The sequence below is a fragment of the Bacillus sp. SD075 genome (assembly GCF_017355165.1).
In the GTDB taxonomy this organism is placed as follows: domain Bacteria; phylum Bacillota; class Bacilli; order Bacillales; family DSM-1321; genus Peribacillus.
This window is the reverse complement of record NZ_JADILK010000032.1, coordinates 1-54,090: the sequence shown is the minus strand read 5'-3', so window position 1 is coordinate 54,090 and position 54,090 is coordinate 1. Positions and strand designations below refer to the sequence as shown.

Below are 54,090 nucleotides of genomic sequence, written 5' to 3'. Positions count from 1 at the left end.
AAACACCCTAAGGGTGTTTTTTAGTTTGTCTCAATAATTTTCTTTTCAATTAAAGGGCACATTCTTCAATTTCAAATCCCAGGTCTTCGATAATTCCCCAATCCGCTGTGGGTTCTTGACCAGCTGTCGTTAAATAATCGCCGACGAAGATGGAATTGGCTGCATAAAGTGCCATGGGCTGCATGGAACGGAGATTGACCTCACGCCCGCCGGCCAGACGGATTTCTTTACTCGGATTAACGAATCTCATCATCGAAATCAATTTTAGGCATTTAGTTGGGGTCAACTCGGAAGTTCCCTCAAGCGGCGTTCCGTCAATTGCATTGAGAAAGTTACAAGGTATGGAATCTGCATCAAGGCTGCGTAGGGATAGGGCGATTTCCACCGCTTCCGCCTCAGATTCCCCCATACCGAAAATGGCACCAGAACATGGGGACATTCCGGCATCTTTCACAGCTTCGACTGTATCCACCCGGTCTTCATATGTATGTGTCGATGTAATTTTGCCGTAGTTTTCCTGTGATGTATTCAAGTTGTGGTTGTAGCGATGAACGCCTGCTTCCGCTAGTTTGCCTGCATGTTCCTCATTCAGGAAACCTAAACAGCAGCAGATTTTAAGTTCCGTCGTTTCGCGGATTTCTTTAACCGCTTCAATGACATGATCAATTTCCCTGTTGGTCGGACGGCGGCCAGAAGCAACGATGCAATAAGTACCCGCTTTGCGACGAATAGATTCTTGCGCTCCCTCGACAATCTTTTCTTTAGTCAGCCAAGCATATTTATCGATCGGGGCTTCCGACACGATCGACTGTGAACAGTAGCCGCAATCTTCAGGGCATAATCCTGATTTCGTATTGATGATCATATTTAATTTAACTTTTTTCCCATAATGATGCTTGCGTATGAGATAGGCTGCATTCAAAATTCCCAAAACCTCTTCGTCTGGGGCTTGTACGATGGATAATGCCTCTTCCTCCGTCACTTTATATCCTTTGATAACGTTCTCCGCTAACATCTTCCAATCCCTTACCAATGTTTCCAAACCTAATCCCTCTCTTCTTTTAATGTTGTATAGTCCTTCCCATGATTCTTCCTTGATTAATTACCAGAGCCCCTCGGAACCGGTTGGATAATTTGTACACGCTAAATCAAATCGGTTGTTCTCGCTTGTTTATTGACCCTACAACTATGTAATAATTTGGAAGGAACAAATTCAACAATGTCGGCAATGAAAACGATATAAATAGTTTACCGACAAAATAGAACCTTTAATATGTAAACCTATTTTTATTTAAGTTAACATATTGTTTGAATAATAACATATAAACAAAATATTATTCAATGGTCTTTTTTCAATATTTTCCTAGTCTGTTCTTTAAATCCTAAGAAAGCTGGCAGTATATATGTTAACCAAACAATAAATTAGTTGACATATAAAATAGGAATCAGGCAAACTAATAGTGGGCATCATGCTGGCATTTCTAAAAAGGAGGTTAAAAACTTGAAAGCAAGGACGATTTCATATGTGGCCCTTTTTACCGCATTAACTGCCATTGGCGCCTTTATTAAGATACCTATCCCATACATACCATTCACACTGCAAATTCTGGCAGTCTATTTGGCAGGTGCATTATTGGGACCCCGCCTTGGAATGCTCAGTCAATTATGCTACGTCTTGATCGGACTTATCGGGGTGCCCGTGTTTGCTGAAGGCGGGGGATTCGGCTATATATTCAAACCCACTTTCGGCTATTTGCTCGGATATATACTGGGAGCCTATATAAATGGATGGCTGATCAACCGGTTTTCCCTCTCCACGATTCGTTCCATATTCTTTGCTAATGCAGCCTCTTTGCTGACAGTTTACCTTTTCGGCTGCATCTGGCTGTATGGTGCGATGAAGTGGATTGTGGAAACTCCGCTTTCAATCAACCAAACGATTCTTTACGGTTTCTTATTACCTGTACCCGGTGATTTAATGCTATGCATTCTCTGTGCTGTCATCATTCAACAAGTACGTCCCCGCATTTCAAAATATATAAACGTAAAGGAGCTGAATCATCCATGGGCCAAGCCTACTTTATAACCGGAACTGGAACGGATATTGGAAAGACCATCGTCACGAGTGCACTCTATCTGTCCCTTCAGACATTGGGAAAAAGCGTCACGATATTCAAGCCATTTCAAACTGGAATCAATGAGGAAAATAATACATACCCAGATATATCTTGGTTTGAACAGGAACTCGGTGTAAAGGAATCAGGGTTTTACACACTGGAACCCGAAACCTCCCCACATTTGGCGATTAAATTGACCGGGAGTCCAATCGATGAAAAGAAAGTAGTGGAAAGGGTTCATGAACTCGAGGAAATGTATGACATCGTATTAGTCGAGGGCGCTGGCGGATTGGCTGTGCCGCTTATTGAACGAACGGAAGGTTTCTATATGACGGCTGATTTCATCAGGAATTGCGGCATGCCTGTCCTGCTCGTATCTACAAGCGGTTTAGGGGCGATTCACGATGTCGTGACGACCCATTCTTATGCCCGAGTTCATGATATAAACGTGAAAACCATTTTGTATAACCATTACCGGCCAGAAGACCGGATTCATCAAGACAATATCGAAACCATTGAAAAGCTGACTGGGCTGAGTGGCCTCGCCTGCATCCCGACTCTGGCCGACGTTAAAAAAGATTTGAGGAGCTGTACCCTTGATTTGCTTGATTCCCAAGATTATACCCAACAACTGAAAGAGGTGTTCAAAGCATGAACAGTCAGGATTTAGAACAATGGGATAAGGAATATGTATGGCATCCATTCACCCAAATGAAAACGTATCGGGAAAGTAAACCGCTGATCATCGAGCGCGGCGAAGGCAGCTACCTGGTTGATGTGGATGGCAAACGCTATCTCGACGGCTATGCTTCATTATGGGTGAATGTGCACGGGCATAACGAGCCGGAATTAAACGGCGCACTTATTGAACAAGTGAAGAAAGTCGCGCACTCCACGCTGCTGGGATCTGCGAATGTACCATCGATCTTACTGGCAAAAAAACTGGCAGAGATCACACCTGGTTCTTTATCGAAAGTCTTCTACTCTGACACCGGATCTGCCGCTGTGGAAATCGCCCTTAAAGTGGCTTATCAATATTGGCAGAATATCGATCCCGTCAAGCATAAGAATAAAAACAAATTCGTCTCACTTGACGAAGCATACCACGGAGATACTGTCGGAGCTGTGAGTGTGGGCGGAATGGATCTATTCCATAGAATCTTTAAGCCCCTCTTATTTCAACGGATTTCCGCTCCTTCACCATATGCCTATCACATGACTGAGTATGGAGATCCAGAAGCTGTGAAAAACCATTGCTTGACGGAACTGGAGAAGTTACTGCAAGAACAATCAGAGGAAATTGCAGGTTTGATCATCGAACCTCTAGTGCAGGGAGCAGCAGGCATCATAACCCATCCTCGTGGTTTTTTGAAAGGGGTCGAACGATTATGCAAGAAGTACAATATCCTCTTAATTTGTGACGAGGTGGCCGTAGGGTTCGGTCGCACCGGTACAATGTTTGCCTGCGAACAGGAAGATGCCGTCCCCGATATCATGTGCATGGGCAAAGGGATCACCGGGGGATATATGCCACTTGCAGCCACCATCATGACCGAGAAAATCTTTCAATCCTTTTTGGGGGAACAAGAAGAACATAAAACCTTCTATCACGGCCACACCTATACAGGAAATCAGCTGGCCTGTGCCCTTGCCCTGAAGAATATCGAGCTAATGGAAAGCCGTAATCTCATTAAAGACATCCAGAAAAAATCAAAATATCTATCCGAAAGACTGCAAACGCTATACGAACTTCCGATAGTCGGCGATATCCGCCAGCGTGGCTTCATGATTGGAGTGGAAATCGTTAAAGACCGCCAAACAAAAGAAACGTTCACCCTCCAAGAGAACGTCGTTTCCGGGATCATCCATACAGCACGGGAAAATGGCCTGATCATCCGGGAACTTGGTCCAGTCATTACGATGATGCCGATTCTTTCCATGTCAGAAAAGGAACTCGATTTCATGGTTGAAACCGTCTACCGCGCCATTCAGGAAGTCTCCATTCATAAAGGATTGATCCCAGCTGCAAACTGATTCAAAAGGAACTGGAAGGGCAGAGCACATTACGGTTCCTTCCATACTTTCTAAGGGAACTTCGTGAAGAAGGATGTTCACTAATCCAGTAACCCCAGATTGCAGACAAGTCCAGGGAATGCAGTTTGTTTCCTCTTAAGAAAACGTTTCAGAACCAAATCATTTCTGAAATTCAAACTGAACATTTTAGGAATCCAGATAGCACCCATTCAGGATGTTTTAGTGCACGAGATATAACAAAAAAGATGACCCTGTTTTTTATTCAGAGGTCATCTTTCTGTTACTGCTTGGCTATGTGTTAGCGAATGCCTTTCATGTAACCTTGAATTTTTGGTGATAAGGCCATCAAGGCCAGTCCAAGGATTATTGAAGCAACACCGATCACTCCAAAATAAGCCATTTCGGTTTGAGGTGTGTAGAATCTGACGATTTGTGCGTTCAGTGCTTGTGCTGCTGCACTTGCCAGGAACCACAGGCTCATCGTTTGTGCCGAGAATGCGGCTGGAGCCAATTTTGTAGTGGCTGAAAGTCCAACAGGCGATAAACAAAGTTCTCCAAGTACTACAAGGAAATAACTAAGTACAAGCCATAGCGGATTGACTAATGCGTCTGATCCACCGAAATAAACAGGAAGCAGGATCACCAGGAATGATAAGCCGGCGAACAGTAGACCTATTGAGAATTTTTGAGGAATGGTCGGCTGACGCTTTCCTAGTTTAATCCATAACCAAGCGAATACCGGTGCAAGGGTAATGATGAACAAAGGGTTCAAAGATTGGAACCATGCAGGGTTTATTTCTAATCCTGCGAAATTCAACTGTGTCCGTTTATCTGCATAGTTCGCCAATATAGTTGCACCTTGCTCTTGAATCGCCCAGAACATGACGGCTGCTATAAACAAAGGAATATAGGCAATCAAGCGAGAACGTTCAACAGAAGTCGTTTTCGGGCTGCGATACATGAAAATGAAATAAAGGGTCGGAATAACGATCCCCAGGATACCTACGAGATTAATAAAAGTTTCAATCGTTAAGATGCCTGCATAAGCAGTGATGCCGATGATGGCAGCTATGATAAGTGCAGCTATCCCCAATTTAGTGAATACTTTTTTCTTTTCATTCTGTGATAGTGGGTTAGCAGGAATCGTTCCAGCCAGGCCCAGGTTCTTTTTCTTTGTTGTAACAAAGACGATGAGTCCAATCAACATACCAATTGCTGCAAGTCCAAAACCAAGGTGGAAGCTGTAGTCCATTCCGACTGTACCGACAACAAATGGTGAAAGGAATGCACCCATGTTGATGCCCATATAGAATATACTGAAACCGGAATCCCGGCGTTCGTCATTTTCCGCGTAAATTTCACCGACAATGCTGGAAACATTCGGCTTTAATAAACCAGTACCAAGAACAATGAGCACCATGGAAACAAAGAACATGGAGAGACTGCCTGGTACAGCAAGGACAATATGCCCGAGCATGATCAAGATACCACCGTAAAATACGGCTTTTGAAGTCCCAAAAATCCTATCGGCGAGCCATCCCCCAATTATTCCTGACATATATACTAAAGATCCGTAGATGGATACAAGGGCAAGGGCTGTATGTTCATCAAGACCTAGTCCCCCTTTAGAAACTTCGTAATACATATAGTAAACAAGAATGGCCTTCATGCCATAATAGGAGAAACGCTCCCAGAACTCAGTAAAGAAAAGGGTGAATAGTCCTTTTGGGTTTCCAAAAAAGCCTTTTTGAGGTACACTATCCACAATTTTCTGTTTATTTATCGTTGCCATACCTAGTCCTCCTTTTATTATTGTATAATAACTTTTATTTTCACTGTTGTAAACAAATATTTAGTATATTTAAATAATTAGTTTCAATATAAATAGAAGCGGCTTTCCATTATGCAAGCAAAATTCCGCATTCCTCAGCAAAAAACATTCTATTTAGTCTAATAGGGAGCATTCCTCAATGATATAGTACCCTAACTTCACCAATGGTATGACGCTTCATATCACTTTGATTGCCATGCACATCTAAAGAGATTCGGAAAAAATAGAGAGAATCATTTTGAAAAAAAACCCAACCAAAACCGTTATATACACCGTATAATAGATATAACAAAAAATGAGGAGGCACCATAATGTTCGGGATCATAACTGTTGTGCTGATTTTTTCCATCCCTATAATCGGCATACTGACAAGCCATTTCGAAAAACAGTCAAAAATCAAACACAATATGTTAAAAGTTGAATTGGAACTTGAAAAACTTAAACATGAAAACTTTCTGATGGAGACGGAAAAAATGAGACTGGAGCTGGCCCAGATGCAATTCAATCAAAAAAGAGACGAGCCAAGGTTACTGTGATCAAGTAACCTTGGTTCGTCTTTTTTAATCAGCATGATGCCGTTTTAAGGACCTTCCGCCCGTCATAAGAATGGTTAATGCCCCATGCAAATAAGTTCGTTTTAATGGATATATTGATCGCCCACAAGAAGGTTTGACAGCACCTTTGTCGGAATGATGAACTCGACGGCCCCCATATATCCCGGTGCAGCTTCATAGCTGTTAAAAGCGATGACTAGCTTGCCATCTCCATTTATATAAAAGTTTTGGTTTTCATCGATGCCTTTAAAGGCAGTATGGCCATCATCTTCGACCCAATATATCTTTTCCGGATCTTCAGCCATCTGCCGCTTCATCTGTTCCTTGATGTTCTCACTGATCACCTGAAGATAGCGATCATCTTTAAATAAGCTATTTAACGTTAATAACACTTCGTTTTTCTTGTCGACTGTATCGAATTGACTTTCTGTAGAACTGGAAGCCTGAATCGTATCCGTATAACGCTGTACGGATAATATCGTTTCATTATCCGTCAATATCACATATCCGCTTTCCACCGAGATATTGCCCTTTTCCCCTTCCTTCAGTTTTGACATGGAGTCCGTGAATTCCTTATAGAGCTGCTTGCTTTCCGATAAGTATTTATCATTCAAGCTATTTTCGAGCTGTTTATTCTCCAGACCGGATATAGCAGGTGTTTTGATGAGTGCCGAGGAATTATTCGCTTCTTCTTTCCATTCGACGAAGGTAATCACTTCGATGACCTTATCGACTATCGGAATATCACCCATGGCCTTCGCCACTGCCGGACTGATGTTTACGGAAGCTGTCAAAATCAGAAGCGCTGCAGCCGCTGATAAGAGGATATTCCTGCCAACCCTTGGCTTCTTCCTGGGCTTTTCATTCAAGGTTGCTTGAACGACATCATTCAATTCCTTTGGTATCGGTGTTTTAAGATATTCTTCCCGCAGATCCTTTAATTTTTTTTCCATTTTTTCGTTTCCTCCCGTTCAGTCATGTTGATCCGCAATAGTTGCAGCGCTTTATATAATCTCGTTTTAATCGTGCTTACGTTCTCTTCCAGCACTTCCGCTATCTCGTCCAACTTCAGGTCCTCAAAGAAACGGAGAACGACTACCGTTTTGTACTTGACCGAGAGTCCCTCCAGGGCCTTTTGCAAATCCAGATCTGGATAGTGATCTTCCTCACCGCTGCGTAAGTATTCTATTGTTTCGTCATCGGCGACGGTCAGTTTCTTTTTCTTTCTCAAAACATCCAGTGCCGTTCGGACGATGATTTTATATAACCAACTATCTATGGAAGCAGCGTCTTTGATCTTGCTGCTGGAGGCTAGCGCTTTCCTGATCGATTCCTGTACGATATCAAGGGCATCCTCCTGATTTTTGACATAGTAAAAAGCAAGTCTGTACAAATTTTCTTGCCGTTCGGTTATCCGGGCCGCTATTAATTGATTCATATCTAGATTTTTCATTGCATGATAGAGCTCCTTACATTTAAATTACGTATCCTAGGTACAAAGGATAGACGTTCGTGGAGCCATAAAAGTTTGAAAAGGAACCAGGAAATATATGAATATAAAAAAATGAAATTTTTTACAAACTTTTAAGGCTTTTGGCGCGTCTATATAGTAGAATGATTATCGAGGTGGAGTGCATCATGAGGAAATTAAATTATAAAAAAGTCTTTATTTTTCTATTTTGTCTAACAGCAGCTGTGGGAACATTGGGGTTAGCCATCAAAAGCCTTGCTTTTGATAAGAAAAGAACCGTTTCGGCCTATACAACCGATAAAAATTACCCAGAAGCTGATATACAAACGTATGTGAAAGATAATACGGAAGGCGGATATTCAGCCAGCAGACCCGTTCTGCATTTAGAAAATATCGACAAGCAGCTAGAAGCCTACATAAAGAAAGAAATTAAAAATTATGAAAAGAAATGGAAAGCATCCGACGGAAAAGCTTCCGAGCTTAACCTCACCTATACGATCCTCCATTTCAGCAAACAGACCATTACGATTTCCTTCGATAAATATGAGCAAGTGCAAGGAAAGAAGCAGTCTGGCTCCCAGATCTTCTCTTATGATATTCCATCTCAGCAAAAGCTCTCTATAGAAGACATCTTTGCCACGGATACTGATTATTTATCCGTTTTATCCGATATTGTTTTTGAAGAGTTGACGGAGAAGGAAGAAGAAGGCATTTCAAACAGTCTCATTCAAAAGGAAAACAAACTGAAGGCAGCCAACTTCAATTCTTTTTCAGTCTTGAAAAATACGCTTGTATTCTACGTTAAGACGAATGATTCAACTAAGACCCATACAATCGCCATCAAGAAGGAACTTTTTAAAGATAGTTTGCTAGATTCATATCAAAGTCAAGATTTGAATGAGGATCGTGTAAGGGAATGGCAGCCAAAACATATCGTCGCCAAACTGCCCGTGCAAAATGAATGGATCGACCCTACAAAAAAGGTCATTGCCCTGACATTCGATGACGGGCCACATCCAAGCCATACCATGTCCATTCTTAAAGACCTGAACAAGTATGATGGACACGCGACGTTTTTCGTGCTTGGAAGCCGCGTTCAGCACTATCCGGAAGTTCTGCAAGAAATGCTGCAGCAAGGGAATGAGATCGGCAACCATTCATGGGACCATCCGCAGCTGACGCGCTTAAGCAAGAATAAAATCAAAAATCAAATACAAAAAACCCAAGACGCTGTAGAAAAAGCTACAGGTGCTGAGCCAAATCTCGTCCGTCCCCCATACGGAGCGATTAACGATAATGTGCGTGAATACATGGAGGATATGAAAGTCACACTTTGGGATGTCGATCCCGAAGATTGGAAAGAACGCAATGAAAAGAAAATCGTAAATAAAGTGATGAGCAAAGCCAAAGATGGCAGGATCATATTAATGCATGATATCTATAAAACTAGCGCACAGGCTGCAGGAAAAATCATCAAACAACTGCATGACCAAGGTTATCAACTGGTGACCATTTCGGAATTGGAAAAGGTGAAAAAAGACCGTGAACTTTCCGGAATCACCCTAAATGAATAATGAAAAGGAAAGGGCCTGTTTCGTGATTCGGAACAGGCCCTTTCCTTTTAAATAAAATAAGCAGACCTTTTCATATAGCAAAGATCTGCTCGTTTTTTCATTCACCAAGATCTACGTTGTGATAAACTTGTTGAACATCTTCCAAATCTTCCAATGCATCAATCATTTTTTCGAATTGTGCTTGTGCATCTTCTGGAAGGGTCAGGTCATTTTGTGCAAGCATCGTCAGCTCTGCCACTGTAAAATCGCTGATTCCTGCATCCTTGAACGCTTGTTGTACAGCATGGAATTGTTCAGGTTCGGCATAAACGATAACACTTTCTTCTTCTTCAATGATGTCACGTACATCAACATCCGCTTCCATTAACAGTTCAAGAACATCATCAGCCGTTTTACCTTCAATCCCGATGACAGCCGTTGCATCGAACATATAAGCAACAGATCCGCTGACACCCATATTCCCGCCATTTTTCCCAAATGCGGCACGTACATCGGATGCCGTCCGGTTCACGTTGTTTGTCAATGCATCCACGATGACCATTGAACCATTTGGACCGAATCCTTCATAACGAAGTTCGTCATAGTTTTCTTCAGAACCGCCTTTGGCTTTTTCAATCGCACGGTCAATGATCGCTCTTGGAACATTGTACGTTTTCGCACGCTCAAGTACGACCCTTAATGCCTGATTGGACTCTGGGTCTGGTTCACCTTGTTTTGCCACTACATATATTTCACGTCCGAACTTAGCATAAATCCGACTAGTATTAGCATCTTTTGACGCTTTTTTTTCTTTAATATTATTCCATTTACGACCCATTATATTCCACTCACTTTCATCCATGATATATACGAATAGATTATTTTGATACTTCCCTATGAGAAAACCCACCAAGGGAATTCCTTTGAAGATAGGCTATACGTTTACTAGATTATATTATACATCAATTGTATAATTTTGAAAAAGTCCTGACATCCCACACTGGCATTTAACAATCATTGGCGCAGATTTTTATGAAATACTATGGAAAAGATCAGTAGTGGTATAGTATGAAGTGATCGGAAGGAGAGATGATCCATGAAGGACAACCAAATCATCATCGGGATACCCGGTAAATGGCGGGACCGGACAGAATTGATTCAAACGGTCGCTTCACAAAGCGAAGGGTATCTGTTGGCCGGGAATGTTTTTCATAACAAGGATAAGAACATAACTTTTCAGGCGGAGATCCATGATTATGAACCCACTTTAAAAGAAAGCTTTTCTTACGCAAGTAAAGATGCCTTTTCAGAGAGTGCATTAGAGGAAATCAATGACCATACCTTTACCGTTTATATAATAGCCGATGTATCCGATACCGGAAATATTATCGATTTGATCGATGCCGGGGCAGCGATCCTAAGGGCAGGCGGAATGGCAGTGAAAATAGAAACGGCAGGAATTGCCCATTCAAAGGAAGATTGGCAGCATCTTCATCATGGCCCGGATATTCTCTCTGTATACGCCCATTTTGTCACGATCATCGGAGAGGAAGATTATTATTGTTCATTCGGGATGAAAGCTTTCGGTCTTCCAGATGCCGTGACACTTAACACCATGAGTCCTAAAGAGGCGGCTGCTCTGCTTAACACATTTAATTATTACCATTTAGGTGAACGGCCTATCTTTAAGAATGGCGAAACCTTTAGCATTCAACAAGATGCACCCGACTTTATATTGACTGGCCTTCAGGACTTTAGATATGAAGAGGACCATCCCTTCTACAACCCGTTTGGATTATGGAATTTAGGGACAAGTAAATAGAGGGCGATTCTCCCCCAGACTGCAGGCAATTCGGATAGATCGAGTTTGCCTGCAGTTTTTTATTTTAACAACGTTCCAGTTGATTGCAACGGAACGTATGGGACTCCTGGGGAAAAGCGCGTAAAGAGAGACTCCACAGGTGCAAAGAGCGCTGAGGGCGGATCGCCCGCGGAAAGCGAGTGCCCGAAGTGGAAATCAACGTTCAATACCATAAGTCTTAATCTTGGTTCGGGATTAGACCATTCCGCCAAACTAAGAGGATCGATTCGCTCCTCCTTTTTTATTTTTTCAACCGAGTTTTTCACGCTTTTCTTCTTCATGTTCTTTCTTCACGAGGGACATGCCGCTCGCTTGGTATTTGAGGATCTTTTGAATGACCGTGCCAAGATGCGCCCCTGCTTCAACCGGGGGGATCCCGCCTTTATGGATGTTGGAAATGACCATCCTCTCTGCTTCAATGGTACCCAAACGTGGTTTATAGCAAATATAAGCGCTCAATGATTCAGCACTGACTAGACCAGGCCGTTCACCGATCAACAGGACGATGACCTTAGGCCCAAGAATTTCACCGATATCATCCATTACGGCAACCCGGCCCTTTTCAATATAAAAAGGTGTACCTGTATCCAAACCTGCCACAACCAAAGATTGTTTGAAAGATAAATAGACGTCCTCCACATTTTCTTCGATCGCCTTGGCACTTAAGCCATCGGAAATGATGATTTGAACCGTTGGTGCCTTTATGCATTTGTCTTCTATCACCCGCTTCGCTTCATCCGAAAGCTTCCTTCCATAATCCGGACGCCGTAGATAGACTTCCTTATCATCCGCCTTCGTTTTCACCTTGAATAAATCCAAGCGTTTCAAAAGAATATCGCTGACTTCACCATATACAGCATCGACGGCCGCCGCATGGTCAAAACGGAATTTCAGCCAAGAATCCGTTTTCGGCCGGGTCCCTGACCTGCCTACCCCTATCCGCGCAGGGGTTTTGGCTATCAAAACATCCAAATCTTCCTTATTATTCATTCCCATATCCTCCACTCCTAATGGTTAAATATAGTTGGATCACCGGCACGCTTCGTTAATTTTCCATTCTCCATAATTCCCATCTTTTCCAGCCAAGCTTCATATAGAGGGGCAGGACGTTTATCCATCGTTTGCCTCAAAGTCGCTATGTCGTGGTAACTCAAAGACTGATAGTTTAACATGCAGTCATCCCCCATCGGAGTTGCAATGATGAAATTCACGCCAGCCGCCGTTAAAAGTACACCCAAGTCCTCAATATCATTTTGATCCGCCTTCATATGATTCGTATAGCAAATATCCACCCCCATCGGCAGTCCATGCATTTTTCCCATGAAATGATCTTCTAATCCGGCGCGGATGACCTGCTTGCTGTTATATAGATATTCAGGTCCGATGAATCCGACGACCGTATTGACAATGTACGGATCAAAATAGCGGGCAAATCCATAGTTCCTGGCCTCAAGCGTCACCTGATCGATTCCGAAATGCGCTTCAGCCGATAACTCGGAGCCTTGCCCCGTTTCAAAATAAAGATGCTGCGGGCCTGTGCCGGTCCCATGGGCCTTCGCGACCTCATTAGCTTCTTCGAGCAATTGTACGTTAATTCCAAAAGAGCGATTGGCCGTTTCCGTTCCGGCGATGCTTTGAAAAATCATATCGGCAGGCGCCCCCTGCTGTACGGCCTTAATTTGCGTGGTCACATGCGCAAGCACACAATTTTGGGTCGGGATGTTCCACTTCTGGATGACATCCTGTGTCGCATGAAGCAGCCGCTTTACGCTTTCGACCGAATCATCGACAGGGTTGATTCCAATGAGTGCATCCCCGACTCCATAGGAGAGGCCTTCTTTTAAAGAAGCCAGCATGCCATCCACATTATCGGTCGGGTGGTTAGGCTGAAGGCGCGAAGCAAGCGTTCCTTTGTATCCGATCGTGCTATTATTCTTGGTGAGCACTTCGATTTTATTGGCTGCATGGATAAGGTCGAGGTTCGACATTAACTTGGCTGCCGCAGCAATCATTTCACTATTCAATCCCCTGCTTAATCGTTTTAAATCTTCGCCGGTCGTTTCGTCACTCAAAATATATTCACGCAGCTCGGCAACGCTCCAATTCTTCACAGATTGATAGATGGTTCCATTGATGAGAGCATCTATGATCCGCGACACCTCATCCTCTTCCGGGGAGAGCAGGGGATAGTTCCTGATGTCCGCCAAAGTCAATTCGCTAAGAACCGCTTTCGCCGCAATCCGTTCTTGGACCGAATCTGCTGCGATTCCCGCAAGCCTATCCCCTGATTTCTCTTCATTCGCTTTGGCCATGACTTCTTTCAACGATTTGAATTGATGGATTTCCCCAAAGTATTGAGTGGATAATTTCATCGTATAGTCCTCCTTTTCCTAACTGTGAAAGGTGAGCGTTTTTACTACAACCGGAACTACCCCTGTCCGCAGCAGCCTTCCTATATCTAAATAATCACCATGTTCCACTTCTGTCTGATCAATGCAGATGACCGGCAGATCCGGTTGGTTCGCTAGAATGGTTTGACCAAGTACCTTCCCATAATCACTATCCATGACAATGATCAGAGGCTGCTGCCGATTCGATTTTTGCTTCAGTGCCTCGGTAAAAGCGACTGCGAGCTGGTGGATGTCCCGAAATGATTGGTAAGGTAAATTCGTTAAATAAAACGCAAAATTCTGGCCCTCATGCTGGGGATCATATATCGTGATCGCATCCTGGACAGCTTGTGCCATTCTCGCGGTTACATCATCAGGCACACCATGAAAATCGACCCGATAGACTGGGATATTACGAACTGGCAGATGAGAATCATTCACCTCGATGGTAGCTCCACTGATTTCAGTTGTATGTGCTCCTGCTCCAAGGACAGTCGCCCGAACCGTTTCAACGGGCTGTTCCCACTCCCATTCAGCCAATTCTTCATTTCCCTTGATAGCGGCGGCGAGCATCATGCCGATATCCCGGAAGCTTTTGTCCTCCCGTTCTTCATGATAGATGCAATCACTGACACCTCCTGAGAACATCAACACATCTATTCGTCCTGTCCAAGATGGCTCCTTCCCCACTAAAAGCAGTTCGTCTTCTTTTGTGAATGAACCAGCCAAAAACCTCGAAAGCACCTTCGCCATCTCGTTTGCGATGATTGCTCCATCACCAGCCAAAGGAGCGAACCCCTTTGATTTCAGCCACTCCTCTATCGAAGGAGCAACCTTCACCTTCACTCCTTCCCACTCCACCAATCGGCCTCCTATATGCAGTGTGCACGTTCCACGAAGCATGCCGGAACGGTAAATGGCAATATTCGCCGTTCCTCCGCCAATGTCTATGTTCGCTACAGTCTTTCTTGTCTTAATGGAATGTTGGTAGGCGCCGGAACCCTTGGCGGCAATGATTCCCTCCAAATCCGGACCGGCTGCCGCTACAAGGAATTCCCCCGCCGCATTAGATAACCGGTACACCATTTCTTCCGCATTTTGTTTGGTTGCCGTTTCCCCTGTGATGATGACAGCTCCTGTTTGGATGTTTTCGATCATGATCCCGGCTTGATGATATTCACTTTCCACCATTCTTTGAACAGCCGGTATATCAATTACCGTCTCGGATAAAAGCGGGGTCCTGAAAATGGGACTTCGATACAGAATTTCCTTATCGGTAATTTCGATTTTGGGCACCTGTCCGACACCCGCCACATTCCTAAGCGAAAGCTCGCTGATAACAAGCTTCGTCGTACTGGTGCCAATATCAATTCCTGCACTGATGATCCGTTCCACCTGTTCATTCATTAAAATCACACCCCAGTTTTACACCACTTGGATTTCATTGCTGTTTTCTTCCTCGTTTTTCGTTTTATATTCATTTACGCCGATAACTCCTGCTGCACGATCCCTTTCCTCTAATTCCAAAGCTTTCGGAACGGACAGCCAGTAAGCAAGACCGATTCCAACCGCTCCGGCAGATAGCTTACCGACTATGATCGGTAATATTAAGGAGGGCTGAAAGTTGGCTGTGAATGATAAATGATCGCCTAATAGGAAGGCCGCACACACAGCGAAGGAAATGTTTATGACCTTATCCTTCGGCGGCATATCTTTAACAAGCTTGAACATTGCTAATATATTGGCAACCGTGGCTAATATGCCAGCACTCCCCGCTTTGCTCAATCCGATTTTGCCGCCCATTGCTTCAAGCGGTTTGCCTGCATATTTTTGAATCAGGTAAATCATTGGAAATGCACCTGCCAGCATTATCCCGATATACCCCGCCGTTTCCAGGGCACGGAACTGGTCTGCCTTATCGGCCATGATTGGATGGAACCCCCAAGCACCAAATACATTGGAAAACAGTCCGGTGAAAATTTCCACGATCGAAAACACGAGTACAAGTTTAATTGCGGCATCCAATATCTTTCCAAACCACATGAAACCTTTGATCATCAAATCCGGCAGGAAATAAAGCCCTAATGCGAGCAATACCACAAAAATAAGAAGCGGGGAAAGATTCAGGGCAATCTCCAAATAGCTCATCGCGAATTCGTATGTAGAATCCGCATTCGTGGAAATTACTTCACGGATTTTCGAATTCGTTGCCACCACCAGCACGCTTGAGATAAAAGCGCCAATCGGAATCGTCAGAATTCCTGACATGACACCAAGTGCCATGTATTTATGATCACGCTTCTCCAGCATCGCAAGCCCCATTGGAATCGAGAATACAATCGTTGCCCCAGACATAAATCCGACAATCATCGCCATGATCCAGCCTTCATATGATTCCTGCAGCTCGGCCGCTAATTGGTACCCCCCCATATCCGTTGCTAAAATCGTCGTTGCGGCGAGGGCCGGATCTGCACCGATCGCAGCGAAAGCCGGGCCGCATACTGTATCGATGAACCATGATAGATAAGGAATAGAGGCCATAATTCCAGCTGCCGGGATAAATATATGGCCCACCGTATGCAAACCTTCCATGAACTGTTTGCCCAAGCCTTGCTCACTGTCTTTAATCGATGCAATAGCACCGACAACGGCACACACCATAATGATATAAATTACGAATTTCCCTACCATCTCCATACATATTCCCCCTGAATTCCGATTTGATTTGGACTATCGACTCTAAAAAAAGGGTATAAAAAAGACGCCTCTTATAGCCCAAACTTAGTTTTTTCGGCAGAAATGCCTACCTACAACCAATTGGGTCCATCAAAGCGCCATTGCTTCATCTATTTACTTGTTTTTGATCATTGGCAATGATTCGGCGTGCCACCGCCTCCATGGAAAGCTGCTTATCCATACTTAGCCTTCTCAGCTTATTGTAAGCGATCTCTTCTGTTACATTCTTCCTTTTCATGATGATTCCTTTTGCCTTTTCAATGACTTTACGATTTGTGAGCGTTTCATCCAATTGAGCATTTCGTTCCTGATACTTCTTTGTATTGGCTGCTTGCAGTAAAGCTATCTCCACCGCCGGAATCAAATTCGCTTCTGTAATTGGCTTTACAAGATATCCGACGATATTCGCATGCTTCGCTTCGTCGATATAGTCACGCTGGCTGAATGCAGTTAAAAGCAGGACCGGGATCTGAAAGGTATTGGATATCACATCGCTAGCCTTAAGTCCATTCATTTTAGGCATTTTTATATCCATCAAAACAAGATCAGGCTGTAGTGCATGGGCCAATTCAATCGCCTTCTCGCCGTCACGGGCATGTCCAACCACATCGAAACCTGCATCCTTGAGCATAATCGTTATATCAAGCAGAACAATCGATTCATCCTCCACGACCAAAATCCTCTTGACCAATTCTCCCACCTACCTCTTGTATGGAAATCTTACAGAAGCCAGGGTACCTTCTTTAACCCGATGAATCGAAAATTCCCCTTCCAAATCATTTTCCACCGTCATGCGGATGATATCCAGCCCCAAAGAAGGTTTCGAAGCCTGAGAATATCCGATGCCATCATCTCTTACTTGAATGTTCAATTCAGGCCCCTCCTTTTGAAAGCATACGGTAATCTTCCCTTCCATCCCTTCCTTGAAAGCATGCTTCACACAATTTTGAATGAGCTCATTCACCACCAGCGCGACAGAAATGCCAATGCCGGAATCAATGGAATGAAGCTCATCACCACTATATTCAATGCTTATGCTATGACGGGCATGATCCCCCGTATAAACAATCATATCGCCAATTTTCCTAATAAGCTCCAGCAGATCCACATGGTCAACCTGACTGCTTGCCAAAATGATTTCATAAACCGAGGATATGCTTAACACCCGATTCAAGCTGACCAATAAATGGGGCTTGCTTTCTTCTGGGGCTCCTATCCTCATTTGCAGCCGAAGCAAACTGGCAACCGTCTGCAAATTATTCTTCACCCTATGATGAATTTCACGAATGGCAACGGACTTGCTAATCAGCTCTCTCTCTTTATCCCGCAGTTCAGTCAGATCCCGGATAATGATGAACGTTTCATTGGAATTCTTGTTGCCCAAATGGAATTTCTTTATTTGGAAAATCTTTTTACCCATGTTCATTTCCATCATTAAAATTTCCTCTTTTGAAGCAAGAACATCGGCAAAGCCAGGAAAGTAATCTAAAATGGGTTCACCTAAGACACAGTCCGTCAAACATATTTCCGATACTAAATTAATGGCAGCAGGATTCGTATAAACAAGTCGGTTCTGGTCATTAATCAGGAAGATGGATTCCTCGATAAATTCAGGAACTAAGGAATGTTGTTGATCTTGCCCCTCAAACTGTTTAGTTTTTTCAGGTTCTTCATGAATCACCTTTTCCATGATCAAAACAGCTATGACCCGATTGCATTCCCCCTTGATTGGAACGACACTTTGCTGGACCATTGCCCCCTCTTGAGTTAATGCCCGATTCACGAACATGTCCTTTCCGGTGCGAAATACATAAAATACTGCGGGTTCAAAAGCCTCATAGGCATATTTTCCGACAACCGGATGATCATAAACCGATTTCACGGACTGTCCGCATGCCTCTGCCACGACAATGGCATGCTTCCCTTCACGCACCGGACAATCAATAAACACATTTGCTTTATTCAAATTGGCTATCAACGTTAAATTCGTTGATAGGTTTTCAAGAATTAGAATATCCTTGTCCAGTAAGTGTGTATGCATCTCACATAATTCTCGGACAGTCATTGTCCGTTCCATAGGCAAAACCCCAATAAACGTTTTGGATATTATTATTGATTATTATAGATACCACTCCTATTTTTGTCAATATTCAAAATATTCTAATGTGATGTATCCTTACATTAAGTAGCGGCATTTAAATCGCACTTAAAAAAATTATCCCTGCATTAGCCCTTTTATCTAATGTACCTATCAGGTTCATCGAACTATTTTTCCATCTATTCACATTTTCGAATTATCCATATCATCTAATTTGACCCATTGTTTTTAGTGAATATGAACAATGACAATTCATTATCAATAATTTATTATGTAATAAATAGATACATACAATGTTATTAAACATAACACATAAAAAGGCAGGCTAATAAACTAAAGATAATGGAGGAAAAATAATGGCATTAGAAAATGGTTCGAAAAAAATTGTCAGTATCGATGAACTGACTACATTCAAAAAAAAGAAGTATAATATGCCACATATTTATGTCATATTATTCGTATTTATCTTCCTTGCAGCAATCGCAACTTATTTCGTTCCTGCTGGTGTATACGAGCGAATTCCAGGTCCTGAGGATCGATTGACGATCGATCCAGATTCCTACCGACTCGTTGAACAAAAACCTATTACTCCAGTAGACTTCATGACAGCTATACCAAAAGGCTTGGTAGCTGCAGGCGAGATCGTTTTTTTCACATTCATCATCGGAGGAATATTTTCAGTACTGCGGAAAACGGGACTTATTGAAATAGGGGTGGATAGATTAGCCAGGCGATTTTCGACAAAAAGCATGATGTTAATCCCTATCCTTACAGTGGCATTCGCCATTATTTGCAGTTTGATTGGAACACAGGAATTAAGTTTAGTGTATGTACCTGTCATTCTTCCCCTGATGATTGCCTTAGGATTTGATTCTATGGTTGCAGTCTCTGTAGCTTTAGTCGCAACTACTGCCGGATTCATGACAGGCTTTCTTAACCCCATTAACACTGGGTTAGGTCAAAAAATCGCAGGTCTTCCCCTATATTCCGGTATCGAGCTAAGGATTATCGCTTTTATCATTTTTGTTTCTGCAGGGACAGCTTACATTATGCGGTATGCCAACAAGGTTAAAAATAATCCAAAGAGTAGTTTTGTATTTGATGAGGATCAAGCCAAACGGACGCTTTACTTAAATAAGCCAGGGTCTGAAATATATAAGGTGAATAAAAAACAGAAAATTGCATTAATTTTAATGGTAGGCTTCTTGTTTCTGCTCGTATATGGCGTTTTAGCAAAAGGTTGGTTTATGTTGGAAATGGCAGGGCTCTTCATTTTCATGGGAATCGTTGTCGGTTTAGTTGCCGGTTTAAACTTATCGGAGATTTGCGAAGGATTTAATGACGGGTTTCGAGAAGTTTTGGTCGGTGCCATGATTGTGGGTGTCGCAAGAGCTGTTGCTGTTGTTATGGAGGATGGTCAAGTGATGGACACGATCGTTCATAGTCTCGGTAATCTTGTCGGCGACTTCCCCGGTGTATTTAGCGCCCTTGGCATGTTCATTGTACAAATGTTATGCAGCCTCTTAATCCCCTCCGGCAGCGGACAGGCTTTAGTTACCATGCCCATCATGGCCCCATTGGCCGATATCATCGGCGTTACAAGACAAACAGCCGTGTTAGCTTATCAGCTGGCAGATGGAATCGGCAATATATTATATCCAACATCTGGCTATTTCATGGCCACCCTTGCCTTAGCAGGAGTCGCCTGGCAAAAGTGGATTCGCTTTTACCTGCCCTTGTTTTTTATCTGGTTCTTCATATCTGGCACTTTCTTGATCATTGCTCAAACAATTCACTGGAATGGTTAAGTTCAAATTAAAGATTTCACAAAATACTAAAGCAACGTTGGATTATTACGTTGCTTTAGTTGAATGACAAGCAATTAAATGAATCCGCCATTTACCCTAATCGTCTGACCCGTAACCCATTGTGCTTGTTCACTCACTAAAAACGATATCACATTGGCAATGTCTTCGGTTTCACCTAAACGTCCGAATGCATTCATTTTTTTCATTCCTTCGATTTGCTGCTCCGATTTCCCTACATTGAACAGCTCCGTGTTAACCGGTCCTGGAGCAATTGCATTAATCGTAATCCCTTTTGGGCCAAACTCTTTGGACAGATGTCTTGTGAATTGTTCAACTGCCCCCTTTGTTCCTGCATACATGCTATATGAAGGAAACATCTGGCCAATTACAGAGGTTGAAATATTGACGATCCTCCCTTCGGCCTCCATATATTTCAAGGCTTGTTGGCAAGCGAAGAATGTCCCCTTCACGTTCACTGCAAATTGTTTATCAAAGTCTTCTTCCGTCGCTTCGGAAAGTGGTTTATTTATCATCAGCCCCGCATTATTCACTAAAATATCCATTTTCCCAAACGTTCTGACCGTTTCTTCAAAGAGATTTTCAATATGGGAAATCTGGCTGATATCGGCATGGATAGCGACGGCTTCCCCGCCCTTTTCCGTAATTCCTTGCACAGCTTCATCTGCTTTCTGTACACTGCCTGAATAGTTGATTACCACTTTTGCTCCCAAATCTGCAAGCTGTTCTGCTATAGCGCGACCGATCCCTCTTGAAGAACCTGTGACCAAAGCAACTTTTCCATCCAATCGACTTTCCATTCATTTCCCTTCTTTCTTCTCTGGTTTCCATTTTATAAAAAGGATTTTCAGTCCATATATTACCACCTTTCCTTTTTACTGAGGTAGTCATAGCCCTTGTATATTCATGAATTTCACCACTTTTGGTTATAGTAAAGAAGAAAATATCGGAGGAGGTACATTCCATGAAAAATTCAAAGGAATTCGTTGAAAGCATTCAAGAGCAGCAGAAAAAGGAAGAAGGTAATAAGCAACGTCAAGGCAATGGGAATCCCGGTCAGAAATTACCGAATAAAAAACATTAATGAAGCCCATCTACAAAAGATTCCAGCCTTATAATTAGGCTGGGATTATTCTCAATCCGATGCGCTCTTTTTCTTGTTCATCACTTCGATTTCTTTTGAAAATTTGTCTTCTATCTCTTTTTTATTTCCATATAAAAAAAGGTTATCCCCTAATTTGATTTTATACTCGCATAACTCTTTCCTGATCTTCACTTCTCCACTTTCAATAAATAAAATATTGATGTCGGATCCATGTGATATGACATCAAACGCTTTGACATCTACGAATTCGGAGCCCTCATAAATATCGATCTCCATGACCACGTCATCATCATCTAAAAATAGGACCTCCTCTATCGGGTGTTCCCATAATTCATAATGATTGTACATTTCACTTTTCATCTTATTCGATAATCTATTATTCAGGAATGGAGCTTTCACTAATACGGCTAGAACCACCAGTATTCCTATAATGATGCTTAACTCCATCAAGCGTAGATCATCTGTAAGCAATGTACTAATCGATGAAATGATGACAGCAAGTGAGAAAGCACCAAATAAAATTAAGAACATGCTTATTTTCCTTCGAACAGGATGATCAATAATGGATTTAGACTCGTCAGTTGTAAAACCAGTACCCGTCAGCATGGATATCACCTGAAATCTTGCCACTGTGCTTTTTAATCCAGTCAATTTCATTAAGGTAACCGATATTTCAATAACAAGAACAATGATGATAAAATAAAGCAACATAAAAAGTAAATTCATCAAAATGATCACTTCCTCATCAATGGTTTACCCCAATCCCGCCAAAAGAAATCACATTGGTTGTTCTTTTCAAGTTTTTCAACTCTATATTCGCTTACTTGAAATGACTGCCATGACAAACAAAAAAAGAGGCTGGGACATAACTAAATAAACCATCCTCAAAGACGAATCATTCTAAGTTATTCTACTCATTAAATATCATGCTGCTTTCGTATATGTTGTTTTTATTCATCCATTCAAGCTATAAGAACAAGTTCGTTCCATTGCGCTACAGACGCTCGCTTTCCGCGGGGAGGAAGCGGGGCCTCCTCGGCAAGCCTGCGGGGTCTCAAGCTTCCTCTATTTCCCTTAGTAGTCGATGGTCTTCCGCTCCATTACACTAGATTTTTAAAAACAGGATGCAAAAAGCAACAAAATCTATGGAAAAGAACAAAGAAAGACCCGATCTATTCGCCGGAAATTCCGCTTATAGATCGGGTTTATCTTGGACTAAAATACTTATGTCCCAGCCTCTTTTACCATTCTAATCAGGATGCATTTCCCGTCCAAATCCAGTTTACAGTCAGGCCAAGGTATGACAAGTGCGGGAACTCGATTTCTCAAATGGTCTTCAGCAAAAGTTTTTTTAACAGCGGTGTAAATTGCTCTGGCAATTCTGCTATACTCGGAATCATTAGACGTTCTTTACCATAGATGTTTTTCATCGTCATTTCTTCACTTTCATCGATGCCCCCATCCGCTAAAAACAGGCCGATGACTTCTATGCCTTTTTTCCTCGCTTCCGAAACAGCAAGATGTGTATCTACAATGCCATTTTGATCATAATCGCTTGCTGCCGGCTCACCATCGGAAAATACGAGCAAGAATCGGTTCTTTTCCCGTCTTTTTTCCAATTCCATTGTGGCAACCCTGATGCTGTATCCGTCCCGGTTGTCTTCCTCCGGTTCAAGCTGCATGATTTTAGCTCCCGAGTTTAGATATAGAGAATCGGAATGGGACTGGATCACATGGAAGTAGTTCGGCTGATATCCTTCTCTCACTTCATTTGCATCTTCCCAAAATCCGACGATCGAGTGGGGGATCCTTAATTTTTTCAGTACTTCATGAAACAGGACGACCCCTCGTTTCGTTTCATCCATTTTGTTATGCATGGAAGCCGAGCAATCGATAAGCAATGTGAATACGGCATCCATTTCATTTGATTCCTGGTTCTTTTTATAAAAGACCCTTGGATTCTCCTCAAATACAAGCGGCAGTAATTTCTTCGATAAACGTCCAAAAGCCAAATCTTTTCTTGGTGCGTTCTTTTTATTTTCCAGAGTCTTTTCAATTGTACTGGAGAGTTTTCTCTTGAACGGTTCGATATCCGCAACAAACTCACGGTAGCGTTTCTCTTCCATAAGTGTTGGTATTTTTGCTTCTTTGATCACCTGAACCACGTCTTTATTTTCTTCACCAAATGGATGTTCACCACTTTGGCCCATATTGGTTTGTTTCTTCTCCAACGTTTCTTGCTGATTGTATTCCTTTTGTTGACTTTCCCCTGATGAACCTTGGATCGAAGCCAGCGCTTGGTCGGTATCTTCCGCTTCACGCGCACCTCCGCCCATCATACTTGTTTTCGTTCCCTGCTCCAATTCAAATTGAAGAAAAGTCGAATTACTCTCGCCGTTCTTATTCTCCCGGTGCCAAGTCGAGAATTTTTCATCAATGAACTCACTTTTCTCTTCATCCATATCTTCTGTCTCATCGTTCAGCAATTCATCATTTCTAGTCAGTTCATCAAATAAGGTATTTGCCTTATACTTCTCCACATTTGCAATGGGAAAGATGAAATATTCATTCATCGTATCCTCGTATCGATCGTTCACACGAAAAACGATTTGCTCACAAATCCTCGTGATGTCACTGGTTTTAGCGGCTTCAAAAACAGAATGGATGAACGGTTTCAGTTTCTCCAGTTCTTCCAGCTGCCTTACATTGGCCCTTGGAAAAATCGGATCCGGCCTGTCAGATTGAAGCAGTAAATATACGAGGCAGTATAATTCATCCAGTGCAAAACTTCTTGTGACATTCGTCGCCAATTGGCTTTCGAAATATTGCTTAAGGTAAGCCCCCCTTACCGAAAACCATTTTTTCGTGCCTGGCCTTTCTTTCTTCACCAATTCTTCCAATCTCAAATCTTCCAGTAAAGTGAATAATTGGGCCGCAAACTTCGGAAGCGCACTTTCCCCGATGATATCCTGGTACTCCTTCATGCTCTGGATTGCCGAATGATGCAGCGTACCTATCGTCCTAAGGAGCACGTCCGTTTTCAACCCCGCTTCCTTCACTTCCTTATTTCCATTTTCCCAAAAATGGCTGGCTGTGACCTTATTCTCGATCAGATCAATGAAGGAGCCATAATTGTATTCGAATTCCAGCTCAGGAATGCCGGATAAAACAGTCGAGAGATCCTGAAGCTGTAGAAAAAGGGCCGTATCTATTATTGAATCATTGAACCGGATATACTTCATGAGGCATTCTCCTAGTTAGAATAATGTGTCAGCCAAGTTCTTCACAAACTCACGCTCCCGTTCCTCGTCCAACTTATCCACAATGGAACGAAGAATCGCCCTTTTCGGCGGGATCAACACACTTAGATCGCAAGCATCAAGCAAAGCCCTGATCGATGCCGCATCTTCAGCTACCTTCCCTTGATTCACGGCATTTATCAAATCACCCGACAGTTTAACGAATAATTCTATACTTCTTGGGTCCTTCAACTTTGTATTGGTTTCTATTAATTGCTTCAACTGCTCCCCTTCGATATAAGGAACTTCAATTACGACAAACCTATTTTTCAGCGCTTCATTCAGCGGCACTGTACCGATATACCCTTCGTTGATTGCAGCAATCACATTAAAGCCTTCTTTTGCCGTTATGACTTCATTCGTGAACGGATTCGTTATCGTCCTTCTGTAATCAAGCACACCATTGATAAGCGGCAAAGTTTCCGGCTTTGCCATGTTGATTTCATCTATATATAGGAAGTGTCCGTGATTCATCGAATTGGTCACTGGTCCAGGTACGAATTCTATCACTTGTTTTTCCTCTTTGTAAGCCAACGTCTTGAAGCCCAATAAGCTTTCGGCATCCAAGTCTACTGAGCAGTTGACACTGAACATCGGCTGGTTGAATACATTTGATAATGTCTCGGCAAACTTTGTCTTTCCTGCCCCTGTCGGCCCCTTCAATAGGATATTCTTCCCCATGCTTAAGGCTGTGATGGCATCTACCATCAACTCCATCTCGGGAGGCAGATATCCGCCGCTCCTGATCAATTCCTCAAATTGATCAGGATTCTTTTTGCTAACTTGTAATATATTTGCGATTTCTATTGGTAATCGATTGATCATTGTGTTCCTACACCCCTTTCTGAACATTTTAAGGCTCTTTCCCATTAAAAACAAACACTAAGAAAAGGAGCTGCCATCAGGCAGCTCCCAGACTGCATGCAAATTCGAAGAAAAACGTGTTTGCCTGCAGTTTCTTTAATTAAAAAATGTTCTCGTTGTTTTCAGAATTCCGCTCCCTTTTCCGCCGGCCGTTTGGCAAACATTCGGCCGGAGTGCCGCAAATTTCTTCAATCCAATATGGGATATAAAATAATATAAAAAAAAGTGTAACCTAGTCTTAATCAAGGTTCGAGATGAAACCGGGCTACAGTTTTTCTTTAAAAAACAATCCGTTTGATTGGAACGAGGGTACGGGACTCCTGCGGAAAAAGCGCGTCCAAGGGAAGAGCCCACAAGCTCAAAGGGCACCGCGGAAAGCCAATGCCTTGGAGTGGAAATCAACGTTATTCGAAGGTCATTCCGATGCCCCTTAATAAGCTTCCTTAGGATCGCCTTTCAATAGGTATATCATATACCCCAATACACCGCCGATGATGGCAGGAATCACCCATCCTACCCCTACACTATATAGTGGTAGATATTGAGTGAAAAGATCCGATACAGCGTCCACTTTAATGCCAGATGCCACGATTCCATCCATAACGCTGATGATGGCCGTTAATAATAAGCTTCCTAAATACACCTCTGATTTCCCTTTGAAAAGGGAATGGAAGAACGTAAGAACAATCAAAACGATCGCCACTGGATAAAGCGCCGTTAACACAGGCACTGTAATGGAAATGAGCTTGGTCAATCCTACATTGGCAACAGCAGCACTAAAAACAGAGAAAATGACGACGTATGATTTATACGATACAGAAGGCAGTATTTTATTAAAATACGTAGCACAAGCCGTTATCAAACCGATGCTTGTCGTTAAGCATGCAGCGATCACAATCAACCCTAACAGCACGGCCCCAGCCGGTCCAAAAAAATGATTCGAGGCTTGAGCCAAAACGTCTCCGCCATTACCCAGTTGACCCAGTTTCTCCACACTTGTTGCCCCGACATAAGTCAAAGCCGTATAAACGATCACCAACAAAGTGGCAGCTATTAAGCCGGCTTTCATACAGAAGCCTAACACTTCTTTTCTTGATGTTATCCCCTTATCTTTAATCGCGTTGATGACAATGATCCCAAATGCAAATCCGGCCAGCGTATCCATAGTCAAATACCCTTCTTTAAATCCCTTGAAGAAAGAATTATCTGAATAATCAGCCGCTGGTGACTGGATTTCTCCCATTGGGTTAATAATTGCAACCACAATCAGGATGCCGATGAAAATCAATAATAACGGTGTTAATATTTTCCCGACGATATCCAGCATTTTTGATGGGTTGATTGATAATAAACAGGCAATTCCAAAGTATATGATCGTGAATATCAGCAAAGGTAAAAAACCGGCATCATTGGACAGGAAAGGTTTAATCCCTATTTCGTAGGATACACTCCCCGTTCTTGGAAGCGCGAAAAGCGGTCCCAAAGATAAATAAAGAACGACCGTGAAAATGATGCCGAATAACGGGTGTGCTCTGCTTGCAAGCGATTGAACATCATTTTTTCCTGAAAAACCAAATGCCAATATTGTTAAGAACGGCAATCCAACACCAGTAATGATGAATCCTAAACTGGCCGACCATAAATTGGTCCCGGCGGATTGACCGAGCATGGCAGGGAAAATTAAGTTTCCTGCGCCAAAAAATAAAGCAAAAAGCATTAATCCTGTTACAATGACAAAAGAAAGTGGTGCTTTCTGTGACATATAGAGCCCTCCATTGTTTTGATTATCTTGACGAAGAAAAGGATTGTCCATCAATTCCCGGTGAAAAAGTGACATGGACTTCAAACTATTCTACCTATCTGTTAAAATGCACCTTCATGAAACTATGAATCATCCATAATACTCCTTACTATAAAATCCGGCGTAACGTTTGTCAAAGCTATTTCATTCATTATTCGGAAAAATCTTTCTTTTCTTACTTCTTTTTAAGAAAATGGGATAAGTATTTAGGTTCAACAGAAAAGTTGAGTAAAAAGTACTGCAATTTATTTTGCAGGAAAATTATTTTAGTATTTCTCCAAACTATTTATAAACAAAAAATAGGAGGTAAATATGAAAACTGAAAAAGAAAAGATGGTGGGCGGGGAACCTTACATCGCCGCTGATCCGGAATTAATAAAAGATAGGGAAAATGCCAGAAAGTTGACCCGGTTATACAATCAGACAACGGAAAATGAAGGGGACGAACGAACTGCACTGCTGAAACAGCTTCTAGGTTCCACAGGGCTAAATGTATATATTGAACCCACTTTCCGATGCGACTATGGATACAACATTTCTGTCGGGGAAAACTTTTATGCTAATTTCGATTGCATCATTTTGGATGTTTGTGAAGTCAAAATTGGCAGGGACTGCATGTTGGCTCCCGGAGTGCATATCTATACAGCCACACATCCGTTGGATCCCTTTGAACGCAGTTCTGGAGTGGAATACGGAAAACCGGTTACGATAGGGGATCATGTATGGATTGGCGGAGGGGCCATCATCAATCCTGGCGTAACGATAGGGAATTTTTCTGTCGTCGCTTCAGGGGCAGTCGTGACAAAGGATGTTCCTGAAGGGGTTGTTGTCGGCGGAAACCCGGCGAAGGTCATTAAGCATATTGAAGGAATTAAATAAGGCAGAGCTCACTCCCCCTGAGTGGCTCTGCCTCCTTTTTTGTTAAATTTCCCTTAACGCTTCCGCGATTACAGTATCACCAGAGATTAAATCAAATGAACGCTCGTAGGTATTTTCTTCAGTTAAGGAAGCAAGAATAGTCCGGGCCACATCTTCACGGGCAATCGAACCTCTTTCCAATTCTTCAGCGGCGGTCACTTTGCCCGTTCCCGGTTCATTCACCAGCCCTCCAGGCCGAATGATGGTATAATTTAAATCGCTATGTAACAATGCCCTATCCGCATAGTGTTTAGCCACATAATATGGTTTGATGGCTTCATTCCAGTTTTCGCGATTATTGGCCTGAAATGCACTCACCATGATGAATCGGTTGATTCCCAAATTTTCTGCCGCTTCAATCGTTTTAACAGCACCATCCAGATCTATCAACAGCGTTTGATCAGCACCGGTGCTTCCCCCCGATCCTGCTGTAAACACGATGGCATCACAGCCTTTTGCCGCATTCGCAATCTCACCCACTGATCCAGTTAAACTGACGACCGCTGATTCAATTCCATTTTTCTCCAAACACTTACTCTGTTCTTCTTTACGAACCATAGCCCGTACACTATGATCCGGGCTATCTTTTAATAAATCCACAAGATGTTTACCGATCTGCCCATTTGCCCCAACTACGAATACTTTCATAAAGGTCAGCTCCCATAATGGTTAGTTTGGTTTCCAATTAAATTATTTCATGGACTCAGGACATTATCAAACAATCAGCACGCCGATTCATCATTATCATTGGAAAAAGTTTGGCAACCACACTTATATATTTTATAATAAGAAAAACACGTGTTCTTTAGAAACACAAAGGGGAGGTGTAAAGATGGCAATAAGAATGTTAATGCCACCTTCTGCAGCGTCTCATGCAAAGCCCATTATTGGAGGCGATACTTTGCATGGGGTTGAATTAAGCTAAACTTAATCGCCCGCCTTATCATTTCTAATATTCGGCTTTGCACCTTATTTCATTCTTAATAAAGAATAAGGGGCTGGCAGAAATGAAATATGTAAAAGCGACGGCCGTTTTGCCTGAAAAGCTGATCGTTGAAATTCAAAAGTATGTGCAAGGTGAAACCATATATATCCCTAAACCTGAAAAGGCCCATCACAAATGGGGAACCCGTTCGGGATCAAGGGAATTGATCGATGACCGGAATGCCTCTATAAAATATGCATTCAAGGACGGGCATACCATCCATCAATTAGCCGAGGAATATTTCCTCTCCGCTGAAACCATCAAGAAAATCGTTTATTCTAAATAGATTTGCATGGCTAGCACTGATATTGATATCAGTGCTATTCGTATGCCGAGTATGTTTCTTAGTCGTTTTCCCCCTTTTAAAGCAGGTGCGATTTCTGTAAGGTAAATAGAAACGGTAACATGTGACAAATATCGTGCAACAGAAACAGGAGTGAAGAAAATGGAACCTTTTATCAGGAGCGAGCAGTATAACTTCATTAAATCCCAAACACAGATTCTCATAAATGGACACGCGACTGCCAACGATATGGATGTGATCAGCACCCTGAAAACAGTCGCCAAAGAACGAGTATTCAGCTTATTCAGTGACTTGAGCGAAGAGCAAAAACAATTGCTGGATCCGGTAGATACCATTAAAGATCCCGCACAAGCCGAAGCCCTTCTCTTACAGGTAAAGCCATTTGTGATTCCATTTAAAGAAGTAACCGAAAAAACGATAAAAAAATTGTTTCCTAAAGCCAAGAAATTAAAAACCCCTTTGTTGGAAAACATCGATTTGAGAGAGATTTCATACTTGGGATGGGATGATGTCGGATCCGGAAAGAAATTCATCATTGCATCTCATCATAATAAACTCACCGGATTGCATGGAACCATTAAACCTTCAAACAAAAAAGGGATCTGTGCCATATGCAGCCGCTTTGAAGAAACAGGGATGTTCATGTCTGAAACAAAAGGAACCGTCCAAGGGACATTCATTAAAAAAGGGAATTATATTTGTCTGGACAGTATGAAATGCAACCAGAACATAACCACTTTGGATAAAATGACCGACCTGATCGAGAGGCTGAAATAATTGGGAAAAGCAATCCTTCAATGGCGAAGGGTTGCTTTTTATGCTTGTTCATATATCTCCTGAGCATGTAACTGACCTGTTGTGAATGCCATCAAAGAACATGCTTAAGATCCCGGCAGTTGAGATATATCCCTTCTCCCGTTAAAAACAATTCCCATTTTGTCCTGCTTAAAGAATTCAAGTATAATTGAAGGGCTACATGAAAGAAGGAATGATATATTGAAAAGCAAAATGCATCAGTTGTTCAAAGACCAAAAGAGCGTTCATGTGCTATATTCCTATAATGAAATGGAAAATTACATTAAACAAGTGTTGAATTTTATCCAAGACGGCATCGCGGCAGGAGATTATATCATTCTTATTGAAAATGACCGTATTTACCCCATTATTCATAAAGAACTGAGCACTCGGTTAACGAAAGATCAAATGGAGTTCATTCACTTTGTGAACAACTTCGATTTCTATTGCTCAAGCGGCAGTTATCATCCACCTGCAATCGAAGAATACTTTAATAAAACGGTACAATCCTATGTGGATAATAAAATCCCTTTCCGATCATGGGCACATGTGGAATGGGCAACCATGGAAGAACCCCTGCATATCATAGAGGATTTTGAGAGAACGGTAGATGAAGCCGTAAATCTGCTGTCATTTCCATTAATTTGTGCTTACAAAGGTGAGAGGATGCCAGACTACCTCAAAACCATATTGTTGGAAACGCATCCTTACGTTTTAATAGACGATGATATCATCATCTCGGAACAATACTTGCCATCTAGTTTGAAATAAGGAACAACACGCTTAGTCATTCACCTAAGCATGCTGTTTCCCGTTGCATTATTGAATGATCACCATGAATCCCTCGTGTATTTATACGGCAATAATTCACCGATTTTCACCTTGACCGTTTCCCCATTAACAGGCAGTATGACAAAACAGTCTTTTGCATAATCCGAGATTAATTCACGGCACATCCCACAGGGGCTAACCACTTTTAAAGCTCTGTCTTCATCAACGAAATAGGGATGCTTAACCGCCACGATTGTATCAAATCCCTTTTCGCGGTCCGATATCGCCTTCCCAATCGCAACGGCTTCCGCACATACGGTAATCCGGCCAATATATGCTTCGATATGTACAGCAGCAACGATTTTTCCTGACTTCGTTTTTAATGCAGCGCCAACATGATGCCTATTTTCCTCGTAAAGCTCCCTAATTTTTGCATTTGCGGCTTCTATTAAATCAAGATCCGACTCATTCAAGGGATAAGTTTTGATGATGGCTCCTCCTTCTCTTCTAACATCTCATTTAGAGATTTTTTTTAACGCTTCCACAGCCAATAAACGGAAATAAGAAGCAGCTGGAAAAAGTGCCGTTTCATCTACTATAAACTTAGGGTGATGCAGGTCATACGGACCGCCTGAACCTATCATTACGAAAGCACCTGGTATTTTTTCTTGATAAAAAGCGAAGTCTTCCCCTATGGAGCTAGCTTCCAACGTTTTTGTCGTGTAACCTGCTGCGTCTCCAACCTGAAGCGCCAAATCTGCCCATTCAGGCGTATTATCAACGGATGGGGGGCCTGGATGCCATGACAATTCAATATTTGCATTGAATGTTTCACTTATACCGTGCAGGACTTGTTTCATCCGCTTGTGAATGAACTCTCGTTGAGTTTTACTGAAGGTGCGGACGGTTCCTTCCAAGTATGCACTATCTGGGATAACATTCCATGTTGAGCCACTATGAATTTGAGTGATGCTCAAAACCGCGGACTCTTTTGGGGCCACATTTCGGCTGATGATGGTTTGCAACGTTGAGATGATATGTCCTGTTATGATAATCGGGTCATTTCCCTCTTCCGGTTTGGCCGCATGTGAGCCAGTTGCTTTAACATGCACTTCAAAGCGATCGACTCCCGCTGTCAGCGCCCCATGTTTTGTCCCCAACTCACCAACTTGCAATGTCGGATCATTATGAAGGCCAAAAATCACATCCACATCATCCAACACACCGGTTTCCATTAAAGCACTTGCACCATGTCCCGTTTCCTCCGCAGGTTGAAATATCAAACGAATCGTTCCGAACAGATTACTTTCTTCTTTTTTCAATAAAAAAGCAGTCCCCAAAATGACAGAAGTGTGAAAATCATGACCACATGCATGCATCACGCCGTTACGCCTTGAAGGAAAGTCCACCTCAGATTGCTCCAAAATCGGTAAAGCATCAATATCGGAGCGAAGAGCTATCGTTGGTCCCGGCTTGCTGCCTTTTATCTCTGCTACGACACCAGTTTTCAATGGGAAATTAAGTATCTTAATATTTTGGGATTGGAGCGCTCCTTTAATTTTTTTAGTCGTTTCAAATTCTTGGTTTGATAATTCAGGTGTCATATGAAGATCACGTCTGAATTCCAATAGATAATTTTCCAATTCTACATTGCTTATAGTCACCGATTGCCCATCTCCTTAAAAATCCGAAAATTAAAGAACGAAAGCTAATATTCAAGCCATATCAAATAAACTAGTTGATAAACGAGTAAGGCATATGTTCTAATTTAAGTCACATCATAAGCATCATAACAATGAATTCCCCGAAACGGAAAGTGTTTATTTCGAATATTCAGCATTGACAATTTATTATCCAAGGTGCTACCATGTGAAGTAATTTACTATATTATAGTAACGTACCATTATAAAAAAGGATTACAGTCATATAGTAGAAAAGAAGTACAGACATACATACACATTGGTCGGAAGGAACCCTCTTCTAAACTGGAAGCGGGTTTTATTTTAATATTAATTCATAGTAAACCAGTAAGGATATACTATTATACATCCCCTTCTTTTAAAAGTGAAGACACAAAGGAGCATTTGACATATGAAAAAGAAAACAGTAAAACTTGGTGTATTTTTGGCCGGAACAGGACATCACGTTGCTTCATGGAGACATCCTAACGCCAATCCGAAAGCAAATATGAACATCGATTATTTTAAGGGGTTGGCGCAGACTGCCGAAAAAGGTTTATTTGATTTATTATTCTTGGCAGATAGTTTGTCAATTGCAAAGGACTCGCATCCCAATATCCTGACTCGATTCGAGCCATTGACCCTATTATCTTATCTAGCCTCGGCGACTTCCAATATTGGTTTGGTTTCAACGGCCTCCACCACCTACGAAGAACCCTTTAATGTTGCTAGAAAATTTGCTTCTTTAGACCATATTACCTCCGGCCGTGCTGGATGGAACGTAGTCACGACGTCCCTTGCCTCCACTGCAGTAAACTTCAATAAATCTGAACATTTAGAACATGGTCTCCGTTATAAAAGGGCGACTGAATTTGTTGAAGTTACCAAGAAATTGTGGGACTCATGGGAAGACGATACGTTGGTTATCGATAAAGAAACAGGCCAATTCATTGATGAAAGCAAGTTTCATGAAATCAATCATCAAGGTGAGTTTTTCTCTGTAAAAGGACCATTAAATATTTCCCGCTCACCTCAGGGACATCCGGTCATCGTACAAGCAGGCTCTTCTGGCGATGGGCAATTGCTTGCGGCAAAGCATGCAGAGATTGTCTTTACCGCCCAGGAGAACAAGGAGGACGCGGTTGCATTTTACCAAGAGTTAAAAGGTCATTTGGCCGCTTTTAACCGGTCGAAAAGCAGCTTGAGTATTATGCCAGGTTTGTTCCCGATTGTAGGGCAGACTGAGAAGGAAGCCCAAGAAAAGTACGAGGCATTGCAGGAGCTGATTATTCCCGAAATAGGATTGGCTGTTATGGGAAGGTATTTTGGAAATGTGGATTTTTCGAATATCCCTTTGGATACACCGTTTGCTGATATTTCGTTACCAGATAACGTAGACAGCATCCAAAGTAAATATGATTTGATCGTTAAACGGGCGACCAATGAAAATTTGACGTTACGTCAGACATATCAGTGGGTTGCTGGATCACGTGGACATCATATCGCAATTGGAACACCAACACAGATTGCGGATAAAATTGAAGATTGGGTGAATGGAAATGCCGCTGACGGCTTTAATATTATGCCAGCCCTCTTGCCTGATTCTTTAACGGATTTTGTTGAACTTGTTGTCCCTGAACTGCAATCAAAAGGAATTTTTCGTACGAAATATGAAAGTAACACATTACGAGGAAATCTTGGCCTGGATAAACCGGCCAATCAATATTCTCATAAGTTTTAACTCAAGGACAGAATCACCCGACCGAAAAAGAATTAACTAGATGGAGTATAGGAGGCCCAAGATGAGTCAAATATTTCGTGAAGTACGTGTAGAAGATGTGGATAAATTCCTTCATTTAACATTGGATGCTTATGCGAGTATAAGAGAGTTGGATATTCACTTCTCTGCGGCAACGGCCACGAGAGAGGAAGCAATTAAACACATATCCGAAAATAAGGTATATGTTCTGGAGGAAAATGGGACATTTATTTCCACCGTATCGATTCGGTTACCGTGGGGCCCCAATCCTGGCCCGCTCGTATTGCCGCACATAGGTTGGTTCGCTACAAACCCTGCATATAAGCGTCAAGGCATAGGGAAGAAAGTTCTGTCATGGCTCGAAGAGGAAATTTTGAAAAAGCAACTGAGAGCCCCCGCGGTTACGCTCGGAACCGCGGATAATCATCCATGGCTAAAGGAAATGTACGAAAAAAGTGGATTTGAAGAAATCGGGCAAAAAGATTTAGGCAAAGGTCATCTCACGATATATTTGAGGAAAATCTTACAGCCGGGACAATATCAGGCTTGGACTGAAAAACATAATCAAACCATTTAATAATTGGAGGATAATAACGATGAAAAAAATTCTTTCCCTTGGACTCTCTGTACTTTTCATATTAGTACTTGCAGCATGTGGCAATTCAAAACAAGAGAATACTGCCAATGATTCCGAACAAAAAACCATTAAAGTGGGGTCCACTGGCCAAAGCTATCCAAATGGTTATCAAGAGGATGGTAAGTTAATAGGTTTTGACGTAGAACTTACAGAACTCATCGCTGAGGATTTAGGATACAAGGTAGAGTGGGTCACTTCAGATTTCAGTGGGATAATGGGGCAATTGGGATCAGGTAAATTGGACACCGTTGCGAATGCCGTCGCCATAACAACAGAACGCCAAGAGCAATTTAATTTTACAGAGCCGTATAGTTATTATGGTGCACAAATTGTATCAAGCACCAAAAACAATGATATTAAAAGTTTGGCTGATCTTAAAGGCAAAACCGTTTCCGGTGTATTGGGGTCTAATAACGTCGCGAACCTAGAGAAATATGATAAAAACGGCGATATCAAAATACGAACCTATGAAACTCGGGATGGCGCAATGCAAGATGCCATTAATAACCGTGTAGATGGATATATCAATTCCCGCCCAATCCTAGTTGCGGAAATAAAGAAAAATGATCTTCCGTTAAAACTAGTTGGTGATCCAGTGGCCTATGAAAATGTAGGATTTCCATTTCCCAAAACAGAAAAAGGAAAAAAATTAAATGAAGAATTCACGACAGAAATAAAAAAGCTTAAAGAAGATGGTACATTAGCGAAGCTTTCCAATAAATATTTTGGTGAAGATATCACCACGAATTCCGGCGAATAAGCATAGCGGAGGTTTTAATGCATTATGAATTTTGATTTACAATATATGTTGGAAATTTCCCTGCAAATCGCAAAATTTATTCCGATCACTCTGGTTTTAGCCATCATATCGATGGTTTTAGCCATCATTATCGGACTTGTAGTAGCCTTAATAAGGAATAGCCATATTTTTGGAATCACCCATTTGGCAGGCTTATATATCTCTTTATTCCGAGGAATGCCAACGTTAGTACAATTATTCATCATTTATTATGGTTTACCACAGTTATTCCCGTCGTTGTCTACGATGGAGGCAATGACCGCGGCGATCATTGGATTTAGTTTGAAAGAATCCTCTTATTTAGCAGAAATTTTCCGTGCTGGATTGAATTCCGTGGACAAAGGGCAGATGGAAGCGGGCCTTGCAACTGGCATGAAAAGAGTGCAGATTTACTCGCGAATCATATTACCACAGGCTGCTTTAAATGCATTGCCAGCAACAGGGAATACATTTATATCTTTGATTAAAGAAACGTCCCTTGCCTTTACATTAGGAATTACGGAACTATTTGCAGAGGGAAAAATTATTGCATCCGCTAACATGCGCTTTTTCGAGACGTATTTGGTGGTTGGCTTGATTTACTGGCTATTGGTTATTCTTTATTCTTGGATACAAAAATACCTGGAAATTTGGCTCAGTAAACCACTTAGAAGGTGATCATATGATAAAAGTAAGGAACTTATCTAAATATTTTGATGATAAACAAGTATTGAACGATATTAACTTGGATATAAGAACCGGGGAAGTTGTCGCCATTATAGGCCCTTCAGGTTCTGGAAAATCAACATTATTACGCTGTCTTAACCTGTTGGAAAAGCCCAACAGCGGCACCATCGAAATCAAGGATGTAAAATTGGATACCCAAAAATACAAAGAGAGAGACGCGTACCAGCTAAGACAGCAAACAGCGATGGTATTCCAACACTATAACCTTTTTAAAAATAAAACGTCCTTAAAAAACGTAATTGAAGCTTTGCTTGTCAGCAAAAAGATGAAAAAAGAGGATGCCATTCAAATCGGCGTGGATTTATTGAAACGGGTTGGCTTGGAAAAACAAGCTAACCAATACCCCGCTACCTTATCTGGAGGACAACAGCAGCGCGTCAGTATCGCTAGAGCATTAGCTGTAAAACCACATGCCATTTTATTCGATGAACCTACCTCCGCTCTTGATCCCGAATTGGTTAATGAGGTTTTACAAGTAATAAGGGAGTTAGCGAAAGAGGAGACCACAATGGTGATCGTGACGCACGAAATGCAATTTGCGAAGGAAGTGGCTGACCATGTCATATTCATGGCAGACGGACATATTATCGAACAAGGCACCCCAGAACAAGTGATTGAGCATTCCCTTAATCCTCGAACCCAGCGTTTTTTACGGCAAATGGGAGATGAAACGGACGTATATGCCGGGCAAAAAAGGAAGTGAAGTGCATGAACACGGAAAGGTTATCTGAAATGATTTATCATTCCAATCCATTGGTAAATGAAGTGGTATTACAGGCTGCAATTGAAGGACTTCTTGATTATCTTGCTGTTTCCTATCAAACAAAATCAGAAAAGGAAATTTCGATTTTAAAGCAAATCATTGTGGAAGAAGGCGGAAACGGGACGAGTTACTTGGTTGGAAGCCACATACATGCGACAAGATCCCAAGCAGCACTCTTCAATGGCTTTCAGGCTCATTTACTAGATTATGATGATGTGCATTCAGATGTACGAGGTCATCCAAGCGCAGTCATTTTGTCTGCTTTGTTAGCAGTTGGAGAACCAGAAATGTCGGGGAAACGCTTTTTAGCCGCTTATGTGGTTGGTGTGGAAATCATGGCTCGGTTTGGAGAGACTATGAATCCCTATCATTATACAAACGGTTGGCATAATACAGCTACACTTGGCGTAATAGCTGCAGCTGGTGCGGTTGCTTATTTACGGGAATACTCACCACGCTTAATAGCTGAAACCATGAGTCTTGCTGCTACCCAATCGGCGGGTTTACGACTCCAATTCGGTACGGTGGTAAAACCGCTCCATGTGGGGATTGCTGCTAAAAACGCTGTGAATTCCGCAGATTGGATTCGGATGGGTTTACATAGCAACCCCGACTTTTTGAATGAGAAGAATGGTTTCTTTAAAGTATATGCAGAAAATGGAATTCTCGATTTGACGATGAATTGGGGAAAGACATGGCGAATCGTAACACCAGGATTATGGTTTAAACAGTATCCTTTTTGTTCTGCTGCGGCACATGGCGCTGAAGCAGCTGTTTTTTTACATAAAACGTACGATTTGTCGGAAGAAGATATTGGATCAGTGAGTGTTCGCTTTCCTCCAGATGGTGATTCCGCTTTGATTCACCATAACCCATCGACTGGTGAAGAAGGAAGATTTTCGATTGAGTATATTGTATGGCTCGCGCTTACAGGCAAACCGCTGACCTTTGCTTCTTTTGAATCGAAACCTATTCCCCATTCATGGAGAGAATCCTTTCAAAAAGTAAATAGAGTGACGGATGCAACGATCAAGCCTTCCAAAGCAGCACTACCAGTGGGACGATTTACAATTGTGACCGTGACCACAACGAATGGTGATGTACGATCGAAACGGATCGATACACCTAAAGGAAGTCCCGGAAATCCATTAACAAGCTCCCAGCTAATTGAAAAATTGCATAAAGCTGTAGGAGATGAAGTGAAGACGGAGAAAATACTAGCAGCTGTCCATGCACTGAATCATACATCCCTTGGTGTTCTTCAAGAATCTGACTATAGAAGCTGACTGATAGTAAATTAGGCGAACAGTATTTATATACTGCTCGCCTAATTTGTATACCATCAATCCTTGACTTCCCTCTTTCTTAGCAAGGTATCTTTACTCGTGAGTGCCGCATTTCCCACCACAAAAAAAGAAGCACCATTATGGCACTTCCGTTTTTAAAAATTAAGGCAATACCGTTGCGCCCATCAAGTAGCGGTCCACTTCTCGAGCTACTTCACGTCCTTCATTGATTGCCCAAACGATGAGGCTTTGCCCTCTCCTTGCATCCCCGGCAGCGAAAACCCCTTCGACATTCGTTCTGTATTCGCCATAAACGGCATCAATTTTTTGATTGACTGTTTCTACGCCAAATTGTGTTAATAGCGGCATTTCCGTTCCTTCAAATCCAATTGCGATGAAAACGAATTGTGCAGGCCATACTTTTTCAGTTCCTGGAACTTCCCTGAAGATGTACATTCCGTCATCGCCTTTGATTTTTTCCATTGAGATTGTGTGCAGTTCTTTAACGTTGCCATTTTCATCGGCTACGATTTTTTTTGTTTGGATGGAATATTGACGCGGATCTGCACCGAATTTCGCTTCCGCTTCTTCATAAGCATAATCAAGGGAAAATACATTCGGATAGGCTGGCCACATATTATCGGATGTACGGGCCGTCGGAAGGATTGGATGCTTCCCGAATTGTACGACGCTATTACATTCCTGGCGAAGGGCAGTCGCGACACAGTCAGCTCCTGTATCCCCGCCACCGATTACGATGACATCCTTCCCCTTAGTGTCTAAAAACTTGCCGTCTTCAAAATTGGAGTCCAACAGGCTTTTGGTCGAAGTCGTCAAGTAATCCATTGCAAGGTGAATGCCTGTTGCTTCACGTCCTTCAATTTTCAGGTCACGCTGCTTTTGGGCACCTGTGCAAAGGATGACTGCATCATATTGATCTTGCAGTTCTTCGGCTGAAATATCTTTGCCTACTTCTGTATTGGTAATGAAGTCGATGCCTTCCTGGGTCAATAATTTGATTCGGCGTGCAACGACATCCTTTTCAAGTTTCATGTTCGGAATGCCGTATGTCAACAGCCCGCCTGCACGGTCTGAGCGCTCATAAACCGTGACCGAATGACCTGCTTGATTCAACTGGTCGGCACTCGCCAATCCTGCCGGTCCTGAACCGATGATGGCAATTTTCTTGCCGGTCCTGCTTTCAGGGATACGAGGCGTGATCCAGCCATTTTCAAACCCTTTATCGATGATGGTCCGTTCAATGTTCTTGATGGTAACGGCAGGATCGCTTATCGCCACCGTACAAGACCCTTCACAAGGGGCCGGGCAGACGCGCCCGGTGAATTCAGGGAAATTATTCGTTTTCGATAAACGGTCCAATGCTTCTTTCCATCTGCCACGGTACACCAAATCATTCCACTCCGGGATCAGATTATGAATCGGACAGCCCGTTGTGACTCGGTTCAACTCCATGCCCATATGGCAGAAAGGAGTTGCGCAGTCCATACACCTGGCTCCCTGTGTACTTAACTTTTCATCAGAGAAAGGAGCTGTATATTCTCTCCAGTCGCTTAAACGAGTGAGAGGATTCCGGTCTTTTGGTTTTTCTCGCGGATAATCCATAAATCCTGTTGCTTTTCCCATCTTTCTCTCCCCTTCCTTATTGCATCACGGCTTGTTTAGTGATTTTTTTATTTTGAACGGCATTTGCTTGAAATGCACTCATGATCGCTTCTTCATCCGTTAACCCTGCACGCTTCTGCTCATTGATGCTTTTCATCATCCGTTTGTAATCTTTCGGAATGACTTTTACGAATTTCTTGGCAAAATCCTCCCAGTTCTCCAGTACATACGATGCTTTGGCACTCTCTGTATAATGAAGGTGGCTGTAAAGCATTTCTTTTACCTCGTTTGCATCATCCATATTTTCAAGCGTCTCGAATTCTATCATTTCACTATTGCATAATGCCTTGAATTCTTCTGCATCATCAGCAAGTACATAAGCGATCCCGCCTGACATGCCTGCCGCAAAGTTTTTGCCGACGTCGCCCAGGATGACCACGCGTCCGCCCGTCATATACTCACAGCCATGGTCTCCAATTCCTTCAACGACTACGTTGACTCCACTGTTCCGTACAGCAAATCGTTCTCCCGCACGGCCATTGATATAGGCCTCTCCGCTTGTTGCGCCGTATAAGGCGATATTTCCGGCAATTACATTGTCCCCGGCCTCAATCTGATTGCCAGCAGGTGCCGTGACAATGATCTTTCCGCCAGATAAGCCTTTTCCAACATAGTCATTGACATCACCTGTCAAATACATCGACATCCCTTTTGGAATGAACGCACCGAAGCTCTGACCCGCCGATCCCGTAAAACGAAGTGTGATCGTATCTTCAGGCAACCCATCTTCCCCATAGCGTTTGGATACTTCACTGCCGACAATCGTCCCTACCACACGGTTCACGTTTGTAATCGGGAAACTGACATCCACTTGGGTTTGATCATTTAAAGCAGGCTCCACAACTGGTAAAATCTCACGGATATCCAAGGATTCTTCAATTTTATGGTTTTGAGGAAGTTGATACGTACGTATCCCCTCCGGTTGGAAAAGAAGTGTCGTCAAGTCCAGATGCTTCGCTTTCCAATGGTTTTGTGCACGCTCGCTCACTTGTAATACATCAGTGCGACCGACCATTTCCTCCAGTGTTCTAAATCCAAGCTCAGCCATCGTTTCCCGCACTTCCTCAGCGATGAAGCGCATGAAATTCACAACATGATCCGGATCTCCAGTGAATTTGCTGCGAAGCTCAGGGTTTTGAGTAGCTACCCCGACTGGGCATGTATCCAAATGGCATGCGCGCATCATGACACAGCCAAGGACCACAAGCGGTGCTGTAGCAAAGCCGAATTCTTCCGCTCCAAGGATAGCTGCCATCACCACATCGCGTCCCGTCATTAACTTTCCATCCGTTTCAAGGACTACACGGCTGCGCAGGCCATTCAGCATCAATGTTTGGTGTGCTTCGGCAAGGCCCAGCTCCCAAGGAAGACCTGTATGTTTGATACTTGTTTTTGGTGATGCACCCGTACCGCCATCATACCCGCTGATAACGATGACATCCGCGGCTCCTTTGGCCACACCGGCTGCAATCGTGCCTACGCCTGCTTTTGACACAAGCTTGACGCTGATCCTGGCATCACGGTTCGCATTTTTCAAATCATGGATCAGCTGTGCGAGATCTTCAATCGAATAGATATCATGATGCGGAGGCGGTGAAATCAGGCCGACACCCGGTGTGGAACCACGGACCTCTGCGACCCAAGGATATACTTTGTTTCCGGGCAGCTGGCCGCCTTCACCCGGCTTTGCACCTTGTGCCATTTTGATTTGAAGTTCATCGGCATTAACAAGGTAATGGCTTTTCACTCCAAAACGGCCGGACGCAATTTGTTTGATTCCGCTACGGCGGTCATCTCCGTTTTCATCAAGTTGGTAACGGCTAGGATGCTCCCCGCCTTCACCACTATTGCTTTTTCCGCCTAAACGGTTCATCGCAATCGCCAATGTTTCATGTGCTTCCTGGCTCAATGAACCGAATGACATCGCACCCGTTTTGAATCGGCTAACGATGGATTCCACGGATTCCACTTCATCTATGGTAATGCTTTGGCGTGTTTGATCGAACGAGAATAAATTCCGTAAAAATCCAAGTCTCTCTTCATTCGCCAAGTTTGAATATTGCTTAAATAAATTATAATCGCCTTTCCGGCATGCCCATTGCAGTGTATGGATCGTTTTAGGATTGAAAGCATGATGTTCCCCTGTTTTTCTCCATTGAAAATCACTTCCGCTATCAAGAGTTTGATCAAGGGAGCCAGCTGCAGCTTTTCTATGGCGAATCAACGCTTCATCTGCGATCGTTACCAAATCGATCCCACTAAGCTGCGATGCCGTACCGCTGAAATAGCTTTCGATCACTTCAGCACCGATTCCGACCGCTTCGAAAATTTGTGCGCCGCGATAACTTTGAATCGTTGAAATCCCCATTTTCGACATCACTTTTACAATGCCTTCTGTCAACGATCGTACATATTTCCTTACCGTTTCTTCGTAGCTGGTGGCCAAACTGCCTTCCAATACCGCCTGCTTATATGTTTCATAAGCAAGGTACGGGTAAATCGCATCCACTCCATACCCGATTAGGGACGCATAATGATGGACTTCCCTTGCTTCCCCCGATTCAACGATAATGCTCACTTTCGTACGGTTCCCTTGACGGATCAGCTCTTGATGAAGGGCGCTCGCAGCCAGCAGGGAAGGAATCGCAGCTTTTTCTTTGCTCATATCCTTGTCAGATAATATCAAAAGGCTGACCCCATCAGCGATCGCTTGTTCCGCTTCACGGCAGATGCGATCAAGTTCGCTCTCCAAATCTTCTGAAAATAAAGTGTGGATGACTTTACTCCTGAATTCAGGATAGGCGTTTTCTTTCAACTGCTGCATTTGTCCTGGCGTCAAAACAGGTGAATCCAATTGGATGCGGCGGCTGTTCGTTTCATCCGGTTTCAGCAAATCTCCTTCCGCACCCAGAAATGTCATCGTTGACGTGACGATCTGTTCACGAAGCGAATCGATTGGCGGGTTTGTTACCTGTGCAAAGGATTGCTTGAAATAATTGAAAAGCGATTGCGGGCGATCTGATAGGACCGCTAATGGAATGTCATTCCCCATGCTGCCCAGTGGATCTTTGCCTTCGTTAATGACCGGCAGTAAATATTTTTGGACATCCTCATACGTGTATCCGAACGCTTTTTGCCTGAATAACAAATCACTCAATGGCTCCCCTTCGAGCACAGGTTCTTCATCACTTAAATGAACAAGCTGTTCGTCCAGCCATTGCTGGTAAGGATTTTCTTGAGCCATCTCCGACTTGATTTCTTCATCGGAAACAATACGGCCTTCCTCTAAATCTATTAAAAGCATCCTGCCTGGGCTTAAACGATCTTTATATAATACATTCTCCGGCTCCACATCGATCACGCCGACTTCAGAGGAGAAAATGATGTAATCATCCTTTGTCACATAATACCTTGCCGGCCTTAAACCATTTCGGTCCAGGATGGCACCGATTTGCTTGCCATTCGTAAAGGATATGGCCGTCGGACCATCCCATGGCTCCATGAGCATGCTATGATATTCGTAAAATGCCTTCTTTTCCTTCGTCATATGCGGATTTTCCGTCCATGGTTCAGGAATGAGCATCATCGCCGCATGCGCGGGTTTACGACCGGCAAGCACGAAGAATTCCAGTGCATTATCAAGAATCGAGGAATCACTGCCGTCTATATCCAGAATAGGCAGGACCTTTTGCAGGTCATCCCCGAATGCTTCAGAAACAAACTGCTGCTCACGAGCTTTCATCCAATTCACATTACCTCTAAGCGTATTGATTTCGCCATTATGGATCAGGTAACGGTTTGGATGTGCCCGCTCCCAACTAGGAAAAGTATTCGTGCTGAAGCGGGAATGCACTAAAGCGAAAGCCGAAACGAAAGACTCCTGTTGAAGGTCAAGATAAAAAGCATCCACCTGCTCTGGCGTCAACAATCCTTTGTATACGATCGTAGCACTTGATAGGCTGGCAAAATAAAAACGATTGCCGCGTTCACGAGCCCAGTTTTCAGCTTGTTTTCTGATAATGAACAATTTACGCTCAAAAGCTAAATCATCGGTCATCTCATCGCTGGCCCCGATGAATACTTGGCGGATCGTCGGACATGTCTCCTTACCGACCTCGCCGATTTTCGTTGCATCAACAGGAACCGTTCTCCAGCCTAATAACGTTTGGCCCTCTTGTTCGATAAATGCATTCAAACGAGCTTCGATTTCATTCCGTTCATCATTGTTGTTAGAGAAAAAGAGCATGCCTACACCATAGCGTCCTTTTGCCGGCAAGTTCATATCCGGGCATGCCAGCCTGAAATATTCATCAGGAATCTGCACCATTAACCCTGCACCATCTCCTGTAAGGGGATCGCTGCCCTGTCCGCCGCGATGATCTAATTGGCACAGCATATTCAGTCCTTGTTTGACGATGTCATGTGTAGCAAGCCCTTTTAAATGAGCGTATAAACCGATCCCACATGCATCATGTTCAAATTCAGGATGGTAGAGCCCTTGTGCTTTTGGTATTTGATTGTATGTCATATTAATCGCCCCCATCGTATTCTTACACCGTTATGTCACTTACATTTATTCTAGGTTTTCAAATCGATATAAACAATATATAATTCTATTAGAATCTATCTCAATTTGAGATGAATGGCAGGAGGATGAATAAATGGAACTACGACAATTACGTTATTTTGTTGAGGTCGCCGAGAGAGAACACGTCTCTGAAGCCGCAGAGCACCTGCATATCGCACAATCCGCAATCAGCCGGCAAATTTCCAGACTGGAAGATGAGCTTGGCGTACTTTTATTCGAGAAAATCGGCCGGAATATCCAGTTAACCCCAATCGGTAAAATTTTCTTAATCCATGCCAAAACGGCGATACAGGCGATAGAATATGCCAAATATCAAATCGAGGAGTTTTTGGATCCTGAACACGGAAGCATTAAAATCGGATTCCCGACCAGCCTTTCCACCCATTTACTGCCTACCGTCATTTCCGCTTTTAAAGATGAGCAGCCGAATATCGGCTTCCACTTAAGGCAGGGATCTTATTCCTCTTTAAAGGAAGCTGTCAAAAATCGCGAAATCGGATTAGCCTTCCTTGGACCGATTCCGACAAACGATCCAGATATCGAAGGTCATATCCTGTTCACGGAAAACATTTCCGCTTTACTGCCCATAACTCACCCATTAGCTGAAAGGCAGAGTCTGCGTCTAAGTGACTTACGAAATGATCCCTTCGTCTTGTTTCCAAAAGGATACATCTTTCACACTATCGCTCTCGAAGCATGCAAAGCAGCCGGTTTCGCACCGAACATCGCCTCGGAAGGTGAAGACATGGACTCCATAAAAGGGCTCGTATCGGCCGGAATCGGAGTCAGCCTGCTCCCTGACAGTACCTTTTATGAAGTCATTCCAAGACTGACTGTCAAAATTCCGATCGATACCCCCGAAGTCAAGCGGACTGTCGGCATCATCACCCCAAAAAATAGGGACTTGGCTCCATCAGAAAAACTTTTTTACCAATTTGCTAAAAAGTTCTTCTCTGTTCTCGAACAATATCAATAAAACTTGGATCCTTCTAAGCTGTGAATGTGGGTCTGAGACAGGACAAGCTCTTCCCATGAATATTTCACTAGACAACTTACCTATAGCCCACTATTCGAATAACGTATCAAGATTATTCGTTCAGGAGGAATTTAAATGCAACCCACCCATTCACACCTTGCTTGGCATGAAACACTCGAGCTTCATGAGTTGGTCGCCGACCAGTCCAATGCCCTTATGAAATTTAAAAAAGCTTATCCAAAAATAAAAGATCCAATTCTAAAAACGATCTATAGACAAACGATCGATACCCTTACCCAGAACATCATGGAGCTGCTGCAATTTTACCCATTGGCGCCTAAGGTGGGCAGGGATGACGATGTATTAAGGGATGACGCATCGGCCGCTGCTGCCGGGGAATTGCTCGGTTTTGCCAAATCATCCATCAAAAGTTATGCACTTGCCATTACTGAAACAGCCACCCCTTCTCTTCGAAAGGTATTTAAGAAACACTTAAATGGAGCCATCGATACCCATGCCAAGATTTTCAACTACCTTTATGAAAGAAACCTCTATCCTGCTTACGACTTGAACCAATTGCTTCAAAATGACGTCGATGGTGCCAATAAGGCTCTTTCCCAACCATTCTAAATGCAACGAAAAGGCAAGCGGACGATTGCTTGCCTTTTTGCCGCGTCCCGATTCTGGTTTTCATTAGAATGATATAATATATAAGATTTGGTTTTACTTAGTCTGCAAGTATTAAAGAGGTGAAAATCATGAAAAAGATCTTTTTATCCATCACCCTATCCCTGCTCTCACTTTTTTTAGTGGCCTGCAAGGCTAATGATCAAAAATCCGAGAATAACCTTTCAGTTCCTGAGCTGACAGCAAGGGAAAAGTCCATCCTGGAGAATACAGCTGAACATTCCTTTCTTATCGATTTCAATGTTGATGATACATACAAGGAGATGTCCGTCTGGGTCGAGAAATATGAATTTGGTAAACTAGTTGAGGATGAAAAAGGACGCATGACAACTGGGGTTGAAAAGAATGGGACGATCATCTTCACCACATCCAAAACGGATGGGGGACAAGATCAATCGATGTTCAATATCAGCATTCAAAACGATGATGGTACGGACACTGTCACATATCCTGAAACCATTGATGAAATGGATTCCAGCGTATGGGGCAGTGCTGGCCAACTCAATATAAACAGGACAAGCAAGCTTGCATTGGCGAGTATATGCTATTCAAGCGGAAATGAAGGCATACGTTCACTTTCCACTGACTTTTATGGTGATATGGATGGCCATATGGACGAGTTGAAGGGATACGATGTTGTCTACCTCCTGAGAAGTGAATTCACTAAATGAGCTGACAAATGCAGGGGCAAGTTTGTTTTTAGCACGCTAACGAACGCTATGATTTCAAGAAAATAAATGAGGCATTTAAATCAAGACTTATGTTACTAAAGAAAGACCAGTCACCGGTCAAACAAAGCCGCACAAAAAGGCCGTTTAACATGTAAGTTAAACGGCCTTCCCCCTTATTGCTATTTAGATTTTTTAACCGTTACTTTTGTTGCTTTTCCTGTATTGCCTGCTTTATCTTTTGCTGAAACGTACAATGCGGACCCTGCTTTTTTCTTGCTGATTTTGATGGAGAAGTTCCCCTTACTATCAGCTTTTGCCGTTCCGATGTTTTTATTGTTGGCCTTTACGATAACGGTTGAACCGATTTCCGCTTTTCCAGTTACTTTTGTTGCTTTGTCGTTAACTTCATTCACTTTCGGTGCACTTGGAGCAGTTTTATCTTTAACCATTACTTTTGCTGCTTTTCCTGTATTGCCCGCTTTATCTTTTGCTGAAACATACAATGCGGACCCTGCCTTTTTCTTGCTGATTTTGATGGAGAAGTTCCCCTTACTATCAGCTTTTGCCGTTCCGATGTTTTTATTGTTGGCCTTTACGGTAACGGTTGAACCGATTTCCGCTTTTCCAGTTACTGAAGTAGCTTTATCGCTTACTTCATTCACTTTCGGGGCATCCGGTGCTGTTTTATCGAGAACAGTCACGCTTGCCGCCTTGCTTTCACGTTTTGCTAAGTCTGTAGCTGTTACTGAAAGTTTAGTGTCAGCCTTTTGCTTGCTGATTTTCACTTTGAAATTCCCTTTACTGTCCGTGTTACCTGAACCAATCACCTTTTTTGCGCTATTTTTGACCGTGATTTTCATGTCTGCTTGTGATTGACCCGTTACATACGTATCTTTGTCACTTAAAGCTTTTACAGTTGGCTTGTTAGGGGCTGCCCCCTTATTCACGTATACTTTGATTGAAGATGCTGCCAGTTTGGAAGAATCAGAGATATTCACAGTAAGCAGCTGCTCAGCTTTTTGGACCGGAATGTTAACGGTAAACGTTCCATTAGCTGCCGCCGTTCCTTTACCAAGCGTTTTGTTTCCGCTTTTCACTTCGATTACTGAACCTTTTTTAGCTGAACCAGTCAGTTTTGTTTGCGTATCCATCACAAGATTGACTTTAGCTTGTAAATCCACTGCACTAAGTGCGCTGAACGCATTCAGCCTTCCATATCCAGATACTAAATCTTTTCCGACAGGCAGTTCTTCTTCCGATATAATGATTTCCCCATCTTCTGATTGATAGTCCTCATAAGGGTATGCATTATCTTCCTCCTCAAAAGCAACATATTCCGATGTCTCATGAAGGATTTCCCTTACTTCATTCACTTTCAACCCAGGGTTTCCGGATAATAACAAGGCTGTAGCTGCTGCAACATGCGGAGCTGCCATTGATGTACCATCCATGTAGGTAACATTCCCATTAGGCACAAGGCTCGGGATGCCTGTCCCTGGAGCGACCAGGTCCAATTTCGATCCATAATTGGAATAATCGGATACTAAATCAAGCGCATTGGTTGCTCCGACGGATATCGCGTATTTAGAAGATGCAGGATAAGATAGACCGTCCATTCCATCATTACCGCTTGCTACGACAACCATTACATTCTTGGCAGCGGCATGTTTCAGGGCATATTCAATCGTCCTGCTATATTCTCCGCCCAAGCTAAGGTTAATGACCTTTGCACCATGATCCACGGCATATTTAATGCCTAGTGCAATTTTCTCATTGTCTCCATATCCTGAAGAGTCCAAGACCTTCACAGGCATGATTTTAGCTACTGGATTAATCCCTTGCATGGAATAGCCATTATCTGCTTTGGCAGCGATGATTCCGGATACATGTGTACCATGGCCATTGTCATCGATTGCTTTTTCTTTCTTATCGATGAAATTCTTGCCTGACTCCATTTCAACGACACTCTGTAGATCCGCCAGTGAATCATCGACACCTGTGTCGATAACCGCTACCAATGTATTTTTTAAATTACGTTTCTTAATTAGGTTCTGCAGTTTTTCGTTATCGATGTCCGCTCCCTTTATGCCTTCTTCCCCACCGGCGTTATCTAAAGACCATTGATACGGTGATTGAATGTCGGCAGAAAATGCTTTGTACGTTTTTACCGCTTCGATATATTCCACTTCTGGAAGTTTTTCGATATTGGATAGAGCTGCTGTGCTCATTTTGGCTTGGTTCTTTAACTCTACGACATACATATCATCATACAGAACCTCTTGTTGCTTAGGTGTCGATAATGTTCCATATCCTTTTCCACTTACCTTGGATTGGACAGCGCTTAATGACTTTCCAGGTTTAAGTTTGACGATATATTTGTTCTTCATATTTTTCGAAGCCGGAAGTTCGATTCCCGCTTTGCTTGCGATATCGACGATTCTTTCACCTGCAAGCTTATCAAGATTGATTTTCTTTGCTATGGCTTCCATATCCTTTTTCAATCCAGCCGGTGCGACGTCTGCCGACTTTTTGAATAAGGCCTTAATCGCTTCTTGCTGCTTGTTGCTGATGACTGCCGTACTGCTTGCTCCATTTTCATTAAGATCCTCAATAAGGGGCTTAATCGCTACTAAGTGATTATAGACGGCTTCCCTCGCCGTTTTATTACCCGCAAGGTGAAGGGCCAGGAATGGCGAAGCCTTATAGTATAAAGAGGAAAGGGTGCGTCCCTCAGACGACTTCGTGAGGACTTCATCTCTAAACACGCGGAGTGTTTTCAACATGGATTCTCCCGTTTTCTTATCGTTTACACTCACTTCAACCGGGCATGATTCGAGGCCCTCCCCTTCGTCACCGGCAGATGGCGGCAATGTCACTGAATGAGCATTGATGGAGTATTCAGCTACATTTTCCGCATCCAGGATGGGATTTCCCTCATCATCCGTATCGCCGAAATATTCAACTTTAACATAATATGCGCCTTCCCAAGCATATGGGAAATCTACTACAGCTTTTTCATCAGGATAAGAAGAGACAAAATAATTGCTCTCATCTTTTTCTGCTTTTTCTTTATCTTGATATACGGAGATATTCAAGATTTTGTCCGAATTGACTTCGAACTCAATGTGGGAGAACTTTTGTATTTCTTCTGTTGTGGGACTGATTTGGTACCATTGAACATCCGGTTTTTCAAACTTTCCGTCCAGGGTGTCCCCATTTTTAATTGTTTTTACATTTTCAATGGGTTTTACAGCTGCAGCTTGAGAATTTAGTGGAACCATCAAGCTGAAAACCAGCGTAAAAATTAGTACACACGCCGTAATTCGACTCACATTCTTAAATTTCACGGTTTTCCCTCCAATAATTGGTTAAAAAATAACAGTACTATACCAAACTATCATACTGTAAAATTTTATCAACCAATTTTTTCCCTTTTTAATGTCAACTGCTTGATTTATTTGGCCATCAAGCCGAAAAATGATTCCCATGTACCAATTAAGCAAGGTATTGGAGTTCCGATGACGCTATTCATGCCAACATTCGCTAGATTCGTGTTAATAGAATTAAATCGGTGAAAATCCTAATATGACCTATTTCCTATGGTCAGCCAATGACACGAAAAAAAGCTGTCCCAGCAGGAAAAATATGCGGGACAGCTTCCAATCATTTTTATTTAGTTTGCGACGATATTGACTAATTTGCCTGGAACGGCAATCACTTTACGAATGGTCTTCCCATCGATTTGTTCTTTGATGGAATCATCACCCATCGCGATTTCTTCCAGTTTTTCTTTCGTAGTGTCAGTCGGCACCATTAATTTCGCTTTGACTTTTCCATTGATTTGGATGACGATTTCGACTTCATTATCCACTAACTTCGCTTCGTCGAAAGCCGGCCATGTTCCGTACGTGATGCTCTCGGAATGGCCAAGTTTAGACCAAAGTTCCTCAGCGATATGCGGTGCAACTGGTGCAAGCAGCTTTACGAAGCCTTCGATATACACCTTAGGGAGTAAATCCGCTTTATAAGCATCATTAATGAATACCATCAATTGTGAAATCGCCGTATTGAATTTCAATTCCTCATAGTTCTCGGTCACTTTTTTAACCGTTTGATGATAAACTTTTTCGAGCTTGCCCGTATCATCCGTCTCTGTCATCTTATCTGTGATCACACCGTCATCGCTGACTAATAAACGCCAGATGCGGTCAAGGAATCTGCGGGATCCGTCCAATCCGTTTGTGGACCAGGCAATCGAAGCATCCAATGGTCCCATGAACATTTCGTACATGCGAAGTGTATCGGCACCATGGCTTTCGACGATATCATCCGGATTCACGACATTCCCTTTGGATTTACTCATCTTTTCATTATTCTCGCCAAGGATCATCCCTTGGTTAAATAGGTTTTGGAATGGTTCCTTCGTTGGCACGACACCGATATCGTACAGGAATTTATGCCAGAAACGAGCGTAAAGCAAGTGAAGCACTGCATGCTCAGCGCCGCCAATATAAATGTCGACCGGCATCCATTCTTTTAATTTTTCAGGATCTGCAAGTGCTTCCTTGTTGTCAGGATCAATATAACGAAGGAAGTACCAGCTGCTTCCTGCCCACTGTGGCATCGTGTTTGTCTCACGGCGCCCTTTCCGTCCGCTTTCATCCGTCACATTCACCCATTCCGATATGTTCGCAAGTGGTGATTCGCCTGTACCTGAAGGCTTGATGTCCGTAGCTTTCGGTAAAATCAATGGAAGGTCTTCTTCCTTCACTGGTGACATCGTGCCGTCTTCCCAATGGATGATCGGAATCGGTTCACCCCAATAACGCTGACGGCTGAATAACCAGTCACGAAGGCGATATGTTATTTTCCTCGTGCCGATTTCTTTTTCTTCCAGCCATTTGATCATCGTCGAAATGGCATCTTCCTTATTCAACCCATCCAGGAATTCGGAATTCACATGAAGTCCATCACCTGTATATGCTTCACTTGTCACATCTCCGCCAGCTACGACTTCCTTGATCGGCAAGTCGAACTTGACTGCAAATTCATAATCACGCTCATCATGGGCAGGAACGGCCATGATTGCTCCTGTTCCGTAGCTGATCAACACATAATCGGCAATCCAGATCGGCATTTTTTCGCCGTTTACCGGGTTAATGGCATAAGCCCCTGTGAACACGCCCGATTTATCCTTGGCCAAGTCTGTTCTTTCCAAATCGCTTTTATGTTTCACTTCATCTAAATAGGCTTCAACTGCCGCCCTTTGATCAGCCGTCGTAATATTATCGACAAAGTGATGTTCAGGTGCCAATACGGCATATGTCGCACCGAATAACGTATCCGGACGAGTCGTGAACACCGTGAATGATTCATCAAAGCCATCGATATTGAATGTAACCTCCGCTCCCTCGGAACGGCCAATCCAGTTACGCTGCATATCTTTGATGTTTTCCGGCCAATCCACATCATTCAGATCATCGATTAAGCGGTCTGCATATGCCGTGATACGAAGCATCCACTGTTTCATCGGGCGGCGCTCAACCGGATGGCCCCCACGCTCACTTTTCCCATCGATGACTTCTTCGTTAGCCAATACCGTGCCAAGTGCCGGACACCAGTTTACGGCCACTTCATCAATATACGCAAGGCCCTTTTCATATAATTTCAAGAAGATCCATTGCGTCCATTTGTAATAGTCGGGATCTGTCGTGTTTATTTCACGATCCCAGTCATAAGAAAAACCAAGGGCTTTGATTTGGCGGCGGAACGTGTTGATGTTATGCTCCGTGAATTCAGCTGGATCATTTCCCGTATCGATCGCATATTGCTCTGCCGGAAGTCCAAAAGCATCCCAGCCGATCGGATGCAATACATTATACCCCTGCGCCCGTTTCATCCGTGCTAGGATATCGCTTGCCGTATAACCTTCCGGATGCCCTACATGAAGACCCGCACCTGAAGGATATGGGAACATATCCAGCGCGTAGAATTTACGTTTGCCGCTTTCTTCACCCGTTTTAAATGTCTTATTGCCTTCCCAATACTTTTGCCATTTCGTTTCTATGCTTCTATGGTCAAAACTCATTTGATTTCCTCCTAATTTCCGTATAAAAAACAATCAAAAAAACCCCTCATCCCAAAATAGGGACGAGAGGATTATGTATATCTTCCCGCGGTACCACCCACATTGGCGATAGCTAACATCCGCCCAGCTTAAAACATCCGTAACATGGATTAAAACGCCAGGCATTACTTTTCATCTTCACACCCGGGACTCCAAGGCGAGTTCACGACCATCCCAGGTTGACTTGCACCATCCGTCAACTCTCTTTACTGGTTTAAACCGCTACTATTCCTCATCATAGTCTTTATGAGAATATTGCATTTTATTTCATTCTAGTCAATTTCACGGATAATTGCAATAGCCGTACAAAAACATTATCGACAGGTTTTTCATTATATATGCGAATTCAAGAAAATTCGTGCAAAAAAAGGGAGCTATGCATACATAGCTCCCTTC

At 42.9% G+C, this 54,090-nt stretch carries 43 protein-coding genes, 1 pseudogene and 1 other annotated feature; of the genes and pseudogenes, 21 read left to right on the top strand and 23 right to left on the bottom strand.

Annotation, left to right across the window (positions count from 1 at the left end; all coding sequences use genetic code 11):
* Window positions 1–49: 49 nt before the first annotated feature.
* Window positions 50–1,015 (bottom strand): biotin synthase BioB, encoded by a 966-nt coding sequence (gene bioB / locus IOC57_RS18455; protein WP_286185001.1) that lies wholly within the window; start codon window positions 1,013–1,015, stop codon window positions 50–52.
* 486 nt (window positions 1,016–1,501) lie between these two features.
* Here bioB and IOC57_RS18450 point away from each other — a divergent pair, with 486 nt between their 5' ends.
* Genes IOC57_RS18450 through bioA form a run of 3 tightly spaced genes read left to right on the top strand, consistent with a single transcriptional unit; the run spans window position 1,502 to window position 4,151 of the window.
* Window positions 1,502–2,086 (top strand): biotin transporter BioY, encoded by a 585-nt coding sequence (locus IOC57_RS18450; protein ID WP_207440052.1) that lies wholly within the window; start codon window positions 1,502–1,504, stop codon window positions 2,084–2,086.
* On the top strand, window positions 2,065–2,772 hold the full coding sequence (gene bioD / locus IOC57_RS18445) for a dethiobiotin synthase (protein ID WP_207440051.1): 708 nt from the start codon (window positions 2,065–2,067) through the stop codon (window positions 2,770–2,772). The genes IOC57_RS18450 and bioD overlap by 22 nt, the downstream gene beginning before the upstream one ends.
* Complete coding sequence (bioA, locus tag IOC57_RS18440; protein ID WP_207440050.1) at window positions 2,769–4,151, top strand: adenosylmethionine--8-amino-7-oxononanoate transaminase; 1,383 nt, start codon at window positions 2,769–2,771, stop codon at window positions 4,149–4,151. Before bioD ends, bioA begins: the two co-directional genes overlap by 4 nt.
* A 298-nt stretch (window positions 4,152–4,449) precedes the next feature.
* On the opposite strand, the gene IOC57_RS18435 is transcribed toward bioA, so the two are convergent.
* Window positions 4,450–5,943 (bottom strand): peptide MFS transporter, encoded by a 1,494-nt coding sequence (locus IOC57_RS18435; protein ID WP_207440049.1) that lies wholly within the window; start codon window positions 5,941–5,943, stop codon window positions 4,450–4,452.
* Window positions 5,944–6,293: 350 nt separating this feature from the next.
* Here IOC57_RS18435 and IOC57_RS18430 point away from each other — a divergent pair, with 350 nt between their 5' ends.
* A complete protein-coding gene (locus IOC57_RS18430; RefSeq protein ID WP_207440048.1) occupies window positions 6,294–6,518 on the top strand; it encodes a hypothetical protein in 225 nt (74 codons plus the stop codon).
* A gap of 101 nt (window positions 6,519–6,619) precedes the next feature.
* On the opposite strand, the gene rsiV is transcribed toward IOC57_RS18430, so the two are convergent.
* Together rsiV and IOC57_RS18420 are read right to left on the bottom strand one after the other, a co-directional pair.
* Window positions 6,620–7,489, bottom strand: a complete 870-nt coding sequence (gene rsiV, locus IOC57_RS18425; RefSeq protein WP_207440047.1) for an anti-sigma-V factor RsiV — start codon at window positions 7,487–7,489, stop codon at window positions 6,620–6,622.
* Complete coding sequence (locus IOC57_RS18420; RefSeq protein WP_207440046.1) at window positions 7,474–7,989, bottom strand: RNA polymerase sigma factor SigV; 516 nt, start codon at window positions 7,987–7,989, stop codon at window positions 7,474–7,476. The genes rsiV and IOC57_RS18420 overlap by 16 nt, the downstream gene beginning before the upstream one ends.
* A gap of 185 nt (window positions 7,990–8,174) precedes the next feature.
* Here IOC57_RS18420 and IOC57_RS18415 point away from each other — a divergent pair, with 185 nt between their 5' ends.
* On the top strand, window positions 8,175–9,581 hold the full coding sequence (locus IOC57_RS18415) for a polysaccharide deacetylase family protein (protein WP_207440045.1): 1,407 nt from the start codon (window positions 8,175–8,177) through the stop codon (window positions 9,579–9,581).
* Between the two features lie 97 nt (window positions 9,582–9,678).
* Here IOC57_RS18415 and IOC57_RS18410 read toward each other — a convergent pair whose 3' ends face one another.
* Window positions 9,679–10,398, bottom strand: coding sequence for a YebC/PmpR family DNA-binding transcriptional regulator (locus tag IOC57_RS18410; protein WP_053536610.1), 720 nt, complete (start codon window positions 10,396–10,398; stop codon window positions 9,679–9,681).
* Window positions 10,399–10,656: 258 nt separating this feature from the next.
* On the opposite strand from IOC57_RS18410, the gene IOC57_RS18405 reads away from it, so the two are divergent.
* Entirely contained in the window at window positions 10,657–11,382 is a 726-nt protein-coding gene (locus tag IOC57_RS18405) for a DUF4261 domain-containing protein (RefSeq protein WP_207440044.1), read from the top strand.
* A 288-nt stretch (window positions 11,383–11,670) separates the two neighbouring features.
* Here IOC57_RS18405 and eutC read toward each other — a convergent pair.
* The 6 genes and pseudogenes from eutC to IOC57_RS18375 form a co-directional block, all read right to left on the bottom strand.
* Window positions 11,671–12,402 (bottom strand): annotated as a pseudogene (eutC, locus tag IOC57_RS18400) (ethanolamine ammonia-lyase subunit EutC); the annotation flags it as partial.
* A gap of 26 nt (window positions 12,403–12,428) precedes the next feature.
* Complete coding sequence (locus IOC57_RS18395) at window positions 12,429–13,793, bottom strand: ethanolamine ammonia-lyase subunit EutB (protein ID WP_207440042.1); 1,365 nt, start codon at window positions 13,791–13,793, stop codon at window positions 12,429–12,431.
* A gap of 18 nt (window positions 13,794–13,811) precedes the next feature.
* Window positions 13,812–15,218, bottom strand: coding sequence for an ethanolamine ammonia-lyase reactivating factor EutA (locus IOC57_RS18390; protein WP_207440041.1), 1,407 nt, complete (start codon window positions 15,216–15,218; stop codon window positions 13,812–13,814).
* A gap of 18 nt (window positions 15,219–15,236) precedes the next feature.
* Window positions 15,237–16,508, bottom strand: coding sequence for an ethanolamine utilization protein EutH (eutH, locus tag IOC57_RS18385; protein WP_207440040.1), 1,272 nt, complete (start codon window positions 16,506–16,508; stop codon window positions 15,237–15,239).
* A gap of 145 nt (window positions 16,509–16,653) precedes the next feature.
* Window positions 16,654–17,238, bottom strand: coding sequence for an ANTAR domain-containing response regulator (locus IOC57_RS18380; protein WP_207440039.1), 585 nt, complete (start codon window positions 17,236–17,238; stop codon window positions 16,654–16,656).
* A 9-nt stretch (window positions 17,239–17,247) separates the two neighbouring features.
* A complete protein-coding gene (locus tag IOC57_RS18375; protein WP_207440038.1) occupies window positions 17,248–18,624 on the bottom strand; it encodes a sensor histidine kinase in 1,377 nt (458 codons plus the stop codon).
* Between the two features lie 377 nt (window positions 18,625–19,001).
* Here IOC57_RS18375 and IOC57_RS18370 point away from each other — a divergent pair, with 377 nt between their 5' ends.
* Window positions 19,002–20,453, top strand: coding sequence for a YfcC family protein (locus IOC57_RS18370; RefSeq protein WP_286184999.1), 1,452 nt, complete (start codon window positions 19,002–19,004; stop codon window positions 20,451–20,453).
* A gap of 74 nt (window positions 20,454–20,527) precedes the next feature.
* On the opposite strand, the gene IOC57_RS18365 is transcribed toward IOC57_RS18370, so the two are convergent.
* On the bottom strand, window positions 20,528–21,271 hold the full coding sequence (locus IOC57_RS18365; protein ID WP_207440037.1) for an SDR family oxidoreductase: 744 nt from the start codon (window positions 21,269–21,271) through the stop codon (window positions 20,528–20,530).
* A 164-nt stretch (window positions 21,272–21,435) separates the two neighbouring features.
* On the opposite strand from IOC57_RS18365, the gene IOC57_RS18360 reads away from it, so the two are divergent.
* Window positions 21,436–21,555, top strand: coding sequence for a DUF4023 domain-containing protein (locus IOC57_RS18360; protein WP_207440036.1), 120 nt, complete (start codon window positions 21,436–21,438; stop codon window positions 21,553–21,555).
* Between the two features lie 51 nt (window positions 21,556–21,606).
* Here the strand turns inward: IOC57_RS18360 and IOC57_RS18355 are convergent, their stop codons facing one another.
* The 4 genes from IOC57_RS18355 to brnQ form a co-directional block, all read right to left on the bottom strand.
* Complete coding sequence (locus tag IOC57_RS18355; protein ID WP_207440057.1) at window positions 21,607–22,302, bottom strand: hypothetical protein; 696 nt, start codon at window positions 22,300–22,302, stop codon at window positions 21,607–21,609.
* A 599-nt stretch (window positions 22,303–22,901) separates the two neighbouring features.
* Window positions 22,902–24,818, bottom strand: coding sequence for a vWA domain-containing protein (locus tag IOC57_RS18350; protein WP_207440035.1), 1,917 nt, complete (start codon window positions 24,816–24,818; stop codon window positions 22,902–22,904).
* Window positions 24,819–24,833: 15 nt separating this feature from the next.
* On the bottom strand, window positions 24,834–25,700 hold the full coding sequence (locus IOC57_RS18345; RefSeq protein WP_207440034.1) for an ATP-binding protein: 867 nt from the start codon (window positions 25,698–25,700) through the stop codon (window positions 24,834–24,836).
* 469 nt (window positions 25,701–26,169) lie between these two features.
* A complete protein-coding gene (gene brnQ, locus IOC57_RS18340) occupies window positions 26,170–27,501 on the bottom strand; it encodes a branched-chain amino acid transport system II carrier protein (RefSeq protein WP_207440033.1) in 1,332 nt (443 codons plus the stop codon).
* 351 nt (window positions 27,502–27,852) lie between these two features.
* Between brnQ and IOC57_RS18335 the strand changes: the two genes are divergently transcribed.
* A complete protein-coding gene (locus IOC57_RS18335) occupies window positions 27,853–28,419 on the top strand; it encodes a sugar O-acetyltransferase (RefSeq protein ID WP_207440032.1) in 567 nt (188 codons plus the stop codon).
* 42 nt (window positions 28,420–28,461) lie between these two features.
* Here the strand turns inward: IOC57_RS18335 and IOC57_RS18330 are convergent, their stop codons facing one another.
* Window positions 28,462–29,106 carry an SDR family oxidoreductase gene (locus IOC57_RS18330; protein WP_207440031.1) on the bottom strand — a complete coding sequence of 215 codons (645 nt, stop codon included), beginning with the start codon at window positions 29,104–29,106 and terminating at the stop codon, window positions 28,462–28,464.
* Between the two features lie 359 nt (window positions 29,107–29,465).
* Here IOC57_RS18330 and IOC57_RS18325 point away from each other — a divergent pair, with 359 nt between their 5' ends.
* The 3 genes from IOC57_RS18325 (at window position 29,466) to IOC57_RS18315 (ending at window position 31,313) form a co-directional block, all read left to right on the top strand.
* A complete protein-coding gene (locus IOC57_RS18325) occupies window positions 29,466–29,729 on the top strand; it encodes a CD3324 family protein (protein ID WP_076370080.1) in 264 nt (87 codons plus the stop codon).
* Window positions 29,730–29,888: 159 nt separating this feature from the next.
* Window positions 29,889–30,524, top strand: a complete 636-nt coding sequence (locus tag IOC57_RS18320; protein WP_207440030.1) for a FusB/FusC family EF-G-binding protein — start codon at window positions 29,889–29,891, stop codon at window positions 30,522–30,524.
* Between the two features lie 219 nt (window positions 30,525–30,743).
* Complete coding sequence (locus IOC57_RS18315; RefSeq protein ID WP_207440029.1) at window positions 30,744–31,313, top strand: MEDS domain-containing protein; 570 nt, start codon at window positions 30,744–30,746, stop codon at window positions 31,311–31,313.
* 59 nt (window positions 31,314–31,372) lie between these two features.
* Here IOC57_RS18315 and IOC57_RS18310 read toward each other — a convergent pair whose 3' ends face one another.
* Complete coding sequence (locus tag IOC57_RS18310; RefSeq protein ID WP_207440056.1) at window positions 31,373–31,804, bottom strand: cytidine deaminase; 432 nt, start codon at window positions 31,802–31,804, stop codon at window positions 31,373–31,375.
* A 24-nt stretch (window positions 31,805–31,828) separates the two neighbouring features.
* The gene (locus IOC57_RS18305) at window positions 31,829–32,971 is read right to left on the bottom strand and encodes an amidohydrolase (RefSeq protein WP_396020858.1); all 1,143 of its coding nucleotides are present in this window, start codon (window positions 32,969–32,971) and stop codon (window positions 31,829–31,831) included.
* 433 nt (window positions 32,972–33,404) lie between these two features.
* Between IOC57_RS18305 and IOC57_RS18300 the strand changes: the two genes are divergently transcribed.
* From IOC57_RS18300 to IOC57_RS18275, 6 genes are all read left to right on the top strand, one after another.
* Window positions 33,405–34,733, top strand: a complete 1,329-nt coding sequence (locus IOC57_RS18300; protein WP_207440028.1) for an LLM class flavin-dependent oxidoreductase — start codon at window positions 33,405–33,407, stop codon at window positions 34,731–34,733.
* Between the two features lie 61 nt (window positions 34,734–34,794).
* Complete coding sequence (locus IOC57_RS18295; RefSeq protein WP_207440027.1) at window positions 34,795–35,328, top strand: GNAT family N-acetyltransferase; 534 nt, start codon at window positions 34,795–34,797, stop codon at window positions 35,326–35,328.
* A 19-nt stretch (window positions 35,329–35,347) separates the two neighbouring features.
* Window positions 35,348–36,148: an amino acid ABC transporter substrate-binding protein gene (locus tag IOC57_RS18290; protein WP_207440026.1), complete on the top strand. Its 801-nt coding sequence runs from the start codon at window positions 35,348–35,350 to the stop codon at window positions 36,146–36,148.
* Window positions 36,149–36,172: 24 nt separating this feature from the next.
* Window positions 36,173–36,844, top strand: coding sequence for an amino acid ABC transporter permease (locus IOC57_RS18285; RefSeq protein ID WP_207440025.1), 672 nt, complete (start codon window positions 36,173–36,175; stop codon window positions 36,842–36,844).
* Window positions 36,845–36,848: 4 nt separating this feature from the next.
* A complete protein-coding gene (locus IOC57_RS18280) occupies window positions 36,849–37,616 on the top strand; it encodes an amino acid ABC transporter ATP-binding protein (RefSeq protein ID WP_207440024.1) in 768 nt (255 codons plus the stop codon).
* A gap of 5 nt (window positions 37,617–37,621) precedes the next feature.
* Entirely contained in the window at window positions 37,622–38,962 is a 1,341-nt protein-coding gene (locus IOC57_RS18275) for an MmgE/PrpD family protein (protein ID WP_207440023.1), read from the top strand.
* 162 nt (window positions 38,963–39,124) lie between these two features.
* On the opposite strand, the gene IOC57_RS18270 is transcribed toward IOC57_RS18275, so the two are convergent.
* Window positions 39,125–40,606 carry a glutamate synthase subunit beta gene (locus tag IOC57_RS18270; RefSeq protein ID WP_207440022.1) on the bottom strand — a complete coding sequence of 494 codons (1,482 nt, stop codon included), beginning with the start codon at window positions 40,604–40,606 and terminating at the stop codon, window positions 39,125–39,127.
* A gap of 16 nt (window positions 40,607–40,622) precedes the next feature.
* Window positions 40,623–45,173: a glutamate synthase large subunit gene (gene gltB / locus IOC57_RS18265; protein WP_207440021.1), complete on the bottom strand. Its 4,551-nt coding sequence runs from the start codon at window positions 45,171–45,173 to the stop codon at window positions 40,623–40,625.
* A gap of 133 nt (window positions 45,174–45,306) precedes the next feature.
* Here gltB and gltC point away from each other — a divergent pair, with 133 nt between their 5' ends.
* The 3 genes from gltC (at window position 45,307) to IOC57_RS18250 (ending at window position 47,567) form a co-directional block, all read left to right on the top strand.
* Entirely contained in the window at window positions 45,307–46,209 is a 903-nt protein-coding gene (gene gltC / locus IOC57_RS18260) for a glutamate biosynthesis transcriptional regulator GltC (RefSeq protein ID WP_207440020.1), read from the top strand.
* Window positions 46,210–46,344: 135 nt separating this feature from the next.
* On the top strand, window positions 46,345–46,839 hold the full coding sequence (locus IOC57_RS18255) for a spore coat protein (protein WP_207440019.1): 495 nt from the start codon (window positions 46,345–46,347) through the stop codon (window positions 46,837–46,839).
* Window positions 46,840–46,967: 128 nt separating this feature from the next.
* Window positions 46,968–47,567 (top strand): hypothetical protein, encoded by a 600-nt coding sequence (locus tag IOC57_RS18250; RefSeq protein ID WP_207440018.1) that lies wholly within the window; start codon window positions 46,968–46,970, stop codon window positions 47,565–47,567.
* Window positions 47,568–47,746: 179 nt separating this feature from the next.
* On the opposite strand, the gene IOC57_RS18245 is transcribed toward IOC57_RS18250, so the two are convergent.
* Both IOC57_RS18245 and leuS read right to left on the bottom strand, forming a co-directional pair.
* Window positions 47,747–50,914, bottom strand: a complete 3,168-nt coding sequence (locus tag IOC57_RS18245) for an Ig-like domain-containing protein (protein WP_309487732.1) — start codon at window positions 50,912–50,914, stop codon at window positions 47,747–47,749.
* Between the two features lie 326 nt (window positions 50,915–51,240).
* Window positions 51,241–53,655: a leucine--tRNA ligase gene (gene leuS / locus IOC57_RS18240; protein ID WP_207440017.1), complete on the bottom strand. Its 2,415-nt coding sequence runs from the start codon at window positions 53,653–53,655 to the stop codon at window positions 51,241–51,243.
* A 55-nt stretch (window positions 53,656–53,710) separates the two neighbouring features.
* Window positions 53,711–53,942, bottom strand: a binding site (T-box leader).
* Window positions 53,943–54,090: the final 148 nt, after the last annotated feature.

Excerpts from the sequence above, each read along its gene's own strand:
- bioB (WP_286185001.1), bottom strand. The coding sequence starts at position 1,015 with ATGTTAGCGGAGAACGTTATCAAAGGATATAAAGTGACGGAGGAAGAG.
- bioD (WP_207440051.1), top strand. The coding sequence starts at position 2,065 with ATGGGCCAAGCCTACTTTATAACCGGAACTGGAACGGATATTGGAAAG.
- bioA (WP_207440050.1), top strand. The coding sequence starts at position 2,769 with ATGAACAGTCAGGATTTAGAACAATGGGATAAGGAATATGTATGGCAT.
- IOC57_RS18435 (WP_207440049.1), bottom strand. The coding sequence starts at position 5,943 with ATGGCAACGATAAATAAACAGAAAATTGTGGATAGTGTACCTCAAAAA.
- IOC57_RS18430 (WP_207440048.1), top strand. The coding sequence starts at position 6,294 with ATGTTCGGGATCATAACTGTTGTGCTGATTTTTTCCATCCCTATAATC.
- rsiV (WP_207440047.1), bottom strand. The coding sequence starts at position 7,489 with ATGGAAAAAAAATTAAAGGATCTGCGGGAAGAATATCTTAAAACACCG.
- IOC57_RS18420 (WP_207440046.1), bottom strand. The coding sequence starts at position 7,989 with ATGAAAAATCTAGATATGAATCAATTAATAGCGGCCCGGATAACCGAA.
- IOC57_RS18415 (WP_207440045.1), top strand. The coding sequence starts at position 8,175 with ATGAGGAAATTAAATTATAAAAAAGTCTTTATTTTTCTATTTTGTCTA.
- IOC57_RS18410 (WP_053536610.1), bottom strand. The coding sequence starts at position 10,398 with ATGGGTCGTAAATGGAATAATATTAAAGAAAAAAAAGCGTCAAAAGAT.
- IOC57_RS18405 (WP_207440044.1), top strand. The coding sequence starts at position 10,657 with ATGAAGGACAACCAAATCATCATCGGGATACCCGGTAAATGGCGGGAC.
- IOC57_RS18395 (WP_207440042.1), bottom strand. The coding sequence starts at position 13,793 with ATGAAATTATCCACTCAATACTTTGGGGAAATCCATCAATTCAAATCG.
- IOC57_RS18390 (WP_207440041.1), bottom strand. The coding sequence starts at position 15,218 with ATGAATGAACAGGTGGAACGGATCATCAGTGCAGGAATTGATATTGGC.
- eutH (WP_207440040.1), bottom strand. The coding sequence starts at position 16,508 with ATGGAGATGGTAGGGAAATTCGTAATTTATATCATTATGGTGTGTGCC.
- IOC57_RS18375 (WP_207440038.1), bottom strand. The coding sequence starts at position 18,624 with ATGGAACGGACAATGACTGTCCGAGAATTATGTGAGATGCATACACAC.
- IOC57_RS18370 (WP_286184999.1), top strand. The coding sequence starts at position 19,002 with ATGGCATTAGAAAATGGTTCGAAAAAAATTGTCAGTATCGATGAACTG.
- IOC57_RS18365 (WP_207440037.1), bottom strand. The coding sequence starts at position 21,271 with ATGGAAAGTCGATTGGATGGAAAAGTTGCTTTGGTCACAGGTTCTTCA.
- IOC57_RS18360 (WP_207440036.1), top strand. The coding sequence starts at position 21,436 with ATGAAAAATTCAAAGGAATTCGTTGAAAGCATTCAAGAGCAGCAGAAA.
- IOC57_RS18355 (WP_207440057.1), bottom strand. The coding sequence starts at position 22,302 with ATGAATTTACTTTTTATGTTGCTTTATTTTATCATCATTGTTCTTGTT.
- IOC57_RS18350 (WP_207440035.1), bottom strand. The coding sequence starts at position 24,818 with ATGAAGTATATCCGGTTCAATGATTCAATAATAGATACGGCCCTTTTT.
- IOC57_RS18345 (WP_207440034.1), bottom strand. The coding sequence starts at position 25,700 with ATGATCAATCGATTACCAATAGAAATCGCAAATATATTACAAGTTAGC.
- brnQ (WP_207440033.1), bottom strand. The coding sequence starts at position 27,501 with ATGTCACAGAAAGCACCACTTTCTTTTGTCATTGTAACAGGATTAATG.
- IOC57_RS18335 (WP_207440032.1), top strand. The coding sequence starts at position 27,853 with ATGAAAACTGAAAAAGAAAAGATGGTGGGCGGGGAACCTTACATCGCC.
- IOC57_RS18330 (WP_207440031.1), bottom strand. The coding sequence starts at position 29,106 with ATGAAAGTATTCGTAGTTGGGGCAAATGGGCAGATCGGTAAACATCTT.
- IOC57_RS18325 (WP_076370080.1), top strand. The coding sequence starts at position 29,466 with ATGAAATATGTAAAAGCGACGGCCGTTTTGCCTGAAAAGCTGATCGTT.
- IOC57_RS18320 (WP_207440030.1), top strand. The coding sequence starts at position 29,889 with ATGGAACCTTTTATCAGGAGCGAGCAGTATAACTTCATTAAATCCCAA.
- IOC57_RS18300 (WP_207440028.1), top strand. The coding sequence starts at position 33,405 with ATGAAAAAGAAAACAGTAAAACTTGGTGTATTTTTGGCCGGAACAGGA.
- IOC57_RS18295 (WP_207440027.1), top strand. The coding sequence starts at position 34,795 with ATGAGTCAAATATTTCGTGAAGTACGTGTAGAAGATGTGGATAAATTC.
- IOC57_RS18290 (WP_207440026.1), top strand. The coding sequence starts at position 35,348 with ATGAAAAAAATTCTTTCCCTTGGACTCTCTGTACTTTTCATATTAGTA.
- IOC57_RS18285 (WP_207440025.1), top strand. The coding sequence starts at position 36,173 with ATGAATTTTGATTTACAATATATGTTGGAAATTTCCCTGCAAATCGCA.
- IOC57_RS18280 (WP_207440024.1), top strand. The coding sequence starts at position 36,849 with ATGATAAAAGTAAGGAACTTATCTAAATATTTTGATGATAAACAAGTA.
- IOC57_RS18275 (WP_207440023.1), top strand. The coding sequence starts at position 37,622 with ATGAACACGGAAAGGTTATCTGAAATGATTTATCATTCCAATCCATTG.
- IOC57_RS18270 (WP_207440022.1), bottom strand. The coding sequence starts at position 40,606 with ATGGGAAAAGCAACAGGATTTATGGATTATCCGCGAGAAAAACCAAAA.
- gltB (WP_207440021.1), bottom strand. The coding sequence starts at position 45,173 with ATGACATACAATCAAATACCAAAAGCACAAGGGCTCTACCATCCTGAA.
- gltC (WP_207440020.1), top strand. The coding sequence starts at position 45,307 with ATGGAACTACGACAATTACGTTATTTTGTTGAGGTCGCCGAGAGAGAA.
- IOC57_RS18255 (WP_207440019.1), top strand. The coding sequence starts at position 46,345 with ATGCAACCCACCCATTCACACCTTGCTTGGCATGAAACACTCGAGCTT.
- IOC57_RS18250 (WP_207440018.1), top strand. The coding sequence starts at position 46,968 with ATGAAAAAGATCTTTTTATCCATCACCCTATCCCTGCTCTCACTTTTT.
- leuS (WP_207440017.1), bottom strand. The coding sequence starts at position 53,655 with ATGAGTTTTGACCATAGAAGCATAGAAACGAAATGGCAAAAGTATTGG.